The 57,671-nt window shown below is 58.0% G+C and carries 54 protein-coding genes and 1 tRNA gene (1 of these 55 running past the window's edge); 4 read left to right on the top strand and 51 right to left on the bottom strand.

Annotated elements, in window-relative coordinates; genetic code table 11:
• From VGL38_02060 to VGL38_01985, 16 genes are all read right to left on the bottom strand, one after another.
• Positions 1–159 carry the 5' portion of a polyprenol monophosphomannose synthase gene (locus VGL38_02060; GenBank protein ID HEY3294202.1) on the bottom strand. The gene continues 555 nt to the left of window position 1, outside the view, so the window shows 159 of its 714 coding nt (coding positions 1–159); the start codon lies at positions 157–159; its stop codon lies beyond the left edge, outside the window.
• On the bottom strand, positions 156–614 hold the full coding sequence (gene purE, locus VGL38_02055; GenBank protein ID HEY3294201.1) for a 5-(carboxyamino)imidazole ribonucleotide mutase: 459 nt from the start codon (positions 612–614) through the stop codon (positions 156–158). The genes VGL38_02060 and purE overlap by 4 nt, the downstream gene beginning before the upstream one ends.
• A gap of 140 nt (positions 615–754) precedes the next feature.
• Positions 755–1,522 (bottom strand): hypothetical protein, encoded by a 768-nt coding sequence (locus tag VGL38_02050; protein HEY3294200.1) that lies wholly within the window; start codon positions 1,520–1,522, stop codon positions 755–757.
• 48 nt (positions 1,523–1,570) lie between these two features.
• Positions 1,571–4,504, bottom strand: coding sequence for a DUF2723 domain-containing protein (locus VGL38_02045; protein HEY3294199.1), 2,934 nt, complete (start codon positions 4,502–4,504; stop codon positions 1,571–1,573).
• On the bottom strand, positions 4,498–5,559 hold the full coding sequence (locus VGL38_02040) for a glycosyltransferase family 2 protein (protein ID HEY3294198.1): 1,062 nt from the start codon (positions 5,557–5,559) through the stop codon (positions 4,498–4,500). The genes VGL38_02045 and VGL38_02040 overlap by 7 nt, the downstream gene beginning before the upstream one ends.
• 99 nt (positions 5,560–5,658) lie before the next feature.
• The gene (locus VGL38_02035; protein HEY3294197.1) at positions 5,659–6,411 is read right to left on the bottom strand and encodes a tetratricopeptide repeat protein; all 753 of its coding nucleotides are present in this window, start codon (positions 6,409–6,411) and stop codon (positions 5,659–5,661) included.
• Positions 6,408–8,204, bottom strand: coding sequence for a BatD family protein (locus VGL38_02030; protein ID HEY3294196.1), 1,797 nt, complete (start codon positions 8,202–8,204; stop codon positions 6,408–6,410). Before VGL38_02030 ends, VGL38_02035 begins: the two co-directional genes overlap by 4 nt.
• A complete protein-coding gene (locus VGL38_02025) occupies positions 8,201–8,938 on the bottom strand; it encodes a tetratricopeptide repeat protein (protein ID HEY3294195.1) in 738 nt (245 codons plus the stop codon). Before VGL38_02025 ends, VGL38_02030 begins: the two co-directional genes overlap by 4 nt.
• On the bottom strand, positions 8,935–9,999 hold the full coding sequence (locus VGL38_02020) for a VWA domain-containing protein (GenBank protein HEY3294194.1): 1,065 nt from the start codon (positions 9,997–9,999) through the stop codon (positions 8,935–8,937). The genes VGL38_02025 and VGL38_02020 overlap by 4 nt, the downstream gene beginning before the upstream one ends.
• The gene (locus VGL38_02015; GenBank protein HEY3294193.1) at positions 9,996–10,976 is read right to left on the bottom strand and encodes a VWA domain-containing protein; all 981 of its coding nucleotides are present in this window, start codon (positions 10,974–10,976) and stop codon (positions 9,996–9,998) included. The genes VGL38_02020 and VGL38_02015 overlap by 4 nt, the downstream gene beginning before the upstream one ends.
• Positions 10,973–11,887 (bottom strand): hypothetical protein, encoded by a 915-nt coding sequence (locus tag VGL38_02010; GenBank protein HEY3294192.1) that lies wholly within the window; start codon positions 11,885–11,887, stop codon positions 10,973–10,975. Before VGL38_02010 ends, VGL38_02015 begins: the two co-directional genes overlap by 4 nt.
• A gap of 1 nt (position 11,888) precedes the next feature.
• Positions 11,889–12,764 carry a DUF58 domain-containing protein gene (locus VGL38_02005; protein HEY3294191.1) on the bottom strand — a complete coding sequence of 292 codons (876 nt, stop codon included), beginning with the start codon at positions 12,762–12,764 and terminating at the stop codon, positions 11,889–11,891.
• Positions 12,765–12,773: 9 nt separating this feature from the next.
• On the bottom strand, positions 12,774–13,763 hold the full coding sequence (locus tag VGL38_02000; GenBank protein HEY3294190.1) for a MoxR family ATPase: 990 nt from the start codon (positions 13,761–13,763) through the stop codon (positions 12,774–12,776).
• 145 nt (positions 13,764–13,908) lie between these two features.
• Positions 13,909–14,325, bottom strand: a complete 417-nt coding sequence (locus tag VGL38_01995) for a tetratricopeptide repeat protein (protein HEY3294189.1) — start codon at positions 14,323–14,325, stop codon at positions 13,909–13,911.
• 53 nt (positions 14,326–14,378) lie between these two features.
• Positions 14,379–17,027: a PAS domain S-box protein gene (locus VGL38_01990; protein ID HEY3294188.1), complete on the bottom strand. Its 2,649-nt coding sequence runs from the start codon at positions 17,025–17,027 to the stop codon at positions 14,379–14,381.
• Positions 17,028–17,051: 24 nt separating this feature from the next.
• Positions 17,052–17,516: a histidine triad nucleotide-binding protein gene (locus tag VGL38_01985; protein ID HEY3294187.1), complete on the bottom strand. Its 465-nt coding sequence runs from the start codon at positions 17,514–17,516 to the stop codon at positions 17,052–17,054.
• Positions 17,517–17,767: 251 nt separating this feature from the next.
• On the opposite strand from VGL38_01985, the gene VGL38_01980 reads away from it, so the two are divergent.
• The 3 genes from VGL38_01980 (at position 17,768) to VGL38_01970 (ending at position 19,956) form a co-directional block, all read left to right on the top strand.
• Positions 17,768–17,839: transfer RNA gene (locus VGL38_01980), tRNA-Asn, on the top strand.
• A 247-nt stretch (positions 17,840–18,086) separates the two neighbouring features.
• The gene (locus tag VGL38_01975; protein HEY3294186.1) at positions 18,087–19,334 is read left to right on the top strand and encodes an aminotransferase class I/II-fold pyridoxal phosphate-dependent enzyme; all 1,248 of its coding nucleotides are present in this window, start codon (positions 18,087–18,089) and stop codon (positions 19,332–19,334) included.
• Between the two features lie 43 nt (positions 19,335–19,377).
• Positions 19,378–19,956 carry a DUF4920 domain-containing protein gene (locus VGL38_01970; protein ID HEY3294185.1) on the top strand — a complete coding sequence of 193 codons (579 nt, stop codon included), beginning with the start codon at positions 19,378–19,380 and terminating at the stop codon, positions 19,954–19,956.
• A 91-nt stretch (positions 19,957–20,047) separates the two neighbouring features.
• Here the strand turns inward: VGL38_01970 and VGL38_01965 are convergent, their stop codons facing one another.
• The 15 genes from VGL38_01965 to VGL38_01895 form a co-directional block, all read right to left on the bottom strand.
• The gene (locus tag VGL38_01965) at positions 20,048–21,484 is read right to left on the bottom strand and encodes an NADH-quinone oxidoreductase subunit N (GenBank protein ID HEY3294184.1); all 1,437 of its coding nucleotides are present in this window, start codon (positions 21,482–21,484) and stop codon (positions 20,048–20,050) included.
• Between the two features lies 1 nt (position 21,485).
• The gene (locus VGL38_01960) at positions 21,486–22,991 is read right to left on the bottom strand and encodes an NADH-quinone oxidoreductase subunit M (GenBank protein ID HEY3294183.1); all 1,506 of its coding nucleotides are present in this window, start codon (positions 22,989–22,991) and stop codon (positions 21,486–21,488) included.
• Positions 22,991–24,904 carry an NADH-quinone oxidoreductase subunit L gene (nuoL, locus tag VGL38_01955; protein ID HEY3294182.1) on the bottom strand — a complete coding sequence of 638 codons (1,914 nt, stop codon included), beginning with the start codon at positions 24,902–24,904 and terminating at the stop codon, positions 22,991–22,993. The genes VGL38_01960 and nuoL overlap by 1 nt, the downstream gene beginning before the upstream one ends.
• Before the next feature lies 1 nt (position 24,905).
• A complete protein-coding gene (gene nuoK / locus VGL38_01950; GenBank protein ID HEY3294181.1) occupies positions 24,906–25,211 on the bottom strand; it encodes an NADH-quinone oxidoreductase subunit NuoK in 306 nt (101 codons plus the stop codon).
• Positions 25,201–25,719: an NADH-quinone oxidoreductase subunit J gene (locus VGL38_01945; protein ID HEY3294180.1), complete on the bottom strand. Its 519-nt coding sequence runs from the start codon at positions 25,717–25,719 to the stop codon at positions 25,201–25,203. Before VGL38_01945 ends, nuoK begins: the two co-directional genes overlap by 11 nt.
• A gap of 77 nt (positions 25,720–25,796) precedes the next feature.
• Complete coding sequence (gene nrdR, locus VGL38_01940; GenBank protein HEY3294179.1) at positions 25,797–26,273, bottom strand: transcriptional regulator NrdR; 477 nt, start codon at positions 26,271–26,273, stop codon at positions 25,797–25,799.
• Between the two features lie 74 nt (positions 26,274–26,347).
• Positions 26,348–27,658: a serine hydroxymethyltransferase gene (gene glyA / locus VGL38_01935; GenBank protein ID HEY3294178.1), complete on the bottom strand. Its 1,311-nt coding sequence runs from the start codon at positions 27,656–27,658 to the stop codon at positions 26,348–26,350.
• A gap of 42 nt (positions 27,659–27,700) precedes the next feature.
• Complete coding sequence (locus tag VGL38_01930) at positions 27,701–28,972, bottom strand: hypothetical protein (protein ID HEY3294177.1); 1,272 nt, start codon at positions 28,970–28,972, stop codon at positions 27,701–27,703.
• Entirely contained in the window at positions 28,948–30,192 is a 1,245-nt protein-coding gene (locus tag VGL38_01925) for a hypothetical protein (GenBank protein HEY3294176.1), read from the bottom strand. Before VGL38_01925 ends, VGL38_01930 begins: the two co-directional genes overlap by 25 nt.
• A gap of 137 nt (positions 30,193–30,329) precedes the next feature.
• Positions 30,330–31,583 carry a transcription termination factor Rho gene (gene rho, locus VGL38_01920; GenBank protein ID HEY3294175.1) on the bottom strand — a complete coding sequence of 418 codons (1,254 nt, stop codon included), beginning with the start codon at positions 31,581–31,583 and terminating at the stop codon, positions 30,330–30,332.
• Between the two features lie 70 nt (positions 31,584–31,653).
• Positions 31,654–32,499: a glutamate racemase gene (gene murI / locus VGL38_01915; GenBank protein HEY3294174.1), complete on the bottom strand. Its 846-nt coding sequence runs from the start codon at positions 32,497–32,499 to the stop codon at positions 31,654–31,656.
• Positions 32,496–33,653 carry an N-acetylmuramoyl-L-alanine amidase gene (locus VGL38_01910; GenBank protein HEY3294173.1) on the bottom strand — a complete coding sequence of 386 codons (1,158 nt, stop codon included), beginning with the start codon at positions 33,651–33,653 and terminating at the stop codon, positions 32,496–32,498. Before VGL38_01910 ends, murI begins: the two co-directional genes overlap by 4 nt.
• 25 nt (positions 33,654–33,678) lie before the next feature.
• Positions 33,679–34,524, bottom strand: a complete 846-nt coding sequence (locus VGL38_01905) for a glycosyltransferase family 2 protein (protein HEY3294172.1) — start codon at positions 34,522–34,524, stop codon at positions 33,679–33,681.
• A 3-nt stretch (positions 34,525–34,527) separates the two neighbouring features.
• The gene (locus VGL38_01900) at positions 34,528–36,387 is read right to left on the bottom strand and encodes a hypothetical protein (protein HEY3294171.1); all 1,860 of its coding nucleotides are present in this window, start codon (positions 36,385–36,387) and stop codon (positions 34,528–34,530) included.
• Positions 36,384–37,187: a hypothetical protein gene (locus VGL38_01895; protein HEY3294170.1), complete on the bottom strand. Its 804-nt coding sequence runs from the start codon at positions 37,185–37,187 to the stop codon at positions 36,384–36,386. Before VGL38_01895 ends, VGL38_01900 begins: the two co-directional genes overlap by 4 nt.
• Positions 37,188–37,241: 54 nt before the next feature.
• Here VGL38_01895 and VGL38_01890 point away from each other — a divergent pair, with 54 nt between their 5' ends.
• On the top strand, positions 37,242–38,126 hold the full coding sequence (locus VGL38_01890; GenBank protein ID HEY3294169.1) for a DUF4835 family protein: 885 nt from the start codon (positions 37,242–37,244) through the stop codon (positions 38,124–38,126).
• A gap of 111 nt (positions 38,127–38,237) precedes the next feature.
• On the opposite strand, the gene lexA is transcribed toward VGL38_01890, so the two are convergent.
• The 20 genes from lexA to VGL38_01790 form a co-directional block, all read right to left on the bottom strand.
• A complete protein-coding gene (gene lexA, locus VGL38_01885; protein ID HEY3294168.1) occupies positions 38,238–38,864 on the bottom strand; it encodes a transcriptional repressor LexA in 627 nt (208 codons plus the stop codon).
• A 212-nt stretch (positions 38,865–39,076) separates the two neighbouring features.
• Positions 39,077–39,514: a D-aminoacyl-tRNA deacylase gene (gene dtd / locus VGL38_01880; protein ID HEY3294167.1), complete on the bottom strand. Its 438-nt coding sequence runs from the start codon at positions 39,512–39,514 to the stop codon at positions 39,077–39,079.
• On the bottom strand, positions 39,511–40,443 hold the full coding sequence (locus VGL38_01875) for a WD40 repeat domain-containing protein (GenBank protein ID HEY3294166.1): 933 nt from the start codon (positions 40,441–40,443) through the stop codon (positions 39,511–39,513). Before VGL38_01875 ends, dtd begins: the two co-directional genes overlap by 4 nt.
• 91 nt (positions 40,444–40,534) lie before the next feature.
• Complete coding sequence (locus VGL38_01870; GenBank protein ID HEY3294165.1) at positions 40,535–41,737, bottom strand: bifunctional 3,4-dihydroxy-2-butanone-4-phosphate synthase/GTP cyclohydrolase II; 1,203 nt, start codon at positions 41,735–41,737, stop codon at positions 40,535–40,537.
• Positions 41,738–41,751: 14 nt separating this feature from the next.
• A complete protein-coding gene (locus tag VGL38_01865; protein HEY3294164.1) occupies positions 41,752–42,396 on the bottom strand; it encodes a riboflavin synthase in 645 nt (214 codons plus the stop codon).
• The gene (ribD, locus tag VGL38_01860) at positions 42,377–43,513 is read right to left on the bottom strand and encodes a bifunctional diaminohydroxyphosphoribosylaminopyrimidine deaminase/5-amino-6-(5-phosphoribosylamino)uracil reductase RibD (GenBank protein ID HEY3294163.1); all 1,137 of its coding nucleotides are present in this window, start codon (positions 43,511–43,513) and stop codon (positions 42,377–42,379) included. The genes VGL38_01865 and ribD overlap by 20 nt, the downstream gene beginning before the upstream one ends.
• Before the next feature lie 15 nt (positions 43,514–43,528).
• Positions 43,529–44,590, bottom strand: coding sequence for a D-alanine--D-alanine ligase (locus VGL38_01855; GenBank protein ID HEY3294162.1), 1,062 nt, complete (start codon positions 44,588–44,590; stop codon positions 43,529–43,531).
• Positions 44,591–44,608: 18 nt separating this feature from the next.
• Positions 44,609–46,081, bottom strand: coding sequence for a glutamate--tRNA ligase (gltX, locus tag VGL38_01850; GenBank protein HEY3294161.1), 1,473 nt, complete (start codon positions 46,079–46,081; stop codon positions 44,609–44,611).
• Positions 46,078–46,569, bottom strand: coding sequence for a 2-C-methyl-D-erythritol 2,4-cyclodiphosphate synthase (gene ispF / locus VGL38_01845; GenBank protein HEY3294160.1), 492 nt, complete (start codon positions 46,567–46,569; stop codon positions 46,078–46,080). Before ispF ends, gltX begins: the two co-directional genes overlap by 4 nt.
• Positions 46,570–46,662: 93 nt before the next feature.
• Positions 46,663–47,349, bottom strand: a complete 687-nt coding sequence (gene ispD / locus VGL38_01840) for a 2-C-methyl-D-erythritol 4-phosphate cytidylyltransferase (GenBank protein HEY3294159.1) — start codon at positions 47,347–47,349, stop codon at positions 46,663–46,665.
• 8 nt (positions 47,350–47,357) lie between these two features.
• The gene (gene queA / locus VGL38_01835) at positions 47,358–48,434 is read right to left on the bottom strand and encodes a tRNA preQ1(34) S-adenosylmethionine ribosyltransferase-isomerase QueA (protein ID HEY3294158.1); all 1,077 of its coding nucleotides are present in this window, start codon (positions 48,432–48,434) and stop codon (positions 47,358–47,360) included.
• Positions 48,435–48,524: 90 nt separating this feature from the next.
• On the bottom strand, positions 48,525–49,541 hold the full coding sequence (gene ruvB, locus VGL38_01830) for a Holliday junction branch migration DNA helicase RuvB (protein ID HEY3294157.1): 1,017 nt from the start codon (positions 49,539–49,541) through the stop codon (positions 48,525–48,527).
• Positions 49,541–50,122, bottom strand: a complete 582-nt coding sequence (gene ruvA, locus VGL38_01825) for a Holliday junction branch migration protein RuvA (GenBank protein HEY3294156.1) — start codon at positions 50,120–50,122, stop codon at positions 49,541–49,543. Before ruvA ends, ruvB begins: the two co-directional genes overlap by 1 nt.
• Positions 50,119–50,619: a crossover junction endodeoxyribonuclease RuvC gene (gene ruvC / locus VGL38_01820; protein HEY3294155.1), complete on the bottom strand. Its 501-nt coding sequence runs from the start codon at positions 50,617–50,619 to the stop codon at positions 50,119–50,121. Before ruvC ends, ruvA begins: the two co-directional genes overlap by 4 nt.
• A gap of 17 nt (positions 50,620–50,636) precedes the next feature.
• A complete protein-coding gene (locus VGL38_01815; GenBank protein HEY3294154.1) occupies positions 50,637–51,383 on the bottom strand; it encodes a YebC/PmpR family DNA-binding transcriptional regulator in 747 nt (248 codons plus the stop codon).
• 43 nt (positions 51,384–51,426) lie between these two features.
• Complete coding sequence (locus VGL38_01810; GenBank protein ID HEY3294153.1) at positions 51,427–51,834, bottom strand: cobalamin B12-binding domain-containing protein; 408 nt, start codon at positions 51,832–51,834, stop codon at positions 51,427–51,429.
• A gap of 192 nt (positions 51,835–52,026) precedes the next feature.
• The gene (locus VGL38_01805) at positions 52,027–52,752 is read right to left on the bottom strand and encodes a TerC family protein (GenBank protein HEY3294152.1); all 726 of its coding nucleotides are present in this window, start codon (positions 52,750–52,752) and stop codon (positions 52,027–52,029) included.
• A 68-nt stretch (positions 52,753–52,820) separates the two neighbouring features.
• Positions 52,821–55,442: an ATP-dependent chaperone ClpB gene (clpB, locus tag VGL38_01800; GenBank protein HEY3294151.1), complete on the bottom strand. Its 2,622-nt coding sequence runs from the start codon at positions 55,440–55,442 to the stop codon at positions 52,821–52,823.
• 310 nt (positions 55,443–55,752) lie between these two features.
• Positions 55,753–56,964, bottom strand: coding sequence for a DUF5677 domain-containing protein (locus VGL38_01795; protein ID HEY3294150.1), 1,212 nt, complete (start codon positions 56,962–56,964; stop codon positions 55,753–55,755).
• Positions 56,965–57,033: 69 nt separating this feature from the next.
• Positions 57,034–57,546 carry a toll/interleukin-1 receptor domain-containing protein gene (locus VGL38_01790; protein HEY3294149.1) on the bottom strand — a complete coding sequence of 171 codons (513 nt, stop codon included), beginning with the start codon at positions 57,544–57,546 and terminating at the stop codon, positions 57,034–57,036.
• Positions 57,547–57,671: the final 125 nt, after the last annotated feature.

Raw genomic sequence — 57,671 nt, 5'->3', positions numbered from 1 at the left:
CGCCGCGGCGCGTTCTTTGATCCGCTTGGCCGTGCCATCGGGAGAATTATCATCCACAAACAGGACATCCAGCCCGAGATTTTGCGCCAGCACGGCGTCCAGAATCGCGTCTACGGTATCGCGCTCGTTGTAGGTGGGAATGACAACCAATCCCTTCACAGGCGCGCTCCCTTCGCTTTGAACGCCGCCAGTTTTTCGGTCATGGCGGGATACTTCAGAGCGAGGATCCGCGCGGCAAGCACCATCGCGTTTTTCGCGCCGGCCTTGCCGATGGCCACCGTGGCCACGGGAACACCGGACGGCATCTGCACCGTCGAGAGCAGGGCATCGAGGCCGCCCAGACTGGACGCCGGCAGCGGCACGCCGATCACAGGCAGCAGCGACTCTGCGGCGCAAACACCCGCGAGATGCGCCGCCATTCCTGCCGCGGCCACGATCACTTCGGTGCCGTCCGTCGCCGCCGTTGCCAACTTCTCCCGTAACCGCTCGGAATTGCGGTGCGCCGAGAGCACGGCGATTTCGAGTTCGAAGCCGAAGAAATCGGCCAGGGACTCAACGCCTTCAAAGTACTCGCGGTCCGAAGCCGAGCCAATCACCACCAGAACTCTGGCCATCGCACAACCTCCCAAACCCGTTCACGGAACGGAGCTTACCTTGGGGGACTTAGGAAAAAGACCATCACTGTCGGGAAGACTCGTGATGGTCTGTTTCGAAAAGTAGTGATAGAGCGGGCGAGTGCCCGTATCCGCCGAAATTAGCGCGTGAAATCCACAGGCTTCGTGACCGGATCGAAGTAGAAACGCAGGCCGGCGTTCGCATAAGCGCCGCTGAGGTTGACTTCGATGGGACGCGAGCCGCCGATCACCTTCAGATACGTGCGCTGACGGGTAACCGGATCCCAATAGGTGAAGTTGCTGGTGTTGGCAATACGGCCGCCGCCGCCGAGGATGACGCCGACGCGCTTCGTGACCAGAAGTTCGGCATTCACGCCACCGATAAGACCGAACGCGCGGCCAACGGCGTCATAGACGAAGCTGCTGTTCAGACGGTCCTGAACCTGAAGTTCGGCATTGTAATAGGAAAGACCGGCGCCGAAATCCACGTGGAAGTAGTCGGTGATCGTCGCTACAGCGTTACCCTTGACGAAGAACTCATTGGCATGCATCAGCATCTGGGCGGACGTCGTGTCCGTGCCGAACTGCTGCTCTGCCTTGTTTTCCACGTCCAGGAGCGCGTTGAAGCCGATTTCCCACATCGCATGCTTGCTGGGCCGGAAAAGCAGGCTGAAGCCGCCCATCGGTCCCTGATCCTTCTCGGACAGGGTCGTAGCGATGGAATGCTTCTTCATATCGTTTCTCAACGACTCGATTCCGGGAGTGACATCACCCATGTCGTATTTGCCGAAGCCGCCACGGACTTCGACGCCGTACTTCTGGGGGCTGTCCCAGGCAAATGCGGTGCTGGAACCCACAAGGAGGACCACGATGAAGCAAATCAAAACGGTTCCAAAGAGACGAAGCATGATCAAAGCCTCCATTAAAAAATGGCAAATGGTTTATGCGTTAGGCGCTCAATTCACCGAGCGTGGAGTGTTCGTATCGGACGTCGCAACATGTCCGCGAAGCTGGTCCAGACGCTGCTTCGCGCTCTTATCGTTCGGATGCCGCGTGACCCAGCCGTCGAGCAACGACTCGGCGCCGGCAGCGTCACCCATGTTCTGATAGCACTGCAGCAGGCCGCCAATGGCCTGGCCGTCATCCTGATTCAGTGCAAGGCACTTCTTGAAATAGTCCGCGGCAATCGAGTAGGCTCCGGCGCTGTACATCTCCCTGCCCACCGTGTAGTACTGATCCGTGCCGGGATTTTCCCCGATAGCGTCCGCGATTAACTTATTGGCCTTGGTCATGTCGTTAAACGACGACGCCCAATAAGCGGCGAGACGCAGTTGCTGCTCGGGCCGCAGATCCGGACGGGATGAGGCGGTTTCCAGCCGGCGGCGGTACTCGTCAGGCTTGCCGAGATCCGAGTACATGCGCCCGATCTGCACCGACAGTTCCGGATTGCTGATAGGCCGCACCGCTTCGGGAATGGCTTCTTCCATTCGCTGCATGACCGCCAGAGCCTTCTGCCGGTTGCTGAGCTTGTCGAAATTGCGAATCAGCTCGTCCGTTGACTTCGAAGGCAATTCCGCCTGCGGCGCCGAGTCGGGCAGGGTCGAATAATAATACGCCAGTTGCAGGAAGCCGGAACGGTAGTTCTGCAGCAGCTTCTCGATATTGTCGTCGTAGTGGACGTTCGGATCGTTGATGCCGCGGAAGTGGCCGTTGAAGGTCGTGAAGAAGTTGCGGCGGACAGCGTCGGCGTCCATCGGCACGTTTTTGTGCGGATTGATGCGGAACACCAGCCCCTCGAAGGTCAGAAAGTCCCGCAGACCAATCATGTTGCTGTTGGCGCACGTCACCGCGAAATAGATCGGGCGCGGCACCGGGGTCTTCGACGGATCGAAATTGGTCCGGAGAATGTCCAGAATCAGAATATCCTGAACCCGCAGGAAGTTGTTCTGCCGGTCCTTCTGGTCCTGGCTGATGGGAATGAACATCGCCGCGGGCATGGTCCATACCATCTTGCCATCGGGAGTATTCAGCTCCACCTTCTGCTTTTCCGGCGGCCAGTAGCGCTTCAGCAGAGCTTCGGAATCATGCTCGTCGAGGTAGCGGTCAATGTAGCTGTCGGTGAAGGAAATCGGCACCTTGGGCTCGCGGTTCTTCATCTGCTTGATATACCAGCCGGTATTCAGCAGGCTCAGATTCGCGACACGAACATCCGTGCGGACGTGCTTCACCTCCTGCAAGAACCAAACCGGGAACGTATCATTATCACCGTTGGTGAAAATGATTCCGTTTTGGGCGCAGGAATTCAGCATATTATAGCTGTAATCCTCGGCGACGTGGTTGCCGCTGCGCTTGTCGATTTCGTAGTTGCGCGCCAGCATAATCACCGGACTCAGCAGCACTAACAGGCCTGCCGTCCCCAGGGCCAGCGTGTTGGATGACGGCAGGTTCTTGACCCGCTCCGCCACCCATTCGATCACCGCCGACGCACCTATCCCGATCCAGATCGCAAAGGCGAAGAATGCCCCCACGTAGGAGTAGTCCCGCTCGCGCGGCTGTGGATTGTCCTGATTCAAATATAAGATGATCGCGTACCCGGTCATGAAGAACAGGGTGGCGATGACAAACCAGCTTTTTTTGTCCTTGGAGAACTGGTAGGCAAATCCCGCCAGTCCCAGCAAAAACGGCACGCACGTAATGATCCCCAGCCAGCGCGCACCCCCTGAAAGTTCGCCGGAGGAAAGCAGGGACACCACCGAGTACTTCGGGGAAACGCCCGCGTCCTGGAACTCGTTGTGCGGCGCGCCTTCACGCCCGATAAACTGCCAGAACAGGTAACGGTTGAACATCTTGTTCACCTGGTACCGCCAGAAATAATCGCTGGCGCTATGGTACTCAGGATCGTTGTTCCAGTACCGCGGGAAAATCGCGCGGTCACCGTACTGTTCGCGGTTCAAATAGGAAAAGAAGCGCGCTGGGGTATCCGGGTCGTTCTCGTCGATGCCCGGGTTCATCCCCGACCGAATGTAAATCTCCATCATCGCCGAATAACCGACGATAATCAGCAACGCGCCCGCAGCGGCCACGGCGATGATACCGTGCTTGTTCTTCACAGACCACCACATGATCGCGCCCACAGCCAGCGTAATCAGCAGCGGCGCCATCGCCCCGATCCGGCTCGCCGACATCGGCAGCCACTTGACAATGCCGGGGTAAACCAGAATCAGCGCCATCAGCGTTCCGGCCAGCATAGCGATGAACGAACCCATCGCAAACTCGCGGCGGCGGAAGTAGATCACCAGCGCCAGTGCCGGAATGGTCAGCACGTTCAGCAAGTGGACGCCAATCGCCAGCCCCATCATGTAGGCGATGAGCAGCAGCCAGCGTCCGTTATCGGTTTCATCGGCCTTCTCGTACCAGACCAGAATCAGCCACACTACAATATGGGTGAAGAACTGGCTGGACGCGTAAACCTCCGATTCGACCGCATTAAACCACATCGAATAAGACCAGGCCAGACTCAACGAACCGACAATACCACCGCCGTACGCGATGATCCTGTCCATCGTAGTCTGTTCCGGTCCGCGCAGCATGCGCATGACGCGCACGATAATCAGATACGCCAGCATAATCGCCAGCGCGCTTGCCAGCACCGACATGTAGGTCACGCGGACCGCGACGTCGGAGGACAACGGCAGAAGAGAGAAAATGCGCCCCAGCAACAGGAACATTGGAGTCCCCGGTGGGTGAGGCACGGCCAATGTGTAGGAACAAGCCGCAAATTCGCCGCAGTCCCAAAATGACTCACTGGGAGCCATAGACATGGCATAGACAATCAATGCCACGACGAAGACAAAAGCAGCGCACCACCGGTTCGTGTCGAATTTCACCATTCTGCTATCAGTTGAGTAAATGTTTTCTGTTTTTTCACGAAGTAGCGCCAGACGACACTGCCGGGAAAAATCACATGGTCCAGTTCCCGATCCGATACCGTACGCATTCGTTGCACCCGCCGGCGTTTAGCCACAAGCATCGGCAGATGTGTAAGCATGTACCAATATGCTGCAAGCACCGCGGCGGACCGTTTGGGCTCCTTGCGGAACAGCGACGTCGCCACCGTAATGCTGTCCAGCAGCCATCGTACAGGCAAATTCCGCAGGAGCCGTCCGATGCCGTAATTTTTGAACAGCATCACCAGGCTATTGCGGTGATTGTAATAAATCTTATGAAACCGTTCTGCCGAAAGGGCCGCACCCGAATAGTGGTAGACAACGCCTTTGGGGGCTACCCGGACTTCCCACCCCATCAACCGATACCGCCAGCACAAATCAATCTCTTCCATATGCAGGAAGAAATCCGCATCCAGCATTCCTGCCTGAAAATATGCCGTGCGGCGCGTCACCAAGGCAGCGCCAGTGGCCCAGAGCACCGGAACCACGTCATCATATTGACCGTGGTCTTCCTCAAGGCAGTCAAACACCCTGCCGCGCAGAAACGGGTACCCGTACCGATCCAAAAATCCGCCGCTTCCCCCGGCATACTCAAACCGTGAACGGCGCTGTAAGGCTCTGAGTTTCGGCTGAACGGCCGCCAGACGCGGCTCAGTCAGCAACAGCTCCATCGACTGGTCCAGCCAATCCGGCTCGACTTCCACGTCGAAGTTCAGGAGCACTACAAACTCACTGTCCACCTGTTCAATGGCAGCATTATACGCCCCACTGTACCCAAGATTCTCCGTAAAGGCGATGATTCTGACGCCGGGATAGTGTTCTTGGAGGTACACGAGACTGCCGTCAGAAGAGTTATTATCTGCGACGACGAGTTCGAGGGGAGAATACGAGGTGTTTTGGAGGGTCTCAAGGCAACGAGGTAAAAAATCTAAGCCATTGTAATTAAGTACAATAACCGAGACTGTCGGTCGAACTGCCTTGGAAACGTGTTCGGACATGCAAGTCGAAGAAGTTAAACAATCTGCACGCCATTGTCAAGCAAAATCATTTGCCCCGCACAGCTAAGCTCAGATTGTCAGACCGCCGTCATTTCCCTGCTAAATTTTCTCCAGAGACTGCAGCGGAATCCAGCCTTTCCGGCCATCTACCAGCCGGACATTCACCCAGCCGGACAGGCTTTCACCGATCTGCACGCGAGTTCCCTCATGCAACGAGAACAACTGCTTGGACGCATCATCCGGTGCCGAATAGGCATCGGTCTTGGTCGCCATGACCACGCCATAGGGTCGGGCATCCAGGCTGGCCCGCCAGACATACCATGCTCCGGACAAAACATAGAAGACAAGCAGCACCACTGTGACCGTCTTCAGGGATTGCCGCAGTTTTGGGGCTCCAAGTCGCCCTGCCACCAGAAAGGCCGCGCAGGCAAAACCGAACGCATAGAAGAGCATGGCTAATTCATGCAAACTGAAGTGATCCCGCACAGAGTCGACCCAGTTCCAGACCACGAGGCGTACAGAGGGCTCGATCTTGTCGACGGTTGCCATCCGTGTCAGGTCCAAATTGCCCACCACGTCATGATCCCGGGGCAACAATTTGTGTGCCCGTTCATAATTGAGGATTGCCAGTCCGTATTTCTTCGCCCGAAAGTAGGCGTTGCCCAAGTTATAGTACAGCGGGCCGCTGACTTCTCCCTGACGCACCACGTTCTCCCAGGCCGTAATCGCTCCGTCGATGTCGTTGGAGCGATAGAGCCGCAAGCCCTCTTCGAATCCTGACCGGGCATCGGCCAGCGCCAAGCTGGACAGTGCCAGCAGCGCGAACAGGAGAATGGAGATTCTCTGAGTCATGTCCGCGCTCCTTCCTTCACCTGCGCACGCCCCAGCTTGTCCACGACTCCGCGCGTCATCTCAATCAGAGCCTGCAAGGATTTCGTCGAGCTGAGTCCCGCCGCAAAGCGCGCCATATCACATTCCCGCTGCACGTTCAGCACATCCTGCAACAGTGCATCATCAAGATGTTCCGCCTGCCAGCATTCGGCCAGATGCTCCGCCGTCAGGTCGGCAACATCGATTCCAATCGCCCCGGAAAGAACGGTATCCATGGAAGCCGCCACATGATGCAGTACCGCTTCGGACTTGCCGGCCTTCAGAGCTTTCTGTGCCAGGTCAAGCTGCTTTTGCGCTTTGAGCACGGCTCCCCGCCGGCCTCGGCTAAGGCCTTCCCGCTTGCGCGAAACCAGCACCACCGCAGCAACAGCCGCCCACGGCGCCAAACTGAGCCCCCAGAATCCAAGCCCCATGTGGGGAGGATCGCCAAGGGTTTGAAAACTTCCGGGATTGGTTTTGACAAACGCGATGTCGGTGGACACGCTCTCCACTTTGCGCTTCTCGGCAATGGTCTGTCCCGAATAGGCCGAAGCGCCTGTCCCCTTCTCGACCTGCAGCGCCAATTCGGGTGCCGTTGCCGTGGCGTAGCTGTTCCTGTCCGGATCGAAGAACGGGTAAGCAATCGCCGGAATCACCTGTGCGCCCGGTGCGCGGGGAATCACCACGTACTTGAAGGTCTTAACGCCGTTGATGTCCGCCTGCGTGCGGCGAATATCGTCGCTGGCTTCCGGATCGTAATGGTCTACATCCGTCGGGAAGCTGATCACCGGCGCGGGCAGAGTTTTGATATTGCCCGTTCCGGAAACCGTCACGGTCAACGTCACCGCGTCTCCGGTCTTGCAGGCATTGCGGTCCAGTGCCGCCTGAATCTTGTAGTTTCCCACCGCGCCTGCAAACCCCGTCGGCACGCTGACTTGTGGCAGCGGCTTAACGGTGATCTTCACGCTGGGAGACTGCACCTCAATCGGTTCAAGCTGCGAGCCCATTCCGAAGAAGGGATCGCTGAAAATGTCCAGCGGATCGCGCGAACGCTGCCGCCCCGAGCGCTGGATCCTCGTGCTGATGGATAGCGGCTCAACCGTCAGATTGCCCACGCTGGTCGGAAAGATCGCGATCTTCTTGAATGTTGCCGTATTGTACGCCCGGCCATTAATGACTTCCCGGCTGACCGTCAACTGCGACGGAATCGGATAATCTTCCACCCAAAAGCCTGTAGTTCCCGGTGACTTGGTGGGCTCGAGATTGGAAATCTGCGATGCAAAATAAATCTTGTACGTCAGGGTGAGCTGCTCGCCCAGATACGCTTCGGTTTTGTCAGGGATCACCCGGATAAACACATCCGCATTCTCACCGCTTCTGCCGCTCCCCGGCGCGGCGGCCCCCGCCGCAAGAACATTCACGGTGACCGGGTCGCTCTTGTATTCCTTCCCCTTGTACTTGACCACCGCCTCGCCGATCCGCGCCGTGCCGGCTTCCCTGGCCATTAAGGAATAGCTGTAGCTGATGGTGGAGGACGCGCGGCCATTCACAATCGAAAAGTTGGTGCTGGTGTAGGGTCCGCCTGCCAGTTGCAGTTTCTCCAATGCCGGAAAGGTGGGCGCACTCACGCCGCTCGCCCCACCGGAGAAGCTGAGAATCAAGGTCACCATCTCCCCGACTCGCACGGTAGTGTGGTCCACCGACGCGGTGAGCTTCTCCTGTGCAAGCGCCGGAATGGTGAGTGCCAGCAGGCAGATCCAGACAAATGCTCTCACCAATCCTTCTCCCGTTTTGCGCGCGCAGCAACCTTCACCTTCTTGGCGTCCTTCAGGGCTTTTTGCTCATCCTGCAACAAGGCATTGAGCAGCCGCTCCGCATCCTGCTGGCTCATCTGCTGACCTTGCGGCGGCGGTTGTTGTTGCTGCTGGTCCTGCTGTTGCTGGTCTTGTTGGTTCTGTTGCTGCTGCTGGTCCTGCTTCTGCTGATCCTGCTGATCTTGCTTCTGCTGGTCTTGTTGATCCTTTTGATCCTGCTTCTTCTGGTCCTTCTGATCCTGATTCTGGTTCTGCTGCTGTTGCTGCTGTTGCTGCTGCAACATCCGCCGGGCCAGTTCAAGGTTATACTTGGCCTCGAGGTCTTCCGGATTGCGTTTCAGGGATTCCACATAAGCCCCGGCTGCCTTTTCGTATTCCTTGCCCTGAAAGAGGCTGTTGCCAAGGTTGTAGAAGGTCTGTGCCTGCTCGGCCTTGGACTCGCGGGGATTCAGCGACCCCTGAAAAGACTGCGCCGCATTGGAGTAATCCCCCTTGTCGTACAGCGCGTTGCCCATATCATAAAAGATAACCGAACTGTCGCCCTTCTGCTGCAAGGCGCGGACATAATGGGTCAACGCGTTGTCCGCGTCCCCCTTGGTCGCCGCCTTGTTGCCGGACTTCACCTGCGTGCGCGGCGATCCATAGGCCAGGCCGATGCTCAGGATGGCCGCAGTTAGCCATAAGAGTAGTCTCATTGCGCCTCCTTCACTTTGCGGGTGCGCATCATTTTCGGCGCGGTCCGCACAATCCACAACTTTCCCTTACGCTCCGACAGGAAGAACTCACCCAGCAGCAGCAGCAGCGCGGGCAGCACCAGATACTGGAAGCGGTCCTCAAAAGCCGTAAACTGCTTCTTGCCGAACTCCGTCTTCTCCATCGAGGAAATATCCGACCAGATCGCGTCCAGTTCCTTGCCGCTCTGTGTGCCATGCAAATACTTGCCATTTCCGGCATCGGCAATCTGCTGCAACAGAACTTCATTCAGCCGCGTCACCACAACCTGCCCGGAGGGGTCCCGCTTGAAACCGTTATCCGTCGGCTTACCGTTCTTCATCGGAATCGGCGCGCCGGAGGGCGTTCCCACCCCAATGGTGTAAATCCGGATGCCTTCTTTGGCCGCCTCTTTGGCCGCGTCAATCGCCGCCTGCTCGTGGTCTTCCCCATCAGTGATAATCACCAGCACCTTGCTTTTGACTTCCGGCGAGTTGAAGGCTTTCTTGGCCGCGTCAATCGCATCGGCAATAGCAGTTCCCTGTTCCGGCATCAGATCCGGGTTCATCACCTTGGTCAGCAGCTTGGCTGCGCCGTAATCGGTGGTCAACGGACAATGCACAATGGCCGTCCCGGCAAAGGCCACAATGCCTACTCGGTCACCCTTCAGGCCATCCACAAACTTGGAAATCTCATGCTTGGCATTTTCCAGCCGCGACGGCGACAGGTCCTCACACAGCATACTGGTGGACAGATCCACCGCCAGCATGATGTCAATCCCCTTCTTCTTGACCTCTTCGAGCTTGGTGCCCACTTGCGGGTCCGCCGCCGCCACAACCAGCAGGCCCCAGGCAATGATCCAGAGAATCATCTTCGCCCGCAACCGGGTAAAGCTCAGGGAATAGGCCACGCGTTCCAGCAGGCTCCGCGCCACAAACGCCTCGCCGGCTCGCCGCCGGAGCTTCAGCATCACCATCATTCCGGCAACCCACACCGGCACCAAAAGCAGCAGCCACAACATCCACGGATGGTCGAAGCGGATCATGGCAGCTTCCTCAGCAGAGTGGCCGATAGCAGAAACTCCAGAGACAGACACAGCAGCGCCGCCCACAGCCACGGATTGTAAAGTTCCGCCACCCGGCGGTACTCCTCCACGTCCACGCGTGTACGCTCCAGCTTATCGATCTCCTTATAGATATCGGCCAGCTTCTTCTCATCCGTTGCCCGGAAATATTTGCCACCGGTCAGGCTGGCGACCTGCTTCAGCATGTCCTCGTCAATATCCACCGGCATGTTCTGGTAATGCTTGCCGAAAATATCCTGCACCGGAAACGGCGCATAGCCTCGCGTGCCCACGCCCACCGCATAAATGCGAATCCCCAGCGCCTTGGCCGCTTGCGCCGCCGTCACCGGGTCGATCTCGCCGCGATTGTTCTGGCCGTCCGTCAGAAGGATGATCACCCGGCTCTTGGCCTTGGACTCGCGCAGCCGGTTAAGAGACGTCGCCAACGCCATGCCGATGGCCGTGCCGTCCTCCACCATTCCCAGCCGCAAATCGCCGATAAGGCTGACCAGAATCGAATAGTCCGTTGTCAGCGGGCATTGCGTAAAGCTCTGTGCCGCAAACGGCACGATGCCGATGCGATCAGACACACGGCCTTTGACAAAATCTGCCGCCACATTCTTTGCGGCCTCGATGCGGCTGGGCTTTAAGTCCTCCGCCGCCATGGACCCCGATGTGTCCAGGCATAGAATGATGTCGATGCCCTCCACATTGCTCCGGGTTTCCCTGCCGAAGGCCTGCGGCCTGGCCATCACCACACAAAGGAAGCCAATCCCCAGCAGCCTGAGCACGAACGGCAGATGCCGCATCCACGTGCGGCCTCCCGAGAGCCCCTTCAAATGAGTCAGAGTCGGGTAACGGAAGTCGCTGCGGCGCTGGCCTTCCCGGAAAAAATGGAAGTAGATGAGCACCGGCAGGATGAGCAGTCCCCACAGGAATTGCGGATGGGCAAAGGTCATGCGGCCTTCTCCTCCGCCAGTTCCGGTTGCGGGCGCTCTTTGGTGAGGTCTACCAATTCGAATCCGGAGTCGATGTGCGCTTCACACATCCGGAAATCCGGTACATGCTTGGCAAACTTCACCAGATCCGCTTCCCGCAGCACAGGCAGCAGTCTCTGTTCGAGAGCGTCGGGCAGGGAAGACTCTTCCAAGTGCCGCGCCAGATCGAAGGTGGTCATCTCCAGCGCCGGGAATTCGTAGCGCCGTTCCAGATAGCGTCGCATAATCAGGGAGTATTCGCTGAAAAACTCTTTGAGCATGCCGCGCGCCGGATAGTTCTTGCTTTTGAGTTCAATCAGGCTGCGCACGGCTTCATCGTGAGGTGGCAAGAGCGGTATCGCCGCCGCGGCCTCTTCCTTGGCCTTCCGCGAGAAGAATTTGCGCCAGATCCACCACGCCGCAAAGGCAATAGCAATCCCGGCGGGAAGCCACCAGTAACCCAACAATTCTCGCCACTGGAAAGGATGCTCCCGGTACGGCTTATTGGGCCGGATCGCCGCCGCCGTATCCGGTGTCACCGGTGTAATCGCCACCGACACCGCCGGAGTGTACAGCGTCTCCGCCGCCGCACCGCGTCCCAGCACCACAGGATAATCCGAGAGGGTGAAATGTCCGGTGTCGTACAGAGCAATGGTGTAACCGATAGTCGCCTGCGAAGTCAGCCGCGAGGAATCCACCTTCAGCACACTGACCTTGTCCTCAAGCCTCCGGGGGAATTGCACCGTGCGCCCGCCCGCACCGTTCAAACGCAGTTCGAGCCGCAGCGTATCGCCCACATGCGCCATTTGCGGAGCCAGCGTCGCCGCCACTTCCGCCGAGACAGCCGCCGTGGACAAGACCGCTAAAATGAGAAAGACGAGGGCTGCGCGCATATTATCGTCGCTGCTCCCGTCTTCTGAAGAATTGAATCAAGGGTTTCACATAGTCCTGACCGGTGCTCAAGGGCAGATAGTCCACACCGGATTTCTGGCACTGTGACTTCACCGACGCCTGCCACGTGCGGAACCGCGTTTCAAGCTGCTTGCGCACCCGCGCCGAGGAGGTATCCACCCACATAGGGGATCCGTTCTCCGCGTCATGCAGCCGCACCAGCCCCACGTCCGGCAGCAGATACTCGCGCGGGTCGGTCACGTGCACCGCCGTCACATCATGCTTCCGTCCTACAATCCGCAGCGCCTTCTGATAGTCCTCATCGATGAAATCCGAAATCAAAAAGGTAATGGCCTTCTTCTTGATGACGGAGTTCATATATTCCAGCGCGCCTTTGATATCCGTTCCCTGCCGCTGGGGCTCGAAGGTAATCAACTCGCGCAGAATCCGCAGGATGTGACTCCGGCCTTTGCGCGGCGCGATGAACTTCTCGATCTTGTCCGTAAAGAGCAGCAGACCGACCTTGTCATTGTTCTTGATCGCCGAAAAGGCCAGCACCGCCGCCATTTCCGTGGCCATCTCCACCTTCATGCTGTCGCCCGAGCCGAAGTTGGAACTGCTGGACACGTCGCAGAGCAGCATGACAAGCAACTCGCGCTCTTCTTCGAAAAGCTTGATATACGGATGCCCCATGCGCGCCGAGACATTCCAGTCAATGGCGCGCACGTCATCTCCCATCTGGTATTCACGCACCTCGGCGAAGTTCATGCCTCGGCCTTTGAATACCGCATGGTACTCTCCGGACATGATCTCGTTCACGACCCCGCGGGTCTTGATCTCGATCTGCCGGACCTTCTTCAGGATCTCACGCGTTTCCAAGGCAAGAACTCAGGGTACTTCGATGGTGTTAAAAATCTTATTGACGATGTCTTCGGAGGAGATATTCTCCGCTTCAGCTTCATAGGTGACCGTCACGCGATGACGCAGGACGTCGAGCCCCACGGCGCGAATGTCCTCAGGCACCACATACCCGCGGCGGCGCAGGAAAGCATGCGCCCGCGCGGCCTTCAATAGATAGATAGAGGCGCGAGGCGATGCCCCGTACTGAATCAGCGGCTTGAGATCAAGCAGCTTGTGCGTTTCCGGCTGCCGCGTGGCAAAGACCATGTCCAGCACATAGGTTTCGATCTTGGGATCTACATAGATCCCTTCCACCAACTTGCGGATGCGGTGGATTTCGTCGGGCGACACCACAGCGTTCACAGTGGGGACTTCCGCCTGCGAATACGCCCGCATGATCTTCACTTCATCTTCCCGGCGCGGGTAATCGATCTTGATTTTGAGCATGAACCGGTCCACCTGCGCTTCGGGCAGCGGATAGGTTCCTTCCTGCTCAATCGGATTCTGCGTAGCTAAGACAAGAAAAGGATCCGGCAGCGGATAGGTGGCGTCCCCGATCGTGACCTGCCGCTCCTGCATGGCTTCGAGCAGAGCGGACTGCACCTTGGCGGGCGCGCGGTTGATCTCGTCTGCTAAGACAAAATTGGCGAAAATCGGTCCCTTGCGGGTGGTGAAGTTGCTGTCCTTCTGGTTGTATACCAGCGTGCCCACCAGGTCGGCAGGCAGAAGGTCCGGAGTAAACTGGATGCGCTGAAATTTCGCCTGCATGGTGGCGGCGAGAGTCTTGACCGCCAGAGTCTTTGCAAGTCCGGGAACACCTTCGAGCAGCACGTGCCCCCCGGCAAACAGCCCGATAAGCAGACGTTCCATCATATAGCGCTGGCCGTAAAGGACTTTCCCCGTTTCCGCCAAAATACGGTCGGCCAGTTCCGATTCGCGTTCGATCCGTATGGTGATCTCTCGAATGTCCTGATCCATTTGCCTCCGCTGAAGCTTGTTCCGTGCGTTACTATGTAGGTTAGACTCGAACGGTATACAAAGAAACATCCCGCAAAGTTCCGAGTCCCAAAAAATAGATCCCCGATAGGGGATCTAATCCGAGCAATTGAGTAAACTTCAAGACCTACCGGGTGGAATCTGACTTCGCAAGCGTACTGTCCTTGGCGAGGATCTTGTTCAGTTCGTCGATCTCGTTGACATCTTTACCCAAATGGTCCAATTCCCACTGAGCATCCTTGACCAGCGCGTCTTCAGGGTAGTTATGCAAAAACGTCTGATACGCTTGCTTGGCCATGTCCATATTCTTCATGTGGTTAGCATAAAGATACCCGACCATGAATTGACACTGGGCCGCTTGGGGTGACTTGGGGTAGCGCTTGACGATTTCCTGATAAGCCTGAATCGCGGAGGGGAAGTTGCTTTCTTCCTGAGCCTTCTTCGCCTTCTCAAACAGTTGTTCCTGGGACGGGCCCTTGGCACAACCGGCGATGGCAGCCATCAAGATCAGAACCAGCAATGTGCGGGTACTGCTCTTCAGCATGTAACACCTCATGGTTAAGCTTGCTATAAAATCGCCCCAATATACACCCGAAATCAGTAAGAATCAAGACCTTTTTGCGCCACTGGCAGCGTCAGCACAAAGGTCGCTCCTTCTCCTGCGCGTGAATATGCCTCAAGACGTCCATTATGGTTACGCATGATCTGCGAGCATATGGCCAAGCCCAAACCAGAGCCCGAAGGCTTTGTAGTAAAGAATGCTTCGAATATTTTGTCCAATATGTCCGGTGTGATTCCCGGTCCCGTATCGTGCACCGCAACTTGCACTTCACCGTCCGATTCGCTCGATTCGAAGGTCATCGTTCCGCCGCGCGGCATCTCCTGCAACGCATTGCGGACCACGTTCAATAACACCTGCCGGATCTGCTGCCCGTCGGCCCACACACGTGGAATCTGCGGATCAAGCTTATAGGCCACATGCACCGAATTGGGATTGATCTCCTGCCCCATGAAATGGACCGTCTGCATGACGAGCGCATTCAAATCCAGTTCGGTAAAACGCGGCACCGCGGGCCGGGTAAACTCCAGCAGCGAAGACAACATATGCTCGAGCCGGTCTGTCTCCTCGAGAATAATCTCCAGTTTGCGGCGATTTTTGTCATTGTCGCCTAAAGAAGAATACACCGTGCGCGCAAAACCGCCGATGGCCGTCAAGGGATTGCGGATCTCGTGCGCCACGGATGCCGCTACCTCGCCAATCGCCGACAGGCGCTCGGTCTTGATCAGCCGGTCGCGGCTCACTTTCAAATCCTGGTTCGCCAGCGTCAGTTCATGCAGCCGCCGTTCGAGACTGATGAGCAACCGGCTGCGCTCAATCGCCGACGCCGCGCTGTTGGCAAAAAGCTTCAGGCGGTGCAAATCATCGTCCCGAATCCGCCGCCGGGTAAACAGATTATCCACCAGCAGCACACCCATCACATCATCCCGCGTCACCAGCGGCACAATGGCAAACTCCGGCGGAGAATATAACGCTACAAATTCGCCGGGCAGATGGGCGTCTTCCACTCCGGTATCTACGCGGATGGCCTCCCGGTTGCGAATCGCCCGCGCAAACACATTTTGCTCATTATCCAGCGTCACCACAAAATGGCGCGCGAATTCGAACGATGTGTCGGCATCCTCGGGGAAGGAGCGAATCATCTCTTCAAGAATCTCCGAGAGCGACAGCCCCTTGGCGGCCAATTCGCCCCAGATCCGCCCCGCCTCTTCCGCCGTGCGCGGTCCCAATCCCGCTTCGCCGCGCAGTTCATTGTTCAGCTTGTCATAGCTGAGAATAAACGCGCGATTGAAGCCAAGCCCCTTACCCGCCGTCACACCGGTTAGCGCAATCCCCATCACACTTTGCAGATCCACCGCCGATTGCAGGGCGTCGCTGACCTCGGAGAGCACCTGCAATTCCATCACGCGCTCTTCCAGCACCTCGTTCATGTGCTTCTGTTCGGTGATGTCGCGGATGATCGCCTGATAATACCTCCGCCCTTCCAATTCATAGACGCTGGCCGCCGTGTCCACCAGCACCTCATGGCCGTCTTTGCAGATCAGCGCCGCGTCTTCGAACCGTCCGACACCCGCGTTCATCACCTCGCGAATACGCTCCTGGACCTCATAGATCCGCTCCGGCCGCCGCAGGTCCAGCACCGATTTGGACAGCAACTCCCCCCGGGAGTATCCGGTCAACTTCTCCGCCTGCGGATTTGCGTCCACAATAGAATAAGTTTCCGGATCGATCAGCAGGATGGCATCGTACGCGTTTTCCGTCAGCGCGCGGTAGCGCCGTTCGGACTCGGCAATTTGCTCTTCGAGACGCCGTTTCTCCGTCACATCATGCGCAATACCCAGCGCACCCGTAACCTGCTCGCCTTCCATAATCGGATTGGCCGATACGCTGACCACCACTTCCCCGCCATCCGCGCGGCGCATGGTCAAATCCAGCGAAACGACCTGCCCTTTCAGGATAGATGCGAAAGCCTGCCGCAGCCGTTCGGCGTCCTTTTCATCCTTCACGTAGTTCGTGGCTCCCAGCCCCAGCATGTCGCGCCAGTGTATGCCCAACTGGTTCCACACCTGCCGGCTGACAAACGTGAACTTGCCTTCCCGGTCTACGCGGAAGATGACGTCGCTGACATTATCGATCAGCGTACGATACATGGCCTCATCTTTTTCCAGCGACAAGCGCAACCTGAGCTGTTCAATGGCTTCGGCCACGCCGCCGACGCAGGTCTGCATGGCCCGCACCGCATCATGCGGCAGCGGAACCTGCGCCGGACATATCAACTCTACCAGGCCGACCCACTGCCCTTCTCGCGCGCGTAGTGGAAGCAGCAACACGCTGTGATCAGCCTGTTCATCCGCCTTCACCTCAACGCTCTTCTTGTCGCCCTCGCCGAACAAACCCAGCAGTTCGCGGTAATGCTTATCGGCCTCAAACGGTGATAAGTCAGGCTCCGGCACCGATTGCGCGTAAAGCACACCGCCCTTGCGGCGGTCTTCCACATACACCGCGCAAGACGTTACCTGCCCGCAGGCACCCAGGCGGAGCGCGGCCAACCGCAGAATCTCATCGATTGCGGAAGCCCGTTGCACTTCCGCCAGAGCTTGAAACAACGGCAAAAGCCAGCTTTCGGCCGGCGCGCCATCACTCAGAGCGGTGGACAGAGTAATCTTTTCTGTGGAGGTTTCTTGCAAATAGACCTGAATGCGAAATAAGGTTTAGCCTGGAGGCCAGCCGAATTCCCGGCCGGACAGCAGATGGACATGCAGGTGGAAGACCGATTGTCCTGCCTTCTCACCATTATTGATCACAACCCGGAATCCATCCTGTTCCATGCCGAGGTCGTGCGCCAGCTTTGCTGCGGAAAGCAGCAATTTCCCCGCCAACTCCCCATCCGACTCCCGAAGGTCGGCTAACCGGCCCACATGCTTCTTCGGCAGGATCAATACATGCTGCGGGGCCTGCGGGGCGATGTCCCGGAAGGCAAAAACGTCCTCGGTCTCGAGGATTTTGTTCGAGGGAATCTGGCCCGAAATAATCTTACAGAAAATACAATCGTTCATGTCTTTGCTCGTGGTGTCCGCCTCGCTGCCGCCGCTGCTTTGTGTTTCCTCATCTTGCGACGATGTAACCGCTGCATCTCCGGTTTGTGGCGTCCCATGATACTCCTCCTTTTTGAACATAGCTCAAAGCGGATTCGGATTCTAATATGCGTAACCCACTCGATATTAGCAAGGGCCTCGCATCACCGAATGGCGCCAATCCCTGCTCTATCCTCTACAAGGAGGTCTATTGTTCAAATTAACAACATACTAAGACACGCATTGCACCCGCTTTGGGTTCCTATGGCCGGCAGAAGTACTCATAGAGCCCACAAATCCCTTCCGTATCCTCTTGACATTGAAGGCGAAGATGCTTAAATTGGCGGGTCCTTTCCGGAGTAGCTCAGCGGTAGAGCGGGTGGCTGTTAACCACTAGGCCGGGGGTTCGAATCCCTCCTCCGGAGCAAAATCCTTCCACAGAAGGCCCAAAAGGTCTTGAACCACCCGGTTCAAGACCTTTTTCTATTTACAGATAGAGCCGGTAATCCGCATCATTGGATGTACATATCGCAATACGGCTGGAATTGCAAACATCCAAGAAAGATATTACCTTATGGGTTGCGAGGCAATTCGACCTCTCTTTGGGCGACTTTCGGCGACTTGCCGGGCCGCCGCGCGCTCTTCATGACCTTTGACTCGAGGATAATTTTCATGGATTCTGGACCACATATCAGCCCCGCTTCCCGCACCGAGCACATCCAGTATGCCGTGCGTGACATCGTTGTGCTTGCCCAGCAGGCCGCCAAGAGCGGCAAAGAGCTGCTGTATTTGAATATCGGCGATCCCAACCAGTTCGATTTCGAGACCCCGCCCCACATCGTCGAAGCGGCGCACCGCGCAATGCTCGACAACCTGAACGGCTATTCTCCTTCCTCGGGTATCAAATCCGGCGTGGCCGCCATTGAGCGCGAAGCGCACCGCAAAGGCATCGACAATGTGCTGGACCTGTTCATCACATCCGGTGCCAGCGAAGCCATCGAGATCTGCCTGACGGCACTCGTCAATCCCGGCGAGAATGTGCTGCTTCCCACGCCGGGCTATCCGCTTTACAGCGCCATTCAGTCCAAGCTTGAGATGACGGAGAACCCATATTACCTCGACGAGAGCAACGGCTGGCAGCCCGATCTGGCGGACATCGCCTCCCGCATCAATGATAAGACGCGGGCGATTATTCTTATCAATCCCAACAACCCCACGGGTTCGGTATGTGATGAGAAGACGATGCGCGGCATTATCGACCTCGCCCTCAAGCACAATCTCGTGATCTATGCCGATGAGATCTATGACAAGCTCATTCTGGACGGCGGCCGTCATATTTCCATCGCCTCTTTGAACAAAGATGTCTCCTGCATCACCTTCAATGGGCTTTCGAAGTCCTATCTGGCTCCCGGATTCCGCATCGGCTGGGGAATTGTCAGTGGCCGCGAACCTGTGATGCATGATTACATCGAGGCGATCAACAAACTGCTGCGCGCACGCCTCTGTGCCAACCATCCGATTCAACATGCCATTGCGCCCGCGCTGGGTGACAATCAGGAGCATCTTAAATCCGTGATTGCCAAACTCACGCGCCGCCGTGACATCACCACCGAGCGCCTGAATGCCATTCCGGGAATCTCCTGTGTACCGGCCGAGGGAGCTTTTTACGCGTTTCCGCGTCTACACATCGAAGAACCGGATGACGTCTGGGTGCGCCAGTTGATTATGGAAACCGGCGTGGTCGTGGTTCCCGGCAGCGGATTCGGTGAACGGCCCGGCACCCGCCACTTCCGCGTTGTCTTCCTCCCCACCGAAGCGGTGCTCGAAAGGGCCTTCACGCAGATCGAACGCTTCATGGAATCTTATCTGAAAAAGCACGCAGTCATCAGCAAGGCGGTTAACGATTCCGCCCTTGCCTGAATACCATAACCAAATCGCTCCACTCGCATATGAGGAGAAACACATGTCCCGTTTTATCGCCCTCGCGGCGCTCATCGCTTTTTGCTTTACTCTGGGCTTTGCGGCTGACGCCGCCGTTGCGCCGAAGACCTTCGGCAAGACCGTCACGCTGAAGGAAGCCACCCCGATTGCCAAGATCAACACCGAACCGAATACCTTCAAAGATAAAGACGTTCTGGTCAGCGGCAAGGTTATCAATGTTTGCCAAGGCGTCGGTTGCTGGCTGGAAGTGGAAGCCGCCGACAGCTCTCGTATTATCTGCAAGAGCATGGATGAGAGCATTCATTTCCCCAAGGATTGCGCCGGTTCTATGGTTACCGTGCAGGGCAAGGTTGTTGTCGACGCCAAAGCGTCCGGTAAGGCCGAAATGAAGTCCGAAGCCGGCATGGCCCCGCACGCCTGCCCGGCCCCCAAAGTGAAGATCGCCATTCATGGCGCCGAACTGCAGCTTGCCGCCAGCACCGAGAAGAAGGCTGAAGCCGCCGTCGAAATCAAAGCAGCGCCGAAGGCCGAGGTCAAGGAAGCGGTGAAGGAAGAGAAGAAAGAGGAAAAGAAGGAAGAAAAGAAGGACGAGAAGAAGTAGTCTTCCCCTTTCGCGTTCTCTCCAGAGCATACGCAAAACCCCCGGCAACTGCCGGGGGTTTTCTGTATGTAATCGAAACAGGATAATCGTTTTACGGGGCCGACAGCGTTACCAGTCTCAGAAGCTGTTCCGGGAAAATGCCGATCAGCAGAACCAGTACGCAGGATATGACCAACGCGTAGCGATAAGATGCAGGTTCGGTAAAGGACACATCGCCGTCGGGCTTGTTCATATACATCAGTGTGATGATCCGCAAATAGTAGTAAGCTCCCACCGCGCTGTTGAGCAAGGCCACGATGGCAAGGCCTACATGCCCCGAGCCGATGGCCGCCGAGAACACATACAGCTTGCCGAAGAAACCCGCCGTCGGCGGAACCCCCGTCAGCGAGAGCAGGAACACCACCATCGTCACACCCAGCAGCGGATGCTCAAGGCCAATCCCGCGGAACTCATCGAATCCGTATCCCGCGTTCTCCTTGCGGTTGATCAGAATAATCACCGCAAACGCGCCGAGGTTCATCAGGGCATAGGCTATAAGATAATACCCAATCGCCGCAAACGCCGTTCTGCCGGCCACAATACCCACCAGCAGATAGCCCGCATGCGCAATCGAGGAGTAAGCCAGCATCCGCTTGACGCTGCTTTGCCGCAGCGCCACCACGTTGCCGACGGTCATGGTCAGGATGGCCAGCCACGTGAGCGCGTCTGTCCACAGGGACGATGCCGGCTGCAGAGCCACGCCAAACACCCGAATCAAGGCCACGAACGCCGCCGCCTTCGGCCCGGTGGTCATGAAGGCCGTCACCGTTGCCGGCGAGCCATCGTAGACATCCGGCGACCAGAAGTGGAACGGCACGGCCGCCACTTTGAAAGCAAATCCGACCAGCAGCAGCGCCACTCCGGCCACCAGCATCAGATTTGGCTGATACCCCGCGGCCAAAAACGCGCCAATCGCTTCATAGTCCACCGATCCCACCGTCGCATACATCAGCGCCACACCATAGAGGAAGAACGCCGACGAGAACGATCCGAGGATCAAATATTTCATTCCGGCTTCAGCCGACTTCACATCCGCCCGCTGCAATGCCGCAAGAACATACAGCGAGATCGACATCGTCTCCAGCCCGAGAAAGAACACCAGCAGATTCGCCGCGGAAACCATCACAATCATGCCGAAGACCGCCGTCAGCAGCAGGGCATAATATTCTCCGAGCCGCATACTCTTGAAGCGCAGATAGTACGGCGAAAACATGACCGTCAGAATGCCGATCACGGCGAACAACACCTTGAACAACGAGGAGAAGCCATCGGCGAAAACAGTCCCGCTGAACACGGTTCCGCCCTTCCCCCACACGGCAATCGCCGCCACGGCGCTGGCCGTCAGTCCAAGACACGACCAGGCAGGCAGCACCCACGTGGCCCAGCGGCCGCGCTTGGCCGAATCCAGCACGATCACCAGCACAGCCGTCAACACCACGAGGGTCTCCGGCAGTACGGCCAAATAGTCGGTTGTGGAAAGGGGATTCACGTCAGGGCAACAGCGTTTGAGTTATGCCCGCGCCTTGAAAATGGCTGAGCAGCAGGTTCAGCGACGGCTGCATACGGGACAGCAGCGGATCAGGATACACACCAATCAGAATCGTCAGCGCCACGAGCGTCCCGATCACCAGACCCTCGCGCAGCGTCACATCCTTCAAGCCGAGGTTGATCTCGTGCGTCACTTGTCCGAAGAAGACGCGCTGATACATCCACAACAGGTAGACCGCCGCGAAAATAATTCCCGCAGTGGCAAAGACCGCATACATCGGATGGGCCGCGAACGCGCCGAGCAGAATCAGGAATTCACCCACGAAGCCGTTGAGGCCGGGAAGCCCGATGGAGGACAGGGCAACGATCAGGAATAGCACGGCATACACTGGCATCACCTTGGCGATCCCGCCGTAGTCGGCCTGCAAGCGCGTGTGCCGCCGGTCATAAATCACACCCACCAGCAGGAACAGCGCCCCGGTGGAAATTCCGTGGTTGACCTGCTGCAGCAGCGATCCGGACAGACCTTCCATATTCAGGGCAAAGGTGCCGAGCATGACAAAGCCCAGATGCGCCACCGAGGAATAGGCAACCAGCCGCTTGATATCCTTCTGGATCATCGCCATCAGCGCGCCATACAGAATGCCAATCACCGCCAGCACGCTGATCAGCGGCACAAACTTCGTTGCAGCGCCGGGGAACATCGGCAGACAGAAGCGCAAAAAGCCGTACGTTCCGAGCTTCAGCAGCACGCCCGCCAGCATCACCGAACCGGCGGTGGGAGCTTCTGTGTGAGCATCCGGCAGCCAGGTGTGCAGCGGGAACAGCGGAACCTTAATCGCAAAGGCCAGCGCAAAGGCAAGGAACAACCATGTCTGCACCTCCATCGGGAACTTCGCCTGCTCTGTCGCCAGCAGCAAGTTGAAGGTGTGATGCCCGGTGGCCGGATCGGTGGTGTTGAAATAGATATACAGAATACCGGCCAGCATCAGCACGGACCCGGCCATCGTAAACAGGAAGAACTTAATGGTCGCGTAGATCCGCCGCTCGCCGCCCCAGATGCCGATCAGCAGGAACATGGGCACCAACTGCACTTCCCACATTACGTAGAAGACGAACAGATCCATCGCGCAAAACACGCCGATCAACGCCGCTTCCATCAGCAGGAACAGGAAATGGTATTCCTTGATCCGGTCTTTGATGCTGCTCCATGAGCTGATGACGCATAACATGGTGAGCAGCGTCGTGAGCATCACCAGAAACAGGCTGATGCCATCCACGCCCACGTGCCAGTCTATTCCGAGAGAAGCAACCCACGGCGTCCGCTCTACCATCTGGTAGCCGGCTTCGCCCGGAGTAAACTGCGCATACATCACCAGCGATGCGGCGAAGGCGGCAATCGATCCGAACAGCGCTATCCAGCGGATCGCGGCCGCATTCGTCCGGGGAACCGCGAGGATAACCAGCGACGTCAAAAAGGGAATTGCGATGAGGAGGCTGATGATCATTATCTCAGTGCCACCACGATAAAGGTCGCCAGAAGCGCCAAAAGTCCGAGGCCCATAAACAGGGCATAATTCTGCACCACGCCGGTCTGTCCGCGCCGCACCACGCCACCGACCCCTTGGAAGAAGGTGCCCGTGCCGTTCACCAGCCGGTCAATCACTCCCAGATCGAAATTGTGCGCCAGCCAGTCCGAGCCCCGCACAATCGGCTGCGAAATCAGAGTGTCGTAAATCTGATCGACCCAATACTTGTGCTCGAGAACATCATGAGCCTTGGTCTCGCCCAGCTTCTTGACCGCTTCCGACTTCTTCATGTACCACGAATAGGCGAGGAAGATGCCCACCAGCGCCACGATCACAGAGACCGCCATCACGCCGTATTCGACGCTCACATCCTCGTGCAGTTCCAGGCCTTCCACCGGCGCTTCGGTGCGGACCACCGTGCTCAGCCAATGGCCAAAGGCATCGTTGCCGCCCAGAGAAGCCGGCAGGCCCACATAGCCGCCCAGAATGGCCAGCGCCGCCAGAATAATCAGCGGAACCGTCATGACTTTGGGAGACTCATGCACATGATGTTCGGCGGCCTTGGGGCCTCGGAAGGAACCGTAGAAGGTCAAATAGAGCAAGCGGAACATATAGAAGGCCGTGCAAAACGCCGCGGAAAGACCGATAATCCACAGCACATAGTGCTGCCCGCTGAACGTCTTCCACAAAATCTCATCCTTGGAGAAGAACCCTGCCAGGCCGGGAATGCCCGCAATCGCCAGCGTACCGATCAGAAACGTGGCAAAGGTGACAGGCATCTTCTCCTTCAACCCGCCCATCTTGCGCATATCCTGTTCGCCACCCACGCCGTGAATTACCGATCCCGATCCCAAAAACAGCAGGCCCTTGAAGAAGGCGTGCGTCATCAGGTGGAAGATCGCCGCCGTAAAGGCTCCCACACCGCAGGCAAGGAACATATATCCGAGCTGGCTGACCGTCGAATAGGCCAGCACCTTCTTGATATCGTTTTGAACAAGACCAATTGTCGCGGCAAACAGCGCCGTAGCCGCTCCTACAATCGCCACCACCGTCATCGCCGTGGGCGAAAGCTGGTAGAGGAAGTTCGAGCGCACCACCATGTAAACGCCGGCGGTGACCATCGTCGCCGCATGGATGAGCGCCGACACCGGAGTCGGACCCGCCATAGCATCCGGCAGCCAGACATACAGCGGGAACTGCGCCGACTTGCCCACCGCGCCCATAAACAGCAGCAGGCAGATGGCCGTGATTCGCGCCGGATCCGCGGTCGTGGCCGCGCGGGCCACCTCCGAAAACTGCACGTTGCCGAAGGTGGTCCAAATCAGAAAAACCGCCAGCAGAAAGCCGAAATCGCCGATGCGGTTGACGATAAACGCCTTCTTTCCCGCCGACGCTTTGGCCTCATCGCTGTACCAGAACCCGATCAGCAGATAGGAACTGAGCCCCACGCCTTCCCATCCGACAAACATCAGCAAATAGTTATTGCCCATTACCAGCAGCAGCATGAAGAACACGAACAGGTTCAACTCGATGAAGAACCGCCGGAACCCCGCGTCGCCATGCATGTAGCCAATGGAATAGATATGGATGAGAAAAGAAACGCCCGTGACAATCAGCATCATCACGAGCGAGAGGGGATCAATCAAAAAGGCCACCGGAGCCGCGAACTTGCCTGCCGCGATCCAGGTGAAGAGGGTCATCTCGAAGGAGCGCCCCGCGGGCAGCATCCCGAGGACTTCAATAAAGCATCCGGCGGTAACGGCAAAGCTCAAACCGATCATGGCGGCCGCCAGAGACCCGATAGCCTTCTCGCTCTGGCCGCGCATGACAAAACCGTTGAGCAGCACACCCAACAGCGGAAACAGGGGAATCAGATACGCCAGTTCGAGCATGTCACCACTTCAACAGCTTGACTGAATCACTATTCATTGTGCCGCGATGCCGAAAAATCGAAATCAGAATCGCCAGGCCTACCGCCACCTCTGCCGCCGCCACGCACAAAACAAAAAAGACCAGCACCTGCCCCATCGGATCGCCCCGGAACCGCGCCACGGAGACAAAGGTCAGATTGACCGAGTTCAGCATCAGTTCCACAGACATCAGAATAACGATGAGGTTCTTGCGGGTCAGAACTCCGAGCACGCCAATGGAGAACAGCACCGCCGCGAGCAACATGTAGTGGGTTAGCTCAACGTGCATCGGGCGTCTCCTCCGCGTCCTGCTTGCGAATCAGCGCCACCGCACCGATGACAGCCAATAGCAGCAGCACCGATACCACTTCGAAGGCATACAAGTATTTCGCGAACAGCGCATTACCCACGTCTCCCACCTTGCCGAACTCAGACGGCAACTGGCTGGTGACCACCGCCGATGACGCACCGCTCATTACAGACACGAAGGCGGCGGCCAAAATAAGTACGGCCACGGCAATTCCTCCGGCCTTCCAGCCGGCGGGGATATGCTCTTCGATTGGCTTGAGATTCAGCAGCATGATCACGAACAGAATCAGCACAATCACAGCCCCGGCATACACGATGACCTGAATAGCCGCCACAAACGGGGCGGCCAGCAAAACATAAAGCCCCGCCACGCAAAACAACGTTACCACCAAATACAGCGCGCTCGCCACAGGAGCGGGGCTGGTAATGGTCAGCAAGGCTGCCAAAATTGCGACGAGGCCAAGGATTGCGAAAAGGGCTGTTTCCATGCAGGCTCAGGGAAAGACGGCGCGTTTATCCTGTTGAATGAATCAGATGACTAATATACCCAAAAACCCAATTAAATTCAATGCTCCGGACTAATCGTCGCCGCGATAGCGCGCATGTGGTTCAATTCGGAGAGGAATTCGTCGAGGTTCTCGTAGCGTTTGAACACCGAGGCAAATCGCACATACGCGACTTCGTCTACCGACACCAGGGCTTCCATAATCCACTGGCCAATCAGCGACGAGCTGACTTCCCGGCTTTCGGACGCATGCACCTTGCTCTCGATAATGGCCGTGATCTGTTCCATCTGCTCGGCGGTGACCGGGCGTTTGTTGCAGGCGATGGTCACCCCCCGCAGCACCTTCCTTCGGTCAAAGGGCTGACGCCCCCCGTTGGACTTGACCACAAAGGCGGCCTGTTCCTCCGGTGCCTCATACGTCGTGAACCGGCTTCCGCAGGCGGAACACTCCCGGCGCCGGCGTATTTCCCTGCCCTCACGTGCGGGCCGGGAATCGATTACCCGGTCCTCATCCGTACCGCAAAACGGGCACTTCATCTTGCCCTCCGTCGTTGCACAGACACTGCTGCTGAATCTCGGCGGCTAATCAAGGGCTGACACGGCGCAGCACATCACGCTCCCCGCAGCACCAGAGGCTTTGGGTATAGTTCAAACTGCCGAACCAGATCCGCCACTTCGCCGCGAACGGCGGTCAGCGTGGCGTCATCGTCCATATGGTTCAGCACCCGGTCAATCAACCGGGCAATGGCCTTCATCTCCGTTTCCTTCATTCCACGCGTGGTCACTGCAGGTGTTCCGACGCGAATTCCCGAGGTCGTCATCGGCTTCTGCGGGTCAAACGGCACCATGTTCTTGTTCACAGTGATACCCGCCTTCTCCAAAGCCTTCTCCGCCGCCTTGCCCGTCCAACCCTTGGGGGACAGATCGATCAGGATCAAATGGGTATCGGTTCCCCCGGAGACAAGATTGTATCCAAGGTTCAGCAGTTCCTGAGCCAGCACGGCGGCATTCTTCACCACCTGCTGGGCATAGGCCCTAAACTCCGGTGTCAGCGCCTCGCCGAAGGCCACGGCCTTAGCCGCGATCACATGCATCAGCGGTCCGCCCTGCACACCGGGGAATACCCACGAATCAAGGGCATCGGTAATCGTCTTCGGCTTGGCCATGCCCGGCAGCACGATCTCGCCGCCGGTTTCCCGGGACAGCAGCATGCCGCCGCGCGGTCCGCGCAGCGTCTTATGCGTCGTCGAGGAGACCACATGGCAGAAGGGCACGACGTCCGGATGCACCTTACCTGCAACAAGCCCCGCAAAGTGGGACATATCGCAGACCAGATACGCGCCGATTTCGTCGGCCAGTTCGCGGAACGGGCCCAATTCCCAGGCACGCGGATATGCCGACGAACCCGTCATAATCAGCTTGGGTCGGACTTCGCGGGCCGTCTTGGCCAGTGCGTCAAAATCAATCCGCCCCGTCTCCTTCTTGACACCGTAGCTCACCACATGGTAAGTTCGGCCTGAGAAGTTCACCGGAGAACCGTGCGTAAGGTGCCCGCCGTGCGCCAGGTCCATGCCCATGAAGGTATCGCCCGGCTTCAACAGCGTGTAGTACAGCGCCATGTTAGCCTGCGCGCCCGAATGCGGCTGCACATTGGCCCACGTTGCGCCAAACAGGCGGCACACACGGTCAATCGCCATGCGCTCGGCTTCGTCCACAAACTCGCAGCCACCATAGTAGCGGTGCCCGGGAAGGCCCTCCGCGTACTTGTTGGTCATCACGTTGCCCATCGCTTCGAGAACGGCGGTGGACACAAAATTTTCCGACGCGATCAGCTCGAGGCCGGTGTTTTGCCGCACGCGTTCACGGTCAATCGAGGCATAAACCTCGGGATCGGAATCTTGGAGGTGTTTTTGCGAAATCATGTGCTGTCCTTTATCAATCCCCTCGACGGTCGCGCTCAGGCATCACTTCGGGATGCGGGGCTTCGTCCGTTCGAACCAGGTTTCACTCATCTCAAGCTGCAAAGAGCCACGGAAAAAGGTCTCCTTTGCTCCAAGCTTGGTCTCGTCCTGTCCGCGCATTCCGCCTTCAGCCGCAATATGCAGCCAGCCCGCGTGGCCCGCGATGGGCACCGACAAGCCCGCCGTCACGGCGTAATCCGACACTGCCGCGCCGTTGCGCAACGGCCAGTAGTGCTTCCGATAGTAAAGTCCCGCGCGATACGCCCACGTCTCAAAACCGGTAGCTGCCGGAGCCTTCCCTGCCATCCGCTCAAATCCCACGGATACAAACAACGGGTTCTCCGGTGTAATCGTCCCCGCCGAGTCCGAAATGATGCCGAGGTCTCCAGCCGCCCACTGCCCCGCGCGGACATCTCCGACACCCACAAAGCGGGGTGACAACTTGTAGCAGGCCCCGAAATCGATTTCGCCGGGAGCGTCCCCGCTGCGGCTGCGGTGGATCGTCGTACCGCCGCCCTTGCTGTTCGTGTAATCCCAATGGCCGGGAATCCGTGGCCGGTAGACCAAACCTAATCCCAGTTTCGGTGTGGCTTCATAGTAACCGCCCAGACCGAAGGAAAACCCGCGAAAGGTTTCGATCTCGCTGTAGCCCACGCCGTAATAGTAGGAATTCGCTTCCACCGACGGCAAAGCCAGCGTCCGGTCGCGCTCGTTGCGCAGCAGGATGTACGCGGTGGACAATCCCACGGCCAGCTTGTCCGACACTTTGACCGAGTTTTCAAAGCGCAGATCCACGCGGCTTCCCTGCCACGCATCCTGCTCTTCGAAATGGACGGTATCGGATCGGGTATGCGCCGTATCCTGAAAAATAGCCGTGCGATTTTCGAACAGCCGCAAATCCATGTGATTCCGCGGCACGGCTCCAAGGCCCATTCGCCACGACTTCAGCACGGGGAAATAGACGAAGAAATCCTGCCAGACGAATTCTCCATCCGAATCCTTGCGCCCATTGGCAGACGTCTCCCACACGCCGACCTGTCCCGCCATGCGCAGCAGCGTCCGCACGGAGTACGCCGACAAGGCCGGGTTGTCCGAGTTGAACGACATGGAATCGGCCAGGCCAAGTCCGCCGCCGCCCAATCCTTGGGCGCGCGTGCCACCGCCAACCAACTGTTCCCCGACGCCGTTGCCGGAGAACACAGATCCGCCCGCCATGACGGGAGCGGATATCGCCGCCAAAAGCAGCGCGATCAGTGCGAGATTTCTGTATACCAAATGTAGAGCTTCGGTCGTTTGTTTACGTCCACCGCATCCGCCCCAAAAAATACTTCCCGCTCCAGCGTGTTCAGCTCATCGGAGGCAAAGAATTGCAATCCACCGTTGCGCGCGGGGTTGGAAATCCACGTCGCCACGGCTCCGGTGACGTCAAGAATAAATTCGGAACTGGTAACATCCCACGTGCCATTGGTGCTGGCTTCCGGCCCAAGTTCGCTGTTCAATTGCAGGCTGTCCGGATGGGCGACCCACGTCGTGTCATTCAGGAAGCCGTGCTTAAGCAGCACGTTCTCGCCCGTGTACCTAATCATCAGTGGACTGGTGGTATCGGCAAACATGTGCAGCTCCGCCCGGCTGACCGCCCGGCTGAAGTTGGTAACCACCGTGTCCAGCGGAAAGTACAGTGCGGCGCGCTGGGCCATGCCTTGCGTTACCAGCAGATGTTCATGGTGAGCATCCGGCTCATTGATATCCGTGGAGTCGATGACCAGATAAGCGTCATGTAATGCCCCGGCAGTCACCGTCGTGTCCGGCGAGAACGTCGAGTCGTTCACGCGGGCCGAACCATGAATGATCAGGGCCGGCGCATATTCCGGATGCACGCCCGACGGAATCTCATGGCTGTAAAACTCGATGAAACCGCCATGTCCCCCGGGTTGGTCAGACCGTGGTTCGATCACCAGGCCCTTACCCGAGTCTGCATGCCACTTGTGCCACATCTCCTGCGGATTCTTGATGGGAATAGTGAGAAATGTGTCCGTCGCGCTGGCCAGCACCGAGTCGAGAATCGGATAGCTCTCACGTCCGGGCAAGGATCCGGGGATCAGCGTGCCCTGTGTCCAGATCACCGAATTCGGGATTTCCCGAATGCGCACTTGCAGTCCGGGAAAACCTGTAGTGGGCCAAACCTTGCCGCGATACAGCCGGATCTCCATGCTGTCCACCCGCACGCTGTCCGGCAGCCCGGTCGTAGCGTCGAAGCGGATCGCCGTGAAGGCGAAAAGATTCTTCGCGTCCCCGATCTCCAGCGACGTTCCGTATCCATTCGTGAACGGCGGATGCCAGTCCGTAGAATGGGTAGGATGGCCACTCAAAATCGCAAACTTGTTCTCGGTGGTGCCCGTAATGGCATTCGAGCCAATATCGGTCTCACGCTGCGCGCAGCCCAAAACAAGCAGGGAAATCAGGGAAAGCAGAAAGAGAAAATGGCGGAAATTCAACGGTGGGGGTATCTAAGTGAAAAATATTCAAAGACTAAAGTTTGAAATCGTGTTTAGAATATACGAAACACGTCTATAATTGTCAACAAATTATAGAACTTGATTCTAAAGCAGATTTCGAGCGGCCCAAAGCGCGATTATCCGCCCTTGGCCATAAGTTCAAAAAACTCGGCATTCGACTTCGTGTCGCGCATTTTGTCGAGCAGGAACCGCATCGATTCCACCGGGTTACTGTGGTCCAGCACCGTCCGCAGCGCATACATCTTGGAAAGCACCACATCCGACAGCAGCAACTCTTCGCGCCGCGTGCCCGACTTCATCAGGTCAATCGCCGGGAAGATTCGCATGTCTGCCAGTCTCCGGTCGAGCACCAGTTCGAGGTTGCCGGTGCCCTTGAACTCTTCGAAGATGACTTCGTCCGCGCGCGATCCCGTGTCAATTAAGGCCGTAGCGATGATCGTCAGGCTCCCGCCTTCCTCGATATTGCGCGCCGCGCCGAAGAACCGTTTGGGTTCATAGAGCGCATTGGCGTCGACGCCGCCCGACAGCACCCGGCCCGAATGCGGCATCACCGCGTTGTGGGCGCGCGCCAGGCGGGTGATCGAGTCCAGCAGAATCACCACGTCGCGTTTCATTTCCACCAGCCGCTTGGCCTTCTCCAGCACCATGTTGGCGACCTGCACGTGCCGTTCCGCGCGCTCGTCGAAGGTCGAAGATACCACCTCGCCCTTCACGCCGCGCTCCATGTCCGTCACTTCTTCGGGCCGCTCATCGATCAGCAGCACGATCAGAATCACATCCGGATGATTTTTGGCGATGGAATTGGCTACCGCCTGCATGATCATCGTCTTGCCCGTGCGCGGCGGCGCCACGATCAACCCGCGCTGTCCCATGCCAATGGGCGTAAAAATGTCAATCACCCGCAATGATACATCTTTCGCCACCGTCTCCAGTTGAAACTTGCGGTTGGGATAGAGCGGCGTCAAATTGTCGAAGTGAATAATATCCTTGACCGACTCGGAATCGGCCATATTCACCGACTCGACCTTCAAGAGCGCAAAGAACCGCTCGCCCTCTTTCGGCGGACGGACCTGCCCCGACACCAGATGGCCGGTGCGCAGTCCGAAGCGCTTGATTTGGGAGGGTGACACATACACGTCATCCGGGCTCGGCAGGTACGAGGCCGACGCGCTCCGCAGAAATCCGTAGCCGTCCGGCAGGATTTCCAGCACGCCGGAGGCCAGAAGCACTCCATCCTTCGCAGCTTGCTTGGCGAGAATCTTGAAGATCAACTCATGCTTCGGAAGACCTGACAGATCGGGGATCTCCAGCTCCCGGCCCAGCCGGATGAGATCAGGTACACCGAATGTTTGCAGTTGGGTAATGTCCATAGCTTAGAATGGATTTATGAAGAGGAAAAAACTTGCGTATAACATGCGCCGGATCGCCCGGGAAATCTGCCTACGGGATGGCGCGGCGATGAGGCGGAACCTGTGCGGAATGAATAGTAATCTGGTTGGGGAACGCTTCGGTCGGAAACAGATCCGACACCACGCGCTCCAGCGCATCGTTGATGTCGGTCGAATAGATCGTGACGGTGCCCGGCTTGTCCGAAGACTGCAACTCGCCCCGCGCCGCCAGAATTTTTTCCAATTCCACCGCCGTCACGCGCGGCGTATTGATAATCTCTACCCCATCCCCGAGAATGTCCTTGAACATCCCCTGAAAATATTCGTAGTGGGTGCATCCCAGCACCAGCGTATCCACGTTGGCTTCGCGCGCCGGCACGAGGTAATGCTCCACAATCTGCCGGGGAATCTGGCCCTCGGTCCACCCTTCCTCCACCAGCGGCACCAGCAGGGGCGCGCCGTTGGCCACCACGTGCAATCCCGCGCGCATTCTCTCCAGTGTCTTCTCATAGGCGCGGCGGCGCACGGTAGCCTTGGTCGCCAGCACGCCGATTCTGCCGGACTTCGTGGCGTCCGCCGCAGCTTGGGCCGTCGGTTCAATGACTCCGATCACCGGCACCGGACTGCGGGCAATGGTCTCCTCCAGACTCACCGATGAGACCGTGTTGCAGGCAACCACCAGAGCCTTGGGATCGTGAGACAGCAGGAAGTCGAAACACTCCGAGGCGAAGCGCGCGATGAGCGAAATACTGAGCGCCGCGTAGGGCACTCGCGCGCGGTCTGCCAGAAACAGCAGATTTTCGGACGGAAGGCGGCGATGAATTTCTGCCGCCACGGTCAGTCCGCCAAGACCGGAATCGAAAATGGCAATGGGCCGCGAAACAGATTCGGGAGTCATCGGGAAGCCGCCGTCTCCAGTTTTGTTTTCATATCGAGGATCGAATTCAGAAGCGCCTCGGCAATCGCCTGCCGCCCCTGCTCCGAAATCAGTATTTTGGCATCCGAAGCACTCGACAGGTAGCCGCACTCCACCAGCACCGCCGGCATCTGCGCCCCCATCAGTACATAGAATCCCGCCTGATCCACGCCGCGTGAGGCCAGTTTGCATCGTGTCGCCGTCTGCGCCGTCGCCTGCGCTGCCCACGTTTCGCTGTCTTTCAGGTTCTGACTCGTTGCCATACTGAGCAGGATGTAATTCTCCTGCGTCAGGTCGCGATACTCCGCGCCGGTATCTTCGAGCTTCACCACGCTGTTCTCGCGCACAGCCACTTCCACCGCTCGCGCCGTACGGGCAGGCTTCAGGCAATAGGCCTCGACTCCGTGGACGCTCTTGTCACGGTTGCTGTTGCAGTGGATCGAGAGAAACAGGTCGCCATGCATCGAGTTCGCGTAATGTGTACGGTCCTGCAAAGAGACAAATTCATCTTTCGACCGCGTCAACCTCGCCGTCAGCCCTTTCTTCTCGATCAGAGCCGTCAGCCGCCGCGCGATGTCGAGCGTGATGGACTTTTCGTGCCAGCCCGGAGGTCCCGGAGCGCCCGGATCTTTGCCGCCATGACCCGGATCGACAATGATCGTATGCAGGGCCCAGCGTTCCGCACCGTCGCGCGGCTTAGCCACGGTTACCGACAGGGATGCCACCATCAGCGTAAGCCCGTTGTTCATCAGGCGCACATCCGGGCCGAAAAGAGCATCAAGGTTTAATGCCGGAAGCCACAGGGAGCCATCCCAAGTCTCGGGCGCAATCCGCATCTGAACATAGCGGCCATTTACTTTGGCAAAGGGGTTGTCCGTTCGGAAGGCAACTTCGGCCCCGCGCAGAGACACCGTGCACAGACTTTCCGACTGGAGAACCCTCCAGTCCGCCAGTCGCGCCAGAGTCCGCAACGGAATCAGCGCTTCACTTCCGCGCATTTGGAGCGGCAGACTGCCTGCGGGCTGTCCTGCGCTGTCGGTAACGGCGATGACGTCTTCGCCATAACCCGCCACGCACACCAGCAGCACCGCCGCCAGCACCCACACCCACCGCCAACCGCCGCCTGTTCTTGCCATGATCATTCGCTTGCCCAGCCACCGTTCAATTCAATTTGCCTCTCAGCCCCGACCACAGCACCCGAATCGTCTCCGTCACCACATAATCGCTCAGCGCCGCGTACCGCGTCACCGGATTGGGAACATGTTTGCGCATCAGCCGCCGCAGGCTGTTCCACTTTCGCACCAGTTTCTGCCGCGACAGATTCCCGCCGATTGCCGCCGACACCTTATGCCAAACCCGTGCTGCAGGGACATACACAATCGGGAATCCTGCCGACCGCGCTCTCAGACAGTAATCCAGATCCTCGCTGTACAACTGAAAGCTCTCGTCGAGCAGCCCCACCGTCTCGAACACCCGGCGCGTACCGAACAGCGCGCAACCCGTAGCCCAATCCGTCTCCTCGATCCGGTCATACTGGCCGTGATCCGTCTCCCGGATGCCGCGATGGCCCGCCCGCGCCCGCGAAAGCGAAAGATTTCCGCCCGCATACCAGAGCTTCGTCGGCTCTTTGGCGTACAAAATTTTCGGGCACAGAATCGAATCGCCTCGCCCATCTGACACCGTCATCAACTCGCGGAGCATGGCCGGATCGACGATGGTGTCGTTGTTCAGGAGCAGCAGATGGGTGCAGCCATCCTGCAACGCACGCTCGATGCCGACATTGTTTCCCCCGGCATACAGCAGATTGCTCGCGTTGGCGATCAGGATAATCCGTTCGCCGAACTCACGGCGCAACACGTCCACGCTGCCATCGGTGGAGCCATTGTCCACCACATAGATACGCGGTGGCGGCCCTTCCAAGGCGAACAGACTCTGAAGACACGCTCGGGTGTCTTCCAGTCCATTCCAGTTCAGTACGATGATTCCGGCACGTGCTTCGTTTGCCATGCGTTACCGCCGATAGCCCAGTCCAAAGGCAACATCAAATGTGGAATGGTCGCGGCCACCGGCGTGATAGGTGGCTTGAGCGGCCTGCACCGATGCGGCTACTCCGCCCCAATGGTGCGAAACCGTTGTCGTCACCCGCCGCCCCGAGCCCGACAGCCCCACCAGTGGATACACTCCGATGATCGAGCCTTCGTACACTTGCAGCGGTAATCCACTCCCATCCTCTTCAAGTCCGAAGAAGGTTAGCCGCGCATACACGCCGCTGTCAAGAACTCGCGCCTTCGCCTGGAAAAACAGCAGTGTTCCCACGCCGTGTGACTTCTGCCCGTCCCGCTCTGCGGTGCGAATTTCGAATCGGACTCGATACTCTTCCTGCGCACTCCAGCGAACCTCCACCCTGCCGCGGTCAACACGCACTCTCCGGGCAGGAAGCGTACTCGAGCCATCATCGGTCCAACCGCGTCGGCCCAGCACGTCAATTTCGAGCGGCTTGCTCAGTGTGGTTGTCCATCGGGCCTCGATCTCACTTGCGGGTTTGCTCAAAGGATAGGTTGCCGTGCGATAGGGAGTCTTGTCGACATGTCCACTGAAGAGCAGCGTGTGCTGGGGCCAACTCGCGCGGATGCGGACGCCGGTGGACTGTTGATTAGACGCGTCTTCGCCGAATCCACCCCACGGAGCCGAATGCGGAGAAAAGAAATTCGCGTCCGCATTCATATGGTACAAGGTCACGCCTGCGTGAGAATCCTGGGCAAAGAGCGCTCCCTGAATCGCGCGCCCTCCGGGATACGAACCCGCCAATTCTGTCATGGCGCCGAATCCCGCGCCGTTCATGGCGAGAAAAAGAGAGCCCGCTCTCAGTGATGATCCACTGAAGTCAGGAAGAGAACTGCTGGTTACGACTGGGATAAATGTAGGTGAGTAATGAGCGTTGTAGCCTGCTATTCCTGCGCGCCACCCTTGAAAGCCGGTTTGCACGCAGAAACCGAACAATCGTTCTTCAATCTGGTCGCGTCGCGCACGGTCAAGTGCAGTGGAGGAACTCTGTCCCTCCGAGAGGCCGGTCGCGCCACTGTCCCCCAGCGCTCCGTTCATGCGGTTCCAACTCCCCAACACTACCGCATCAACCGGAGACCAATTTACGTTGACCGCTGCGCCGCGGTACATCCGCCGTGTGCTGGTCGATGGCCGTAGGATCAGGCCGCCCGCTTCGCCCGGCTTCACTGCATCGGGTGAAGATAACCAGTTGGCCATGCCGTAGGATGAGGCAAAAACCAGTCCTGTGCCTGCCTCATATTGGAAATTGCCGGCCATCAGATGAGGCACCATCCGGTGTGGTCTCATCTCCAGCCCCACCGCGGCCTGTTCGAACAGCGCCGGATCTTCGGCCTGACGTCGCACCGACAGATAGCCCGTGCGCTTCCCCGCCGAAAGAAAACTCGCCCGCCCCCGGCCCCACATTGCGTCGGGAGTCGCCTCTGAAGGCTCTCCACCATAGCCTGCGCTAAACCAGGCATTCGTCCGCACGGTCTTGCGGTCCACAGTCACACCGGCAAACTGGCTTAGCACCCTCCTCTGCTCGCGGGACAATTCCGTGACGGCCAGCGCTTCGCCCAGACTGCCGAATCCATTTCCAACCGTTCGCTCGGCTATGACCGCCTTGGCGGCCCGTTCATCAAAGAACGGCAGCGCGGCAATCTCCGTTTCTGTAGCCGCGTTCAAATCCAGCGGCATCTGCCGCAGCTCATCCAGCCACGCTTGCAGAGCCTCGGGGTCTGGAGATGCCTCGATCCAGTCCTCGATGTTCTGCGCAAAGCCACAGGCGCAAGTCAGCATCGCAAGAATGAACAGCGCGCGCTTCATGGCCCGAAGCGGTATTCAAGCCCGACCTCATGCGAGGCGCCGAGATCCGGATGCAAATCGCCCGCGTACGAGAAAGCCCATCGGCGGATGTCCACTTGAAAACCCGCAGAAGGTCTTACAGGTTCCGCGCGACCGCCGACTCTTAAATAAAATCCCGGCAGAACGCGCATTTCCGCTCCCAAACGAAATTCCGCCGGAAAGGACTTTTCTTGAACAATATCCGCAACGATCACGCCGTTCCGCGCAATAGTCGCTGCAATGCCTACCGTCAGTGACTCCGGTAGCCGATCCATGAAACCGGATAACTTCGGGGCATTCGCATTTGTCCAAACCGCACCAATGGCCACCGAGGAGACTGGCCTTGCCACCACTCCCGCCGAAATTGCCAGCGCCCGCCCCACAGAGTAGCCTCTCAAATCCAGCCACCGGCCCCCAACGTCAATCCCTACAGCAACCTCGGGCCGGACCGCCCGCGAGATTCCCACACTAAAGTCACTTTCCCGGTACAAATCATTCCCCAAACTCCCGCCATGCACCGAAAAAGGTTGCCCCTTGATCAGAAACCGCGCCCCCACCGCCTCTCGCGCCAGTTCTGGCAGGCCAAATTGCTCGGACCAGTCAAACCCCGCTCCCGTTCTGCCCCAAGCCGAAAGCGCCGGATTGCGTAGAATCCCCAGCACATCATCGGACAGCGCCACGCCCGCCCCGCCCATAGCGGTAGCCCGGGGCGCGGCCACATTCAATTCAAACGCGGCCCGGCAAACGTGCCCCCAAGTCAGGATTCCCAGCCCCACAGCCACCGTAAGCCATCTTATACACTTGACTTTCCAGCCGTGAATCCGTATACTAATGGCATGAAGTGGATACGTTTTACCCCTTTCCTGCTCTTCTGCGCGCTGCTTGTCAGTGCTTTGCAAACTCGTCCGGCTGCGGCTCAGCTCGTGGTCCCGGAAGTCGTTGTGAACACCGAGCGTTTGCCACAGGAAGCCCGCGACAAACTGAGTCACGTCGATTCTCTGCTCACCGAGTATCTGAAAGCCCAGCCCTGGGCCGGCGACAATGACCAGTATGATTTCCCCATCCAGATCAACATCTTCTTTACGGATTACACCCCTGATCCGCAGGAAGACAAGTACAAGGCCAAGCTGATCGCCACCAACAAGGCGGACGTCCGCTTTGAAGACGTGCGCTGGGAGTTCGGCTTGAAACAGCCCATAGCCTTCCACCCCAATCGCTTCGAGCCCTTCAAAAGCGTGGTGGAGTTCTATGTCTGGATGTTACTGGGAACGGAATTCGACAAGTTGGAGAAATTAGGCGGGCAAACTTACTACGATAAAGCGAAGCAGATCTACCTCGAAAGCTCGAGTTCGCTTTATTATTTCGGATGGGACAAACGGATAGATCTTCTGCGGACGCAAACCGACGACAGGAACAAGACGTCCCGGGAATTCAACTACTACTACTATTCCGCCATCTATTACGATGACGACAAGAACTACGAGAACTCGGCGGCCTATTTGTATTATGCCATCCTGAAGATGGACAAACTGCCGTTCGATTTCCAGCAGAAATTCCTTGAGTCCAACCGCCGCGAGTTGGCAGAGGCGGTTGGCCGCTGCCGCCCGAAGGCGACAAATCCCGATAAGGTCAAATCGGACATGGCCAAGGCGCTGATACAGATAGATCCGGGACACAAGGAAGTCTATGAGGGAATCGCGCCTGCCGTCGGGACTAAGTGAATATAGGCATACTGATTCTATTTGTCAAGGGTTTACACGCTACGGCGCATCAATAGAAATCCGACCTGCAAAGGGTCGGATTTCTTTATGAAAACACTGTGCCCTGCCGATCTATAGCTTGCGCATCAGACCGATCACCCGTCCAAGGATCCGGAATCCCGGGGTCCCCTTCTCGATTACAATCGGTGAATAATAGCGGTTGGCAGGCTCCAGGCAAATCCTCTCATTCTGCGGCCGGAAGAACTTCACGGTTGCCTCGTCGCCCAGAAGGGCCACCACGATGTCTCCCGCGTCCGCCGTACTCTGCGGCTTGGCAAAAATCACGTCCCCTTCCAGAATACCCGCATCTTTCATCGAATCTCCCCGCACACGCAGCGCAAAGGTATCATCTGCCGAAGCCACTGTCCGGTCCACGCGGATATGCCCTTCCAGATTCTCAGACGCCAAAAAGGGAATGCCCGCCGCCACGCGCCCAACAATCGGGACTTCTATAGTTTCTTCAAAAGGATAAGCCACCGCAGCTCGAGGGGTCAGTTCGATTCCGCGGGAAAGCATCGGACTCCGAACCAGAAAACCCTTGCGCTCTAAAATCTCCAGCAGATAGCGGACACCATTTGTAGAGGTAATGCTAATTTCCGCACCAATCTCACGCAATGTCGGTGGACGGCCCTTAGCGCGTATTTCCGATTGAATAAAAGCAAGTGCTTTCTTCTGTTTTTCAGTAAGCTGTTCCGACATCTTTAATCCTTTCAGATTGCACACGTGTGCAGAAATATAAGGAACAATTGTTCATAAGTCAAGTACCTGCTGGATTTTTAGGACCCGAATTCACTTCTTTCGTAAATAATTTTTCTACAAGCAGTTACATTAGCCGCCAAGACGGATAGCAATAGAAAAGAGATAAGCTTGTCACCTATCTCTAAACCGCCAAGAGGCATTCCCCCAAAAATCTACCGTGAAAGAAGGATCGTTACCGGCCCTTCATTCACAAGAGAAACAGACATCTTCGCCGCAAAAACTCCTGTCGCCGTCCGAATTCCCTGCGTTCGCAGGGCATTAACAAACAATTCATACAGTGGCCTCGCCTGCTCGGGCGGCGCCGCCGCCGTAAAACTGGGCCGGCGCCCTTTCTGGGCATCACCGAGCAACGTAAACTGGCTGACCACCAGCGCTTCGCCGTGGATCTCCGCCAGACTGAGATTCATTTTGTCCTGCTCATCCTGAAAGATACGCAGTTCCGAAACCTTCTTCGCGCCCCACTCCATTTCCGCCGGGCCATCTTTCCCTTCCACTCCCAGCAGAACCAGCACTCCCTGCCCGATGCTGCCGACCACCTGCCCTTCGACCACGACCTGCGCACTGGACACGCGCTGCAAAACCAGCTTCAATAGTGGCGCTCCCACAGGATCATATTGTGCATGTTCTGCGGGAGCCGCAGACTGTCGATCACTTGCGGTCCAGCCGGACCGATCTCCAGCTTCATAATCTGGTTAATGCCGACCGCCATCACATACAACGTATGCGAGTGCTGTTCGAACTGAAGTCCGCCCGCCCAAGCTCCCACTCGCACGGTCCACGAACGGTTATCCGCAAGATTCCAGATCGTCACCGTGCCGGACAGCGAGTCCGACGCCGCTAACAATGTGCTGTCATCACTGACCGCCAGATCGAACGGTCCCGGACCGGCCTCATAGGAGGACAGCGGCCGCAGGGAATCGGCGTCGTAACAGACGATGCTGCCCGGCATACCCGCAAAGGCCACATACGCTACCGCGCCGCACGGCGAGAATTGCACGTCCACCGGCGTCATATCTTCGAACGTTTCCGTGTACGTGATTTCGTGATGCAGCAGACTGATCACGTGCAGCGCCTCATTGCCCGGACAGACCACCCAGGCTTCACTGCGTCCCGGGGGCCGCACCGCCATGCGCCGGGGATAGAGCCTGACTTCCAAGGTGTCCAGGCGCTCAATGCCCACCGAGTCAATCCAGAAATTGCCGTTGTGGGTGATAGCAAACAGATGGCTCGCATTGATGTCCATGTCAATGTCTGTCGGCTCACCGCCCAGATATACCGAGGGGCCTTGCTGCAGCCGGGGCATCTGCAGAATCACCAACTCATCCGTACGGCCATCCGCAATCGCCAACTTGTCGCCGTTCGGAGTCATAACCGATGCCATCACCGTGCGGGCACCGAACGGCAGCGTTGCCACCACGTCCATCGTCGAGAGGTTGAAATAGTTCACCTCTGCAACCTGACCTCCGGCTATGGTAAACACCATACCCAGCGGCGGCTGAAGATTCTCTTCATCATCCACGCCGGGTTCCTTCGGGCCGCATGACCAGAAGAGTAGCGCCGCAAGCAAAATTGCTGTCAGCCAGACTAACGCAAATCCCGCTCGCCGCCTGTTAATGTTCGAAGTGGAGTAGATGGCCTAACTTATCGCGTTTAGTTAAGAGGTAATGCCTGTTCATCTCGGTAGCAGGAATCTCAATCGGAACTCGCTCAACAACCCGGATACCAAAGCATTCCAACTCCTCGACCTTGCGAGGATTATTTGTCATCAGACGGACTTCGTCCGCGCCCAGATAGCGGAGGATCTGCGCACAGGCGCCATAACTCCGCAAGTCCGCCCGAAAGCCCAGCTTCAGATTGGCCTCAACCGTATCGAGACCTTCATCCTGAAGCTTGTATGCCTGAAGTTTCGCTCCCAGCCCGATGCCGCGGCCTTCCTGCCGCAGATACACCACCACGCCCGAGCCTTCCTCTTCAATCTTCTCCAGCGCCGTGTCGAGCTGCCAGCCGCAGTCACAGCGCGCGCTTCCCAGCACATCTCCCGTCAGGCACTCTGAATGAGCGCGCACCAGCACCGGCTTCTTCAGGGGCAAATCTCCCTTGACAATCGCCAGGTGGTCCTTCTTATGGTAGATGTCCTCGAAGTGGATTAGCGTAAACCTGCCATGCCGGGTGGGAAACTTGACCCGCACCCGCTCTTCGACAAAGCGCTCGTGCTTGACGCGGTACTTGGCCAGATCTTCCACCGAAATCAGTTTCAGCCCATGCTTATCGGCGAACTTGCGCAGTTCAGGCCGTCGCATCATGGTGCCGTCGGGATTCATGATCTCGCACATCACGCCGGAGGGATACAACCCCGCCAGGCGTGCCAGGTCCACGGCCGCTTCCGTCTGGCCCACGCGGTCGAATACGCCACCCGGTCGCGCTCTAAGCGGCTGGATATGTCCGGGCCGCGCAAAATCATTGGCGCGGGTCGCGGGATCCGCCACGGCCAGCAACGTCGCGGCGCGATCCGCCGCAGAGATACCCGTCGTCGTGCCGTGCAGTAAGTCGACCGTTACGGTGAAGGCCGTTCCGCGCATCGCCGTGTTCTGCGAGACCATCGGCGGAAGATTCAACTCGTCAGCACGCTCGTCGGTCATCGCCACGCAGATCATGCCGCGTGCGTGGGTGACCATCATATTCACGGATTCCGGCGTCACCTTTTCGGTCGCCTGAATCAGATCTCCTTCGTTTTCCCGATCCTCGTCGTCCACCACGATCACCATCTTACCCGCGGCGATATCAACAAGGGCATCGGCAATGCGATCCAGCATCGTCTTTCGGTCCCTTATTCTACGGAGGTCAATTGCACACCGCGACGCGCCCCACTGCTCAGGTCAGTCCACAGGCCGGGCAACAGCTTCTCGATGTATTTTCCGATCAAATCCACTTCGATATTCACGCGCACTCCCGGACGGAACCCGGAAAAGTTGGTGACGTCCCACGTATGAGGAATCACCCCCAGCGTCAGCGTGTTCTCTTTAATCTCCGCCACGGTCATGGACACGCCATTGGCCGCAACCGAGCCCGTTGCCACGACATATTTCACCAGCGGTTCCGGCAGGGTAATCTCCACCAGATGGCTCGACTCCAGCCGTGTGACGTTGGCAATCACGCCGACGCCGTCCACGTGTCCCTGCACCATATGGCCGCCCAACTCGTCGCCGATTTTCATAGGCCGTTCGAGGTTGACCGTTCCGCCCACCTCCACGTCACCGAGGTTCGTCTTCTGCAGCGTGATTTCCATTAACTCCGTAGAGAAGGACACGTCGTCCCTCTTCACCACGGTCGTGCAGCAGCCGTTCACCGACACGCTGCCGCCGATCTTCAGACCGGCAATCAACGCACCGCAATCCACGCGCAGCAGCCGCCCTCCCGGACGCTCTTCGATCTCTAAGATCCGGCCTGTGCCTTCAACTATCCCTGTAAACATCTCGACTTAACTCCAACCAAAGGTCCGCGCCAATCTGGCGGAAACGGCTGATCACGAATTGGGGCAGCTCGGCCATGTTTTTGTACCCGAGTTCCCAGATCGCCGGCTTGCCATCGGCGCCAATTATTTTCGACGCAATCGCCACAATGAATTTGTCATACAGCCCCGCGCGTATGAAGGACGCGTGAAGTGTGCCGCCGCCTTCCACGAACAGCGAGGTGATACCCCGCCGCGCCAGCAGTTTGACCGCGGCCGTCAAATCAACTTTGCCATCCGCTCCCGCCGGGCAGGTCACCAGCTTTGCGCCGGTGGCTTCCACCCGCCGCAGCTTTTCCTCCGGCACATCGGGAGTGGTCAATACCCACGTCGGCGCCATTTCCAAGTTGCGCAGCACCTTCGCTTCGGGAGAAATCCGTAAGTGCGAATCCAGCACCAACCGCAGCGGATTGCGTCCCTTCACCATCCGCACCGTGAGTTCCGGATCATCCTCGGCGACCGTGGCCGATCCCACCATTACCGCATCGAATCTCGATCTCATGCGGTGCACCTCTGTCCGCGCGGGCTCTCCGGTAATCCAGCGCGATTTGCCATTGGCCAGGGCGATCCGCCCGTCCAGGGACTGCGCCACCTTCAGCAGAATCCAAGGCCGCCCCAGGGTCATATAGGTCAGGAAAGGTGCGTTGAGGTCACGCGCCTCGGCATCCAGCACTCCCACCATCACATCGATTCCCGCGGCGCGCAGTTGCGAGACGCCCTTGCCGCTCACCAGCGGATTCGGATCTTCGTGCGCCACGACCACGCGCTCTACGCCCGCGCGAATCAGTGCTTCGGTGCACGGCGGTGTCTTCCCCATGTGGCAGCACGGTTCGAGATTCACATAGATCGTTGCGCCGCGAGCCTGCTCCAGACTCAACTGGTGCAGCAGCGCGATCTCCGCATGCGGATCACCGAACCGGGTGTGGTACGCTTTGCCCAGCAGACTGCCGCCCTTAACCGCCACCGCGCCCACCAGCGGATTTGGACTGGTGTAGCCTGCGCCCTTCTCCGCTTCCCGCAGAGCAAGGCGCATGTACTTTTCGTCCAAAGAGGTTGTGCCGGTCAGTTCAGTCGCGTCCATAATCGCCTGGTAACGTCAACACCGCCGGCCATTGTCCAATGGGTTCGGCTTTTCCGCGCGCTTCACGGCGCATTCCACGATCTTGCGCATCAGTTGCACCGGCTCTTCGCCCCGCGCCCGCGCCGCCTTCGGCACCAGCGAATTGGCCGTCATTCCCGGCAGCGAATTCAATTCCAGACACACGAAGTTGCCGTCCGCGCCCAGCAGGAAATCGATCCGCGCGAATCCCGAACTTCCCAGTGCGCGGAACACGTCCACCGCCGCATTCTGAATCCGTTTCGTATCCTCTTCCGACAATTCCGCCGGGCACACATACTCCGTTCGCCCCGACGTGTACTTGTTCGAATAGTCGTAGAACCCGGTTTTGGGCTTGATCTCCACCAGCGGATAGGCTTCTTCGGTCACCACCGTCGCCGCCAGTTCCCGCCCGGTAAAATGCGCTTCCACCAGTGCCTGAGCTTCCAGCACGGTCACCGCCGCCAGCGCCATCGGAACATCGTCCGCACTTTGCACCTTGGTAAGACCGATGGTCGAACCGCCATTCAGCGGCTTGATCACCGCCGGATAGCCGAACGACGTGCCGATCTGCTCCATCACCCACTGCGGATCGCGCATCCGCTCCACCGGCACCACAAAGCCTTCGGTCACCGGCACACCTGCCGCGCGCATCACGATTCTCGAATGGTGCTTGTTCATTGCCAGGCAGCAGGCCAGCGCGCCCGGTCCCGCGTACGGAATGCCTACCCAATCCAGCAGCGATTGCAGCGTACCGTCTTCGCCGCGTCCACCATGCAGAATCGGAAACACCAGATCGGGCCGGAAGGTGTCCATCACCTGAAGTAATCCGCGCACCGTTGCTGGATCGTATTGCCCATGCGAAACCGGCAGCGGTGCGGCAATTCCAATGGCCGCCGGAGCCATCTTCTCGTCGGCCTTACGAGTCACGCCCGGCTCTTCCGGATCATATTTCAACACGTCAAACCCGGCGTCCACCAGCCAGCGAGCTACGGCGTCGCCTGAGGCCAGAGAAACCACACGCTCGGCGGATTCCCCGCCGCATAGAACAAGTATCTTCATAGATGAGGTTGTGGGAAGTTAAGAAGAGAGTGTGTCGCGCGCTTCGGCAAGGGCTCGATCCAGTTGTGCCAGCACGCGGTCGCGTCCCCAGATCCCGACCAGTTTGGCAAGCTCGGGACCATGAGGCTGTCCCGTCAGCGCGGCGCGCAACGACCGCCACAGATTTTTGCCCTTGACCCCTTTAGCCTGGCCGGCTTCGGAGGCTGCCAGCTTGAAGACCGCCTCCAGTTTTTCGAAATCGTTCCACACCGCAGGATCAAGCTTAGCCATGCGGTCGGCGAATTCCGCCGCCACATCCCGCGCGGTCTCGTCAACGAGCAGCGCGGCCATCTCCGGATCCGGCGTTCCGACCGGCTCGAAGACATCCCGAACCCGCCGCACCATATCCTGATAGCTCACGATGCCGCCGCGCAGAGTGGTCAGCGCGTAGCGCACGCGTTTCTCCCCATACGCCTCGATCAGGTCGGAAAGTTCCTGCTCGACATGCGCGAACAATTCGTCATCCGATTGCGCCTTGAGATACTCGGTATTCGTCCACTCGAGCTTGGCGACATCGAAAACCGCCCCCGCCTTGTTCACCCGCTCCAGCGAAAATTCCCGGATCAAATCCCCCACGGAAAACATCTCGCGGTCATCCTGCGGATGCCAGCCCAACAGCGCCACAAAGTTGATCAGAGCCTCGGGAAGAATCCCCTTCTTGCGGTAGTCTTCCACGGCCACGTCGCCCGAGCGCTTGGACATCTTGCTGCGATCCGGATTCAACAACAGCGGCAGATGGGCGAACTCCGGGCGTTTCCATTCGAAAAAATCGTAGAGCAGCACGTGCTTGGGCGTGGACGGTAACCACTCTTCGCCGCGAATCACATGGCTGATCTGCATCAGGTGATCGTCCACCACGTTCGCCAGATGATAGGTGGGAAAGCCGTCCGTCTTCAGCAGCACCTGATCGTCCAGCGTACTTCCTTCGAAGTGCACGTCGCCGCGAATCAAGTCATGAATCACCAGCGTGCGATCCAGCGGCACGGCCATCCGCCACACATGCGGCTCGCCCGCCGCGATCCGATCTCGCGCCACGTCAGGATCCAGCGAACGGCAGCGGCGGTCGTACATCGGAAGTTGTCCGCGCTCCGTCTGCAGCAGACGCATCTCTTTCAGCGTTTCCGCCGAGCAGAAACAGGGATAGGCATGCCCGCTGCCCGCCAGGCGCGTGACATGGTCGCGATAAATCGCCAGGCGCTCGGATTGGATGTAAGGTCCGAAGGGTCCCCCGAGGAATGGGCCTTCATCGAAATCCAGGCCGATCCACGCCATCACATTCAAAAGATTTTCGACGGCGCCTTCCACCTTGCGCGTCTGGTCGGTATCTTCGATGCGCAGCACAAACACGCCGCCATGCTGGCGCGCGTAAAGATAATTGTAGAGAGCTGTGCGCAGGCCGCCCACATGGAGATAGCCGGTCGGGCTCGGCGCGTAGCGGGTTCTTACCGTCATGTTTCGTCTTCAGCGCAGTCCACGAGCGCCACCGCCATCGCGGCGATTCCTTCATTGCGGCCCGTAAAACCCAGTCGCTCCGTCGTTGTACCTTTGATTGAAATCCGGCTTTCGCGAATCCCCAGCGCCGCCGCCAATTCCTGCTTCATCCGCGGAATATACGGCAGCAGCTTCGGTTCTTCGCACACCACACTGACATCTACATTCACCAGCGCGCAGCGATGCTTTTGCAGCGTCTGCGACGCCCGCACCAAAAGTTCCGTGGATCGAATATCCTTGAACTGCGGATCGCTGGGCGGAAAGAAGGTCCCCTTGTCGCCCAGGGCCGCCGCGCCCAGCATCGCATCCAGAATCGCGTGGCACAGCACGTCGCCGTCCGAATGCGCTTCCAGTCCGAAGTCCGCCTCGATCTCCACGCCGCCCAAAATCAGTTTGCGTCCATCGACGCGGCGGTGCGCATCGGTGCCAATGCCTACCCTCAGGCTCATCGTGCACATCCACCAATGGAAAAGGGCTCATGGGCAACCGCCAGCATGAACCCTGTCTTAACCGGTTCGTCTTTCGCGAATTCAGCGTGCGAATCAGTGGGTGTCATAAGCCAGAAGTTCGCGGGCACGCGCCAAATCCTCCGGAGTGGTAATTTTGAAATTGCGCGGGGCACCATCCACGACCCGGATAGATCCGAGCCGGTAATGTTCGATCAGCCAGACGTCATCCGTCCCGTCCAGGCCATCCCGTGTCGCGCGGTCGAACGCCGTCTGGGCCGCGTCGCGACGGAGTCCCTGCGGTGTCTGCACCGCCATCAGGTCGTGGCGATCCACCGTACTGTCAACGAGCCTCGAGTCGGTCGCTACCCGTTTGAGGGTATCCGTCACCGGCAATCCCGGCAAAGCCGCCGTGTCGCCCGCCATCAGCGCCGCAAGGACCCGCTCGATCACGTCAGGCGTGATGAACGGCCTTGCCGCGTCATGGATCAGGATCGCATCACTGTCCTGTTGCAATGAACGCAGCGCAAAGGTCACCGATTCCTGCCGGGTCCGGCCGCCGGTCACCACGCGCACATCGTAATCGGCCCATGCCTTCCCGGCGGCCTCAAGATAATACTCTTCGAAGCCGGCCGGTGCGGCAATCACCGTTTCTATACATAAGGGATGCCGCACCAGCGAATCGGCGGCGCGGACAAACATCGGTCTGCCCGCCAAATCGATCAGCGTCTTCGGAAGGTGCGCGCCGAGCCGGACTCCGCTCCCGGCCGCCGGTATCAGCAACGAGAATTTCAAACGATCAACATCGCATCGCCATAGCTGTAGAAGCGGTACTTCTCACGGATGGCATGACGATACGCCTTGAGAATCAGTTCCTGATCGGCAAAGGCCGACACCAGCATCAGCAGCGTGGATCCCGGAAGATGGAAGTTCGTCACCAGCCGGTCCACCACCTTGAAGTGGTAAGGCGGATAGATGAACTTGTCCGTCCAGCCGCGCGCCACTTTAATGCCGCCGTTGAAATTAGCCACCGTCTCCAGCGTGCGCGTCACGGAGGTTCCCACCGCAATGACCCGCTTGCCCTTTTCAATGGCGCCGTTTATCTTGTCCACGGCGTTCTGGTTGACTTCGTAATATTCCGAGTCCATCCGGTGCCGCGAAAGATCCTCCACCTGTACGGGCCGGAACGTTCCCAGACCCACATGCAGAATGATCGGCACCAGTTCGACGCCCTTGGCCTGAGCCTTCTGAATCAGATCTTCGGAAAAATGCAGGCCTGCAGTCGGCGCCGCTACGGCTCCCGATACGCGGGCAAAGATGGTCTGATAGCGCTCGCGATCCTCAACCTTCGGTTCGCGGCGAATATAAGGAGGAAGCGGCGGCTGGCCGAATTTCTCCACCAGTTCCCCAAAGTCCCCTTCATAGTGGAAACGCACCACGCGGCCACCCGACGTGGTGTTGTCGATCACTTCACAGGTAATGCAGTCGCCGATCATGATCGTGTTGCCCGTACGCACTTTACGCGCCGGCTTCACGAGCACTTCCCACAGCTCTTCGGTGAGTCGCCGCAGCAAAAAGACTTCAATCTCCGCCTCGGTCTTCTCTTTGAAGCCCCGCAGACGCGCCGGAAACACTCGGGTCTCGTTCACCACAAGGCAGTCGCCCGGATCGAGATAGTCGAGCACATCCGTGAATTTCCCGTCATGAAACTGTCGCGTATCCCGGTCCACGATCAACAGCCGCGATTCGTCACGGCGGGGCACCGGCTCCTGAGCGATCAGCTTGTCTGGAAGTGCGTACTTGAAGTCCGACAACCGGGGTGTGGTCTGCACACCGCGCGGCTGATATACGGCCGATGTAATGGGCATAGTTGGTCTTCCAACTCCTTGGTTCAACCCTCCCGGCTTGCGGTGCTAACCCCAACACGCAAATGCAAGAGCCGGTACAAAAACGAAAGGCTAAAAGAGCTTTGACTGGAGAGACGCCGGAACCTTGATTCCCAAATGCTCAAAGGCTCGTGCCGTTGCCACTCTCCCACGGGAAGTACGTTGCAGGAAACCCTGCCGGATCAGATACGGTTCACAGATCTCTTCCAGCGTTCCCTCATCCTCTCCCACGGTTACCGCGAGGGTTCCTAAACCCACCGGTCCGCCGCGAAAGTGCTCGATCAGAGCGTGGAGCAGCCGCTTGTCCAGATCATCCAAACCGTATTCATCAATCTCGAGAAGCTGCAAGGCTTCCCGCGCCAACCTGCCGGACACTCGCCCGTCGCCCCTCACTTGGGCTACGTCGCGGATCCGCCGCAGAAGCCGGTTTGCCACGCGGGGTGTGCCGCGTGACCGCACCGCAATCTCCGCCAGCCCTTCTTCGTCATACTGGACGTTCAGGAGCCGAGCCGAGCGGCGCAAAATCGTATGTAAGTCTTCCGGCTCATAATAGTCCAGCCGGAGAGTCACTCCAAACCGCGACCGCAGCGGACTGGTCAGCAGTCCCGCTCGGGTGGTTGCGCCCACCAAGGTGAAATGCTGAAGCTGGAGCTGCAACGTCCGCGCCGCGGGACCCTTGTCAATCAGAATGTCCAGCTTGAAATCTTCCATCGCCGGATAAAGATATTCTTCCACCACCGGATTCAGGCGGTGAATCTCGTCCACGAACAGAATATCCTTATCCTGCAGATTCGTCAGCAGCCCGGCCAGATCGCCCGGCTTGTCCAACACGGGGCCCGTGGTTACACGGATACCCGAGCCCAAACTTCTTGCAATCAGATGGGCCAGTGTGGTCTTCCCCAGACCCGGAGGCCCATACAGCAGCACGTGATCGAGCGCTTCCCCCCGCTCCCGCGCCGCCTGAATAAATATCGAAAGCTGCTCTTTGACCCTGGGCTGCCCTACGAACTCATCAAAGCTTGATGGCCGCAGCGACAGGTCAAGATCGAGATCTTCTTCAAACTTCTGTGGTTCTATGATTCGCGGCATTAACTCATCCGGAGCGATAACTTCACTAATTCTTCGACACCCTTACCGCCGCGCTTCACCGCACCGTCCACAGACTTTTCTGCTTCGGCCCTCGTAAATCCCAGAGCGCATAACGCGCTGACCGCTTGCTGTATCTCGTCACTCTTCGACGACACTCCCACTTCGAAGGAAGGAGATTCGTCACTCAGTTTCTTCTTCAGTTCCAGCACGATCCGCTCGGCAATCTTCGAGCCGATGCGCGGAATGCTCTTCAAGCGGTCACTGTCGCCTTCGATAATCGCCCGCCGCAGCGTGTCCGTTCGGGCCGCCGACAGCGCCACCATCGCCAGTTTCGGTCCCACGCCGTTAACGGTAATCAGATGCAGGAACATCCAGCGCTCTTCCTGCGTCGCAAATGCAAACAGCGTCAGTTCCTCTTCGCGCAGTTGCAGGTGCGTCCAGAGCCGGATCTGTTCTCCGAGCAGCGGCAGCTCATCGTAGGTCGCCAGCGAGATATTACCGCGTACGCCCAGGCCGCCCGTCAGGATCACCGCCTGCGATGGCGATTTTGCGACCAGTATGCCTTCGACAAAATCAATCATCGCGCGGGTCTCATGGTCAGGGGATGCTGACTGCGCATAACCAGCCACAGGGCCGCCGCCAGCGCATCCGAAATGTCTTCTTCGCCCTCGTCGAACTCCAGGCCCAGCAGTTTGCCGGTCATGTAGCCGACCTGAGCCTTGGTGGCTGCTCCCCGCCCCGTGATCGCCATTTTGATCTCACGCGGGGCCACCGTTTCTACGGGAATGCCTTTGGTTTCGGCGGCCAAAATCGCCGCCGCGCGGGCCTGCCCCAGCAACAGGGCGCTCATGGCGCTCACGCCCACGTAGCCGCTCTCCACCGCGCAGCCCGTCACCCCAAAGGTCTCGATCACCTGCTGCAATCCGGCAAAAATCCGCTCCAGCCTTCTCCCCATCGGCTGCTTGGGCGTCGAGGTAATCTTGCCCGATTCAAGGTACTGAAATCGTTTGCCGTCCACTCCTACGACTCCCCAGCCTGTCGTCGCAAGCCCGGGGTCCACACCGAGAACGATTCCCATGCGTCTGTCCAGTCTCGCTATTGCAGCGACTGCATCACGGAATCATCCATTTCGAAGTTGGCGTAGACGTGCTGAGTGTCGTCCAGCTCTTCGAGAGCATCGATCAGTCCCAGCAACTGCTTCGCAGAATCCACTTCCACCTTGACGGTGTTCTTCGGAATGTAGGAGATTTCCGCCGAGCTAACCTTTTTGCCCTTCGCTTCAATCTCACCCTTGATCTTGTACAGATCGTCCGGGCTCGTAAAGACTTCCCAAATCGAATCGTCGCCCTTGACGTCGTCCGCGCCTGCCTCGATGGCAATTTCCATGATCTCGTCTTCGGACCCCTGATCGCTTTCCAGAGTCAGGTAGCCACGCCGCTCAAACATCCACGCCACTGCTCCCGCTTCGGCCATGGTGCCATTGCGCTTGGTGAAGGTGTGCCGTACTTCGCCGACCGTGCGGTTGCGGTTGTCCGTCACACACTCGATCAGGATCGCCACTCCGCCCGGGCCGTAACCTTCGTAGCGGATTTCTTCAAGGATCTGGCCTTCCAGTTCGCCCGCGCCCTTCTTAATGGCGCGATCAATGTTGTCCGCCGGCATATTAGCGGATTTGGCGGCGTCCACCGCGCTGCGAAGCCGGGCGTTAGACTCCATGTTTGAGCCCCCCAACCGCGCGGCGATATTGATTTCACGGATCAGCCGCGTGAATACAGAGCCACGGGCGGCGTCAATTTTTTCTTTCTTGCGACGGATCGTCGCCCATTTACTATGACCTGACATAGGGCTGCTGTGTTTACTTAAACGGGAAAGGAGTAGGTTTGTTTCACTCGCTGCGCCGAGTGGCCACCCACTGGCGAATGTAATCTATGGGGACAGAAGTCGGCGTGCCGGGGCCGAACAGGCGGCCAACACCCTGCTTCTCGAGTTCTTCGGCTTCTTCCTTGGGAATGATTCCGCCCCCGGTCAACAGCACGTCAGACAGACCCTTCTGGGTCATTAACCTGAGAACTGCCGGGAAAATCGTCATGTGAGCCCCGGAGAGAATCGAAAGGGCAACCACGTCTACATCCTCCTGAATCGCAGCCTCGACAATCATGTCAGGAGTCTGACGGAGGCCTGTATAGATCACCTCCATGCCAGCATCCCGAAAAGCGGCTGCCATGACCTTGGCGCCACGATCATGTCCATCCAAGCCCGGTTTGGCTACCAAGATCCTGATTTTCTTATCCATAGAGGATGAATTGAGTTCCGTGGTGAGGCGAATGTTAAAGAAGACGTAGTTTACCCTTCTTAAGCCTTTAATATACAAAAAAAGAGGCCGGAAATCAACGACGATTTCCGGCTTTTTGTTACGGCCTTAACAATCTATGTTTTGTCCGGGCAACAATTCTGTTCAAGGAGGGTCAGTTACCCGCGAGGCATCTTACAGCTCCTGCCGCTCCTGATCGCTGGGCTCCTGCAGACGGGCAATTTCTTTGTTTGGCCTCAAAATTGCCCACAGAGTGCCCCCAATTGCTATCAAACCCATGCCGGACCAGAAAATCCAGGAAGGAAGTTCAACGTCCGTGTGACCCGTAGCCATTTCAAACGATCTGAAGCCCAGCTTGACAGCAATCCAACCCACCAGACCATAGGCCATGTGTTCAAGCCCCGGCCATTTCTCCAAGACACGCAGAAATCCACCTGCAGCGAAGCGCATGGCGATAATGCCCAGCATGCCGCCGGTATACACCAGCCAGAGTTCGTTGGAAAGCGCCACGGCGGCAATCACACTGTCCACCGCAAAGGCGACATCCGTCAGTTCCACGACCACCACGGTGCTCCAGAACCCCCGCCCCTTCACCGGCTTTTCGTGGTCCACTCCCCGGCTGTGGGTAATGAAATGCGTAATGCTGAGATAGGCGAGATAGGCTGCGCCGGCCGCAGACAGATACCAGAAACGGATGATCCACGACGCGGCAAGCAGCATCACAAACCGGAACCCGAAGGCGCCGATAATCCCGTAAAGCAGCGCCTTCTTCTGCTGAGGCTTGGGCAGATGTCTGACCAGCACGGCCAGCACAAGAGCATTGTCCGCAGAGAGCAAGCCTTCCAGGACAATCAGCGTGGCGACAACGGTCAACGCATGGACAAGATATGCTTCAGTCAACAGCTTTAAAACAGGTTGGTAGACTGTGTTTTCGCGAATATACGCATGTTCAGACTGAAATCCAAGTCTTAGACCTGTTCCGCTACGGCCAACGGCGTCAGTTTGAGATGATCACGCTCGGGCTCCACCATCACCGTCTGCCCCGGCAGAATCTCGCCTGCGAGCAACTCCTCGGCCAGCGGGTCTACCAGCAGATGTTGAATGGCGCGTTTCATGGGCCGCGCACCGAACGCCGGGTCAAAGCCTTCGCGCAGGATCAGTTCCTTGGCGGCGTCGGTGATTTCGAGGTGAATGTCCTGCCGATCAAGCCGCTCTTCGAAGAGCCGCAGTTGAATGCTGACGACGTCCTTGAGTTCCTTGCGGCCCAGCGGCTTGAAGACGATGATCTCATCGATGCGGTTCAGGAATTCGGGACGGATCGAACGCCGCAGCAGATCCAGCACCTCGCGCTGCACGCGTTCGTAGTCTCCGCCGCCGTTATGAATGGCTTCGGCCCGTGAATTGATAATTTCGGAGCCCAGATTCGAAGTCATGATCACGATGGTGTTGCGGAAGTCCACGGTACGGCCCTGGCTGTCCGTCAGGCGGCCATCATCCAGCACCTGCAGCAGAATATTCCATACATCGGGATGGGCCTTCTCGATCTCATCCAGCAGCACCACGCAATAAGGCCGGCGGCGCACGGCCTCGGTGAGCTGCCCGCCTTCTTCATGGCCGACATATCCCGGAGGAGCGCCCACCAGCCGCGAGACCGTATGCCGCTCAGAGTACTCGGACATGTCAACGCGGATCATCGCGTTCTCATCATCGAACAGAAACGCGGCCAGCGAACGCGCGACCTCGGTCTTGCCCACGCCGGTGGGTCCAAGGAACAGGAAGCTGCCGATGGGCTTGCGTTCATCGGCCAGACCCGAGCGTCCCCGGCGAATGGCGGCGGCCACGGCATGAACAGCAATGTCCTGCCCGACCACACGCCGCTTGATGTAATCCTCGACGTGCAGCAGCTTCTCGCGTTCGCCTTCCAGCATCTTGGAGACGGGAATCTTGGTCCAGCGCGAGACGACCTCGGCGATGTCCTCCTCTGTCACCTCTTCCTTGAGCATGCCGCCGTCCTGCTGGATTTCGGCAAGCTGCTTCTGTGCCTTGAGCAAATTGTCATTGAAATCGCGCAGCTTGCCGTAGCGGATTTCCGAAACCTTAGCGAGGTCGCCTTCGCGCTCGGCTTTCTGCTCTTCGGTGTGCGCCGCTTCAATTTCCTCTTTGACGCGGCGAATGCGCTGAATGACGGTCTTTTCATTTTCCCACTGCTTGCGCAGCGCGACTTCCTGGTCTTTCAGCCGTGCCACTTCTTCCTCGATGCGGCTCAGCCGGTCGCGCGATGCTTCGTCGTGTTCGCGCGAGACAGACATGCGCTCGATTTCGAGTTGACGGATGCGGCGGGTCAGATTGTCGATCTCCTCGGGCATCGAGTCGATCTCCAACCGGAGCTTGGAGGCCGCCTCATCGATCAGGTCAATGGCCTTGTCCGGCAGGAAGCGGTCGGTGATGTAGCGCTGGGAGAGCGTCGCCGCTGCGATGATGGCGCGGTCTGTGATGCGCACGCCGTGATGGACTTCATACTTGTCTTTCAGACCGCGCAAAATGGAGATCGTATCTTCCACGCTCGGCTCGTTGACCGTCACGGGCTGGAAGCGCCGTTCCAGCGCCGCGTCCTTCTCGATATACTTGCGGTACTCATCGATGGTGGTGGCGCCGATGCAGTGCAGTTCGCCGCGGGCCAGCGCGGGCTTCAACAGGTTGGACGCGTCCATCGAGCCTTCGGCTCTCCCCGCGCCGACAAGGTTGTGCATCTCATCGATGAAAAGAATAATGCCGCCTTCGGAGCCGATGACCTCTTTCAGCACTGCTTTGAGCCGCTCTTCGAAATCCCCCCGGAATTTCGCTCCGGCTACCAGTGAGCCGACATCCAGCGTCACCACGCGCTTGTCTTTGAGATTTTCCGGCACATCGCCGGAGACGATCCGCTGCGCGAGGCCTTCGACAATCGCGGTCTTCCCCACTCCGGGTTCGCCGATCAGGACGGGATTATTCTTGGTGCGGCGCGAGAGCACTTGCAACACGCGGCGGATCTCTTCATCGCGGCCAATGACCGGATCGAGCTTGCCGCGCCGCGCCAGATCGGTCAGATCGCGGCCATACTTGTCCAGCGCGCGGTACTTGTCTTCGGGGTTCTGATCCTTGACGCGCTCACCACCGCGAATATCCCGCATGGCCTTCAGCACGTTGTCATGCGAAATCTTGTAGTCACGGAAGATCTGCCGCGTGGGTGGATCGTCGGTCTTGGTCATGGCCAGCAGCAGATGCTCGACGGAGAGAAACTCATCGGTCAGCGCGGACATTTCCTTGAGCGCGTCCTCGAACAGCCGCGACGTGGCGGGATCGAGATAGGTGTTGCCCACCTGGCCGCTGACCACAGGCAGCCGAGAGAGTTCAATGTCCACCACACGCCGCATGTCATCGGGCCGCACGCCGAGCTTCGCCAGAATCTCCGCGGCGACGCCTTCGGAGTCCTTCAGCATTCCCGCCAGCACATGCAGCGGCGTGAGCGCCTGCTGCCCCCGGTCCCGCGCAATGGTCTGCGCCGCTTGCAGCGCTTCCTGCGCTTTGATCGTCCACTGGTCGATATTCATAAATTAGAAATTAGAAATGAAAAATTAAAAAGTAGTGTCTTAACACGAAAATGTTTTTTACCGAACGAACCCAGCTAAGTCAAGGCTATGCTGAAGGTCCGAAGAGTTCGTTTTGTGGAACGAACGCCTTACCCTTCGCGGCGGCAGGCGTCTTGGGGATTGCACGACCCGTCGTGGTTGACTCGACATGGGATTGTCTCCGAAGGGAACGAATAGGCCACGACAGAACGAAGCTGAACTGTTGATCGTTTTGGGACACATTCGAATTGTATTCCACGACAACTAGTCCGAATCCTGACGATTATGCTCTTTACGCCTCAAATTCATCGGTCGCGATCTGTTTCTGAACTGCCACAAACTCATGGCTTATCTCAGTGCACATAAGCTGCATCATCTTCATGAATATGACGCTTTCAACAGTGGGATCAACTGAACCCAAAGCCGTTGTCACATGCAGAAGGGAAAGAGCCATGCATTGGCCGGGGTCGGCTAATCCAAAGTTCGATGGACCGGTCAACAATAAGTCGTAACCATGCATGACTCCGAGTCTATGAAAGACTCCGCGCGACTTTGCGTGCACATTATTGCTTGCAAGCTTGTAGTACGGGCGCAAGTGTATCAGACCAAGCTTCTTTTCAACGTCAGCAAACCCGCGTACCATATCCTTCGGCCCATCAGATGCCCATCCGTATTGGCATAGAAAGGCCGTCCCGAAACGACTCTTCACCTCATTGTACGACCGCTCCATATGGCCCATTTCGGATTCGTCGAAAGGAACTTCTCCAAGTCTCAGTGCGAACCGCTGGTGTAGCGACGCGCCGTGAAATACCTGTATAGCATCATGGAGGAGGTAACGCTCTGCTCGTTGTTCTCCCCCATGTTGGATTAACATGGCGGTCACGGCGATCTCGTACAGACTTCGCCACCTTGCCATTGCACCGTCAGCGAAACCAGATCGTAAAAGCGTTAAAATTTCGTCACCGACTTGGCAAGCACGAGCGTGTAGACGAACCAAAGAAGCTACCAAGCAGCCGTTCAATTCAGTCTGTTCATTTTGAAGCCTGGTTCCGGTGGCTTCACTGAACTCTTTGGAGAGCACCAGCATCATAGACAGGAGATCCAATGGCTTGTGCCACCGAGTATTGAGGCGACTGCGAAAGCCTTGCAGATCGCACTCGCGCAGCAAGGTCTCCCGTTTCCAATCTTTCGCGACAGAAGCAAGCATAGCTTCTGCAGCTTCATCAATAATTGAACCGAACTGGTCGGTCATACTCTCCGTCAAGTCCCTGACCGCTTGTTCGAGGCGCGCACTATCTGCGTCGTCGAACTCGATATGGATCTCTTGTGACGGTCCCCACCATCTCCAGTCTCGAATTCGGATTATGTCATAACGCTCAGCGGCGATGTTTCGCTGGATCAGTTTCTTCTGTCGAGATGTCAGCCGAACACCATTCGCCTCGATCTTCTCTATGATGAGGCTCGATATTAATTTCGGAATATGACTCATCAAAAGCCGTTCCATATCCTCAAGCAATGTATCGATGACGACCTCCGTAAGTGATTTCTGAAATGGGTGCCACTTGCGAAGTCTTCAAGATCGCATTGCCTTCACAGCTTGCCAGCCAAGCCAAACAGCTCCGGCGGCCAGCAGCAACCCCCAAAAAATATTCCAAGCCCTGACTCCCCTCAAATAAGCGCGCAATGCATCAAATGCCTGATTCGGGTTTGCCCTGTCGAAGGGAATATGCTCGCGTCCCAGCTCGGAGAGTGGTACCTCAACACCATGCTCAACAAGAAGAACCACTTCCTTGCCGTAGGCCCTTGCCGCGGCGATCTCTGCATGAACAACCCGGGAATCTGCTGCACGAGCAGTCAGTATACCAACTACACACGCGGATTGGCTAATATTTCGGTCAATCTTCGCCCATAGATTTTCACCCGGTTGCAAGTCTCGCTCGGCTACATAGGGTATCAGGCTCTCCTCCGCGACCACGCATGCCGCCGTTTCTGTCAGATGAGTGTCGTCGTCACCATTCTTGTGCGACAAAATATCTGAGCACTCATGAAGTTCCTTTTGTGATATGGTACAGGTACTGGTGTTCAAATTAATTCAGTGGAGGACGCTATTAAGCGCACTATTTCGCGCCCGAGATCCTTCAGCCGAAGACGGCTTCAGGATGACAAGGGTTGGGGGGTGGCGCTGCGGGGGGGGGGGGGCGGGGGGGGGGG

Source organism: bacterium, assembly GCA_036504735.1.
In the GTDB taxonomy this organism is placed as follows: domain Bacteria; phylum Electryoneota; class RPQS01; order RPQS01; family RPQS01; genus DASXUQ01.
This window is presented reverse-complemented; position numbering and strand designations above follow the sequence as displayed.

Excerpts from the sequence above, each read along its gene's own strand:
- purE (HEY3294201.1), bottom strand. The coding sequence starts at position 614 with ATGGCCAGAGTTCTGGTGGTGATTGGCTCGGCTTCGGACCGCGAGTAC.
- VGL38_02050 (HEY3294200.1), bottom strand. The coding sequence starts at position 1,522 with ATGCTTCGTCTCTTTGGAACCGTTTTGATTTGCTTCATCGTGGTCCTC.
- VGL38_02045 (HEY3294199.1), bottom strand. The coding sequence starts at position 4,504 with ATGGTGAAATTCGACACGAACCGGTGGTGCGCTGCTTTTGTCTTCGTC.
- VGL38_02040 (HEY3294198.1), bottom strand. The coding sequence starts at position 5,559 with ATGTCCGAACACGTTTCCAAGGCAGTTCGACCGACAGTCTCGGTTATT.
- VGL38_02035 (HEY3294197.1), bottom strand. The coding sequence starts at position 6,411 with ATGACTCAGAGAATCTCCATTCTCCTGTTCGCGCTGCTGGCACTGTCC.
- VGL38_02025 (HEY3294195.1), bottom strand. The coding sequence starts at position 8,938 with ATGAGACTACTCTTATGGCTAACTGCGGCCATCCTGAGCATCGGCCTG.
- VGL38_02020 (HEY3294194.1), bottom strand. The coding sequence starts at position 9,999 with ATGATCCGCTTCGACCATCCGTGGATGTTGTGGCTGCTGCTTTTGGTG.
- VGL38_02015 (HEY3294193.1), bottom strand. The coding sequence starts at position 10,976 with ATGACCTTTGCCCATCCGCAATTCCTGTGGGGACTGCTCATCCTGCCG.
- VGL38_02010 (HEY3294192.1), bottom strand. The coding sequence starts at position 11,887 with ATGCGCGCAGCCCTCGTCTTTCTCATTTTAGCGGTCTTGTCCACGGCG.
- VGL38_02000 (HEY3294190.1), bottom strand. The coding sequence starts at position 13,763 with ATGGATCAGGACATTCGAGAGATCACCATACGGATCGAACGCGAATCG.
- VGL38_01995 (HEY3294189.1), bottom strand. The coding sequence starts at position 14,325 with ATGCTGAAGAGCAGTACCCGCACATTGCTGGTTCTGATCTTGATGGCT.
- VGL38_01985 (HEY3294187.1), bottom strand. The coding sequence starts at position 17,516 with ATGTTCAAAAAGGAGGAGTATCATGGGACGCCACAAACCGGAGATGCA.
- VGL38_01975 (HEY3294186.1), top strand. The coding sequence starts at position 18,087 with ATGGATTCTGGACCACATATCAGCCCCGCTTCCCGCACCGAGCACATC.
- VGL38_01970 (HEY3294185.1), top strand. The coding sequence starts at position 19,378 with ATGTCCCGTTTTATCGCCCTCGCGGCGCTCATCGCTTTTTGCTTTACT.
- VGL38_01960 (HEY3294183.1), bottom strand. The coding sequence starts at position 22,991 with ATGATCATCAGCCTCCTCATCGCAATTCCCTTTTTGACGTCGCTGGTT.
- nuoL (HEY3294182.1), bottom strand. The coding sequence starts at position 24,904 with ATGCTCGAACTGGCGTATCTGATTCCCCTGTTTCCGCTGTTGGGTGTG.
- nuoK (HEY3294181.1), bottom strand. The coding sequence starts at position 25,211 with ATGCACGTTGAGCTAACCCACTACATGTTGCTCGCGGCGGTGCTGTTC.
- VGL38_01945 (HEY3294180.1), bottom strand. The coding sequence starts at position 25,719 with ATGGAAACAGCCCTTTTCGCAATCCTTGGCCTCGTCGCAATTTTGGCA.
- nrdR (HEY3294179.1), bottom strand. The coding sequence starts at position 26,273 with ATGAAGTGCCCGTTTTGCGGTACGGATGAGGACCGGGTAATCGATTCC.
- glyA (HEY3294178.1), bottom strand. The coding sequence starts at position 27,658 with ATGATTTCGCAAAAACACCTCCAAGATTCCGATCCCGAGGTTTATGCC.
- rho (HEY3294175.1), bottom strand. The coding sequence starts at position 31,583 with ATGGACATTACCCAACTGCAAACATTCGGTGTACCTGATCTCATCCGG.
- murI (HEY3294174.1), bottom strand. The coding sequence starts at position 32,499 with ATGACTCCCGAATCTGTTTCGCGGCCCATTGCCATTTTCGATTCCGGT.
- VGL38_01910 (HEY3294173.1), bottom strand. The coding sequence starts at position 33,653 with ATGGCAAGAACAGGCGGCGGTTGGCGGTGGGTGTGGGTGCTGGCGGCG.
- VGL38_01905 (HEY3294172.1), bottom strand. The coding sequence starts at position 34,524 with ATGGCAAACGAAGCACGTGCCGGAATCATCGTACTGAACTGGAATGGA.
- VGL38_01900 (HEY3294171.1), bottom strand. The coding sequence starts at position 36,387 with ATGAAGCGCGCGCTGTTCATTCTTGCGATGCTGACTTGCGCCTGTGGC.
- VGL38_01890 (HEY3294169.1), top strand. The coding sequence starts at position 37,242 with ATGAAGTGGATACGTTTTACCCCTTTCCTGCTCTTCTGCGCGCTGCTT.
- lexA (HEY3294168.1), bottom strand. The coding sequence starts at position 38,864 with ATGTCGGAACAGCTTACTGAAAAACAGAAGAAAGCACTTGCTTTTATT.
- VGL38_01870 (HEY3294165.1), bottom strand. The coding sequence starts at position 41,737 with ATGCTGGATCGCATTGCCGATGCCCTTGTTGATATCGCCGCGGGTAAG.
- VGL38_01865 (HEY3294164.1), bottom strand. The coding sequence starts at position 42,396 with ATGTTTACAGGGATAGTTGAAGGCACAGGCCGGATCTTAGAGATCGAA.
- ribD (HEY3294163.1), bottom strand. The coding sequence starts at position 43,513 with ATGGACGCGACTGAACTGACCGGCACAACCTCTTTGGACGAAAAGTAC.
- VGL38_01855 (HEY3294162.1), bottom strand. The coding sequence starts at position 44,590 with ATGAAGATACTTGTTCTATGCGGCGGGGAATCCGCCGAGCGTGTGGTT.
- gltX (HEY3294161.1), bottom strand. The coding sequence starts at position 46,081 with ATGACGGTAAGAACCCGCTACGCGCCGAGCCCGACCGGCTATCTCCAT.
- ispF (HEY3294160.1), bottom strand. The coding sequence starts at position 46,569 with ATGAGCCTGAGGGTAGGCATTGGCACCGATGCGCACCGCCGCGTCGAT.
- queA (HEY3294158.1), bottom strand. The coding sequence starts at position 48,434 with ATGCCCATTACATCGGCCGTATATCAGCCGCGCGGTGTGCAGACCACA.
- ruvB (HEY3294157.1), bottom strand. The coding sequence starts at position 49,541 with ATGCCGCGAATCATAGAACCACAGAAGTTTGAAGAAGATCTCGATCTT.
- ruvA (HEY3294156.1), bottom strand. The coding sequence starts at position 50,122 with ATGATTGATTTTGTCGAAGGCATACTGGTCGCAAAATCGCCATCGCAG.
- ruvC (HEY3294155.1), bottom strand. The coding sequence starts at position 50,619 with ATGGGAATCGTTCTCGGTGTGGACCCCGGGCTTGCGACGACAGGCTGG.
- VGL38_01815 (HEY3294154.1), bottom strand. The coding sequence starts at position 51,383 with ATGTCAGGTCATAGTAAATGGGCGACGATCCGTCGCAAGAAAGAAAAA.
- VGL38_01810 (HEY3294153.1), bottom strand. The coding sequence starts at position 51,834 with ATGGATAAGAAAATCAGGATCTTGGTAGCCAAACCGGGCTTGGATGGA.
- clpB (HEY3294151.1), bottom strand. The coding sequence starts at position 55,442 with ATGAATATCGACCAGTGGACGATCAAAGCGCAGGAAGCGCTGCAAGCG.
- VGL38_01795 (HEY3294150.1), bottom strand. The coding sequence starts at position 56,964 with ATGGAACGGCTTTTGATGAGTCATATTCCGAAATTAATATCGAGCCTC.